The organism is Clostridium taeniosporum, from assembly GCF_001735765.2.
Taxonomy (GTDB): domain Bacteria; phylum Bacillota; class Clostridia; order Clostridiales; family Clostridiaceae; genus Clostridium; species Clostridium taeniosporum.
On record NZ_CP017253.2, the window covers coordinates 648873 to 706543 of the forward strand.

At 27.2% G+C, this 57671-nt stretch carries 56 protein-coding genes, 1 other RNA gene, 2 pseudogenes, 1 riboswitch and 1 other annotated feature (1 of these 61 only partly in view); of the genes and pseudogenes, 48 read left to right on the plus strand and 11 right to left on the minus strand.

The window, feature by feature from the left end; genetic code table 11:
- From yedF to BGI42_RS03245, 20 genes are all read left to right on the plus strand, one after another.
- On the plus strand, positions 1-167 hold the 3' portion of the coding sequence (gene yedF, locus BGI42_RS03150; protein WP_069678927.1) for a sulfurtransferase-like selenium metabolism protein YedF. It extends 454 nt beyond the left edge of the window; the window shows 167 of its 621 coding nt (coding positions 455-621); the start codon falls outside the window, past its left edge; the stop codon is at positions 165-167.
- 201 nt (positions 168-368) lie between these two features.
- Positions 369-1406, plus strand: a complete 1038-nt coding sequence (selD, locus tag BGI42_RS03155; protein WP_069678928.1) for a selenide, water dikinase SelD — start codon at positions 369-371, stop codon at positions 1404-1406.
- A 105-nt stretch (positions 1407-1511) separates the two neighbouring features.
- Entirely contained in the window at positions 1512-2111 is a 600-nt protein-coding gene (locus BGI42_RS03160) for a nucleotidyltransferase family protein (RefSeq protein WP_069681016.1), read from the plus strand.
- Complete coding sequence (locus tag BGI42_RS03165; protein ID WP_069678929.1) at positions 2108-3163, plus strand: XdhC family protein; 1056 nt, start codon at positions 2108-2110, stop codon at positions 3161-3163. Before BGI42_RS03160 ends, BGI42_RS03165 begins: the two co-directional genes overlap by 4 nt.
- 405 nt (positions 3164-3568) lie before the next feature.
- Positions 3569-4381, plus strand: a complete 813-nt coding sequence (gene cbiQ / locus BGI42_RS03170) for a cobalt ECF transporter T component CbiQ (RefSeq protein ID WP_069678930.1) — start codon at positions 3569-3571, stop codon at positions 4379-4381.
- Positions 4382-4391: 10 nt separating this feature from the next.
- A complete protein-coding gene (locus BGI42_RS03175; RefSeq protein WP_069678931.1) occupies positions 4392-5228 on the plus strand; it encodes an energy-coupling factor ABC transporter ATP-binding protein in 837 nt (278 codons plus the stop codon).
- 107 nt (positions 5229-5335) lie between these two features.
- A riboswitch (cobalamin riboswitch) is annotated at positions 5336-5521 on the plus strand.
- Between the two features lie 131 nt (positions 5522-5652).
- Positions 5653-6399: an energy-coupling factor ABC transporter permease gene (locus BGI42_RS03180; protein ID WP_069678932.1), complete on the plus strand. Its 747-nt coding sequence runs from the start codon at positions 5653-5655 to the stop codon at positions 6397-6399.
- 2 nt (positions 6400-6401) lie between these two features.
- Positions 6402-6716 carry an energy-coupling factor ABC transporter substrate-binding protein gene (locus tag BGI42_RS03185; RefSeq protein ID WP_069678933.1) on the plus strand — a complete coding sequence of 105 codons (315 nt, stop codon included), beginning with the start codon at positions 6402-6404 and terminating at the stop codon, positions 6714-6716.
- A gap of 307 nt (positions 6717-7023) precedes the next feature.
- Positions 7024-8970, plus strand: coding sequence for a sigma-54-dependent Fis family transcriptional regulator (locus BGI42_RS03190; protein WP_069678934.1), 1947 nt, complete (start codon positions 7024-7026; stop codon positions 8968-8970).
- 253 nt (positions 8971-9223) lie between these two features.
- Positions 9224-10297, plus strand: a complete 1074-nt coding sequence (locus BGI42_RS03195; RefSeq protein ID WP_069678935.1) for a 2,3-butanediol dehydrogenase — start codon at positions 9224-9226, stop codon at positions 10295-10297.
- A gap of 20 nt (positions 10298-10317) precedes the next feature.
- Positions 10318-11205, plus strand: a complete 888-nt coding sequence (locus tag BGI42_RS03200; RefSeq protein ID WP_069678936.1) for a sulfide/dihydroorotate dehydrogenase-like FAD/NAD-binding protein — start codon at positions 10318-10320, stop codon at positions 11203-11205.
- A gap of 2 nt (positions 11206-11207) precedes the next feature.
- Positions 11208-12599 carry an NADPH-dependent glutamate synthase gene (gene gltA, locus BGI42_RS03205; protein ID WP_069678937.1) on the plus strand — a complete coding sequence of 464 codons (1392 nt, stop codon included), beginning with the start codon at positions 11208-11210 and terminating at the stop codon, positions 12597-12599.
- Between the two features lie 394 nt (positions 12600-12993).
- Positions 12994-14703, plus strand: a complete 1710-nt coding sequence (locus BGI42_RS03210; protein WP_069678938.1) for a methyl-accepting chemotaxis protein — start codon at positions 12994-12996, stop codon at positions 14701-14703.
- Positions 14704-14769: 66 nt separating this feature from the next.
- Positions 14770-15198 carry a GGDEF domain-containing protein gene (locus BGI42_RS03215; RefSeq protein ID WP_069678939.1) on the plus strand — a complete coding sequence of 143 codons (429 nt, stop codon included), beginning with the start codon at positions 14770-14772 and terminating at the stop codon, positions 15196-15198.
- A 166-nt stretch (positions 15199-15364) separates the two neighbouring features.
- Positions 15365-16090: a YoaK family protein gene (locus BGI42_RS03220; RefSeq protein ID WP_069678940.1), complete on the plus strand. Its 726-nt coding sequence runs from the start codon at positions 15365-15367 to the stop codon at positions 16088-16090.
- Positions 16091-16453: 363 nt separating this feature from the next.
- A complete protein-coding gene (locus BGI42_RS03225; RefSeq protein ID WP_069678941.1) occupies positions 16454-16969 on the plus strand; it encodes a GNAT family N-acetyltransferase in 516 nt (171 codons plus the stop codon).
- 72 nt (positions 16970-17041) lie between these two features.
- The gene (locus tag BGI42_RS03230; RefSeq protein ID WP_069678942.1) at positions 17042-17908 is read left to right on the plus strand and encodes an SDR family oxidoreductase; all 867 of its coding nucleotides are present in this window, start codon (positions 17042-17044) and stop codon (positions 17906-17908) included.
- A 174-nt stretch (positions 17909-18082) separates the two neighbouring features.
- Complete coding sequence (locus tag BGI42_RS03235) at positions 18083-18820, plus strand: alpha/beta fold hydrolase (protein WP_069678943.1); 738 nt, start codon at positions 18083-18085, stop codon at positions 18818-18820.
- Between the two features lie 467 nt (positions 18821-19287).
- The gene (locus BGI42_RS03240; RefSeq protein WP_069678944.1) at positions 19288-20274 is read left to right on the plus strand and encodes a ketoacyl-ACP synthase III; all 987 of its coding nucleotides are present in this window, start codon (positions 19288-19290) and stop codon (positions 20272-20274) included.
- A gap of 89 nt (positions 20275-20363) precedes the next feature.
- Positions 20364-21152 (plus strand): nucleotidyltransferase domain-containing protein, encoded by a 789-nt coding sequence (locus BGI42_RS03245; RefSeq protein ID WP_084023834.1) that lies wholly within the window; start codon positions 20364-20366, stop codon positions 21150-21152.
- A 130-nt stretch (positions 21153-21282) separates the two neighbouring features.
- Here BGI42_RS03245 and BGI42_RS03250 read toward each other — a convergent pair whose 3' ends face one another.
- Positions 21283-21828, minus strand: coding sequence for a DUF6512 family protein (locus tag BGI42_RS03250; RefSeq protein WP_069678946.1), 546 nt, complete (start codon positions 21826-21828; stop codon positions 21283-21285).
- 328 nt (positions 21829-22156) lie between these two features.
- Positions 22157-22621 (minus strand): hypothetical protein, encoded by a 465-nt coding sequence (locus BGI42_RS03255; protein ID WP_069678947.1) that lies wholly within the window; start codon positions 22619-22621, stop codon positions 22157-22159.
- Between the two features lie 144 nt (positions 22622-22765).
- Between BGI42_RS03255 and BGI42_RS03260 the strand changes: the two genes are divergently transcribed.
- Positions 22766-23035 (plus strand): DUF3892 domain-containing protein, encoded by a 270-nt coding sequence (locus BGI42_RS03260; protein WP_069678948.1) that lies wholly within the window; start codon positions 22766-22768, stop codon positions 23033-23035.
- Positions 23036-23186: 151 nt separating this feature from the next.
- On the opposite strand, the gene BGI42_RS03265 is transcribed toward BGI42_RS03260, so the two are convergent.
- From BGI42_RS03265 to BGI42_RS03275, 3 genes are read right to left on the minus strand one after another with little or no spacing between them, the layout of a single operon-like run.
- Positions 23187-23999, minus strand: a complete 813-nt coding sequence (locus BGI42_RS03265) for an ABC transporter permease (protein WP_069678949.1) — start codon at positions 23997-23999, stop codon at positions 23187-23189.
- Positions 23993-24697, minus strand: coding sequence for an ABC transporter ATP-binding protein (locus BGI42_RS03270; RefSeq protein ID WP_069678950.1), 705 nt, complete (start codon positions 24695-24697; stop codon positions 23993-23995). Before BGI42_RS03270 ends, BGI42_RS03265 begins: the two co-directional genes overlap by 7 nt.
- Positions 24697-25065 carry a GntR family transcriptional regulator gene (locus tag BGI42_RS03275; RefSeq protein WP_069678951.1) on the minus strand — a complete coding sequence of 123 codons (369 nt, stop codon included), beginning with the start codon at positions 25063-25065 and terminating at the stop codon, positions 24697-24699. The genes BGI42_RS03270 and BGI42_RS03275 overlap by 1 nt, the downstream gene beginning before the upstream one ends.
- A gap of 258 nt (positions 25066-25323) precedes the next feature.
- Between BGI42_RS03275 and BGI42_RS03280 the strand changes: the two genes are divergently transcribed.
- Positions 25324-26778 carry a methyl-accepting chemotaxis protein gene (locus BGI42_RS03280; protein ID WP_069678952.1) on the plus strand — a complete coding sequence of 485 codons (1455 nt, stop codon included), beginning with the start codon at positions 25324-25326 and terminating at the stop codon, positions 26776-26778.
- Between the two features lie 62 nt (positions 26779-26840).
- Here BGI42_RS03280 and BGI42_RS03285 read toward each other — a convergent pair whose 3' ends face one another.
- On the minus strand, positions 26841-27569 hold the full coding sequence (locus tag BGI42_RS03285; protein ID WP_069678953.1) for an ATP-binding protein: 729 nt from the start codon (positions 27567-27569) through the stop codon (positions 26841-26843).
- A 420-nt stretch (positions 27570-27989) separates the two neighbouring features.
- Here BGI42_RS03285 and ssrA point away from each other — a divergent pair.
- Positions 27990-28321, plus strand: a transfer-messenger RNA (tmRNA) gene (gene ssrA, locus BGI42_RS03290).
- 324 nt (positions 28322-28645) lie between these two features.
- Here the strand turns inward: ssrA and BGI42_RS03295 are convergent.
- A pseudogene (locus tag BGI42_RS03295) lies at positions 28646-29055 on the minus strand (LAGLIDADG family homing endonuclease).
- A gap of 533 nt (positions 29056-29588) precedes the next feature.
- Between BGI42_RS03295 and BGI42_RS03300 the strand changes: the two are divergent.
- The 4 genes from BGI42_RS03300 (at position 29589) to BGI42_RS03315 (ending at position 32908) form a co-directional block, all read left to right on the plus strand.
- On the plus strand, positions 29589-30566 hold the full coding sequence (locus tag BGI42_RS03300) for a mannose/fructose/sorbose PTS transporter subunit IIA (RefSeq protein ID WP_069678954.1): 978 nt from the start codon (positions 29589-29591) through the stop codon (positions 30564-30566).
- Positions 30567-30601: 35 nt separating this feature from the next.
- Positions 30602-31408, plus strand: coding sequence for a PTS mannose/fructose/sorbose transporter subunit IIC (locus tag BGI42_RS03305; protein WP_069678955.1), 807 nt, complete (start codon positions 30602-30604; stop codon positions 31406-31408).
- Between the two features lie 19 nt (positions 31409-31427).
- Positions 31428-32339, plus strand: a complete 912-nt coding sequence (locus BGI42_RS03310; protein ID WP_069681017.1) for a PTS system mannose/fructose/sorbose family transporter subunit IID — start codon at positions 31428-31430, stop codon at positions 32337-32339.
- A gap of 194 nt (positions 32340-32533) precedes the next feature.
- Positions 32534-32908 (plus strand): DUF956 family protein, encoded by a 375-nt coding sequence (locus BGI42_RS03315; protein WP_069678956.1) that lies wholly within the window; start codon positions 32534-32536, stop codon positions 32906-32908.
- 261 nt (positions 32909-33169) lie between these two features.
- Here the strand turns inward: BGI42_RS03315 and BGI42_RS03320 are convergent, their stop codons facing one another.
- Positions 33170-34027, minus strand: coding sequence for an ABC transporter substrate-binding protein (locus BGI42_RS03320; RefSeq protein WP_069678957.1), 858 nt, complete (start codon positions 34025-34027; stop codon positions 33170-33172).
- A 434-nt stretch (positions 34028-34461) separates the two neighbouring features.
- Here BGI42_RS03320 and BGI42_RS03325 point away from each other — a divergent pair, with 434 nt between their 5' ends.
- The 8 genes and pseudogenes from BGI42_RS03325 to BGI42_RS03360 all read left to right on the plus strand — a co-directional run bounded on the left by BGI42_RS03325 (position 34462) and on the right by BGI42_RS03360 (position 39278).
- Positions 34462-35028 carry a DUF5317 family protein gene (locus BGI42_RS03325; protein WP_069678958.1) on the plus strand — a complete coding sequence of 189 codons (567 nt, stop codon included), beginning with the start codon at positions 34462-34464 and terminating at the stop codon, positions 35026-35028.
- On the plus strand, positions 35006-35455 hold the full coding sequence (locus BGI42_RS03330; RefSeq protein WP_069678959.1) for a hypothetical protein: 450 nt from the start codon (positions 35006-35008) through the stop codon (positions 35453-35455). Before BGI42_RS03325 ends, BGI42_RS03330 begins: the two co-directional genes overlap by 23 nt.
- Before the next feature lie 64 nt (positions 35456-35519).
- Entirely contained in the window at positions 35520-35969 is a 450-nt protein-coding gene (locus BGI42_RS03335; protein WP_069678960.1) for a hypothetical protein, read from the plus strand.
- 100 nt (positions 35970-36069) lie between these two features.
- Positions 36070-36294: pseudogene (locus tag BGI42_RS16360) on the plus strand (hypothetical protein); the annotation flags it as partial.
- Complete coding sequence (locus BGI42_RS03345) at positions 36272-36721, plus strand: hypothetical protein (RefSeq protein ID WP_069678961.1); 450 nt, start codon at positions 36272-36274, stop codon at positions 36719-36721. The pseudogene BGI42_RS16360 and the gene BGI42_RS03345, both read left to right, overlap by 23 nt.
- A 2-nt stretch (positions 36722-36723) precedes the next feature.
- The gene (locus tag BGI42_RS03350) at positions 36724-37344 is read left to right on the plus strand and encodes an accessory gene regulator ArgB-like protein (RefSeq protein ID WP_069678962.1); all 621 of its coding nucleotides are present in this window, start codon (positions 36724-36726) and stop codon (positions 37342-37344) included.
- 42 nt (positions 37345-37386) lie between these two features.
- On the plus strand, positions 37387-37512 hold the full coding sequence (locus BGI42_RS03355; protein WP_069678963.1) for a cyclic lactone autoinducer peptide: 126 nt from the start codon (positions 37387-37389) through the stop codon (positions 37510-37512).
- Positions 37513-37568: 56 nt separating this feature from the next.
- Positions 37569-39278, plus strand: coding sequence for a bifunctional diguanylate cyclase/phosphohydrolase (locus BGI42_RS03360; protein ID WP_069678964.1), 1710 nt, complete (start codon positions 37569-37571; stop codon positions 39276-39278).
- 179 nt (positions 39279-39457) lie between these two features.
- Here the strand turns inward: BGI42_RS03360 and asnB are convergent, their stop codons facing one another.
- Both asnB and BGI42_RS03370 read right to left on the minus strand, forming a co-directional pair.
- Positions 39458-41047: an asparagine synthase B gene (asnB, locus tag BGI42_RS03365; protein WP_069678965.1), complete on the minus strand. Its 1590-nt coding sequence runs from the start codon at positions 41045-41047 to the stop codon at positions 39458-39460.
- A gap of 48 nt (positions 41048-41095) precedes the next feature.
- Positions 41096-41368 (minus strand) — a binding site (T-box leader).
- Between the two features lie 356 nt (positions 41369-41724).
- The gene (locus BGI42_RS03370) at positions 41725-42594 is read right to left on the minus strand and encodes an ABC transporter substrate-binding protein (RefSeq protein WP_069678966.1); all 870 of its coding nucleotides are present in this window, start codon (positions 42592-42594) and stop codon (positions 41725-41727) included.
- 356 nt (positions 42595-42950) lie between these two features.
- Between BGI42_RS03370 and BGI42_RS03375 the strand changes: the two genes are divergently transcribed.
- The 6 genes from BGI42_RS03375 to yjeM all read left to right on the plus strand — a co-directional run bounded on the left by BGI42_RS03375 (position 42951) and on the right by yjeM (position 49757).
- A complete protein-coding gene (locus tag BGI42_RS03375; RefSeq protein ID WP_069678967.1) occupies positions 42951-43880 on the plus strand; it encodes an NTP transferase domain-containing protein in 930 nt (309 codons plus the stop codon).
- 116 nt (positions 43881-43996) lie between these two features.
- On the plus strand, positions 43997-46564 hold the full coding sequence (gene xdh / locus BGI42_RS03380) for a selenium-dependent xanthine dehydrogenase (RefSeq protein WP_069678968.1): 2568 nt from the start codon (positions 43997-43999) through the stop codon (positions 46562-46564).
- A 49-nt stretch (positions 46565-46613) separates the two neighbouring features.
- On the plus strand, positions 46614-47219 hold the full coding sequence (locus BGI42_RS03385; protein ID WP_069678969.1) for a nucleotidyltransferase family protein: 606 nt from the start codon (positions 46614-46616) through the stop codon (positions 47217-47219).
- A gap of 104 nt (positions 47220-47323) precedes the next feature.
- The gene (locus tag BGI42_RS16000; protein WP_158523390.1) at positions 47324-47479 is read left to right on the plus strand and encodes a hypothetical protein; all 156 of its coding nucleotides are present in this window, start codon (positions 47324-47326) and stop codon (positions 47477-47479) included.
- On the plus strand, positions 47472-47777 hold the full coding sequence (locus BGI42_RS03395; RefSeq protein WP_069678971.1) for a LiaF transmembrane domain-containing protein: 306 nt from the start codon (positions 47472-47474) through the stop codon (positions 47775-47777). The genes BGI42_RS16000 and BGI42_RS03395 overlap by 8 nt, the downstream gene beginning before the upstream one ends.
- 465 nt (positions 47778-48242) lie before the next feature.
- Positions 48243-49757, plus strand: a complete 1515-nt coding sequence (gene yjeM / locus BGI42_RS03400; protein ID WP_069681018.1) for a glutamate/gamma-aminobutyrate family transporter YjeM — start codon at positions 48243-48245, stop codon at positions 49755-49757.
- A gap of 122 nt (positions 49758-49879) precedes the next feature.
- On the opposite strand, the gene BGI42_RS03405 is transcribed toward yjeM, so the two are convergent.
- A complete protein-coding gene (locus tag BGI42_RS03405) occupies positions 49880-50557 on the minus strand; it encodes a Crp/Fnr family transcriptional regulator (RefSeq protein WP_069678972.1) in 678 nt (225 codons plus the stop codon).
- A 116-nt stretch (positions 50558-50673) separates the two neighbouring features.
- On the opposite strand from BGI42_RS03405, the gene BGI42_RS03410 reads away from it, so the two are divergent.
- From BGI42_RS03410 to BGI42_RS03440, 7 genes are all read left to right on the plus strand, one after another.
- Positions 50674-51873, plus strand: coding sequence for an MFS transporter (locus BGI42_RS03410; RefSeq protein ID WP_069678973.1), 1200 nt, complete (start codon positions 50674-50676; stop codon positions 51871-51873).
- A 354-nt stretch (positions 51874-52227) separates the two neighbouring features.
- Positions 52228-52653 carry a flavodoxin gene (locus tag BGI42_RS03415; protein WP_069678974.1) on the plus strand — a complete coding sequence of 142 codons (426 nt, stop codon included), beginning with the start codon at positions 52228-52230 and terminating at the stop codon, positions 52651-52653.
- 17 nt (positions 52654-52670) lie between these two features.
- Positions 52671-53321, plus strand: a complete 651-nt coding sequence (locus tag BGI42_RS03420) for a DUF3793 family protein (protein WP_242984743.1) — start codon at positions 52671-52673, stop codon at positions 53319-53321.
- Between the two features lie 255 nt (positions 53322-53576).
- Positions 53577-54479, plus strand: a complete 903-nt coding sequence (locus BGI42_RS03425; protein ID WP_069678976.1) for a 3'-5' exoribonuclease YhaM family protein — start codon at positions 53577-53579, stop codon at positions 54477-54479.
- Between the two features lie 17 nt (positions 54480-54496).
- Positions 54497-55093, plus strand: a complete 597-nt coding sequence (locus tag BGI42_RS03430) for a DUF523 domain-containing protein (protein ID WP_069678977.1) — start codon at positions 54497-54499, stop codon at positions 55091-55093.
- 215 nt (positions 55094-55308) lie between these two features.
- Complete coding sequence (locus tag BGI42_RS03435; protein WP_069678978.1) at positions 55309-56142, plus strand: deoxyribonuclease IV; 834 nt, start codon at positions 55309-55311, stop codon at positions 56140-56142.
- A gap of 271 nt (positions 56143-56413) precedes the next feature.
- On the plus strand, positions 56414-57631 hold the full coding sequence (locus BGI42_RS03440; protein WP_069678979.1) for an NAD(P)/FAD-dependent oxidoreductase: 1218 nt from the start codon (positions 56414-56416) through the stop codon (positions 57629-57631).
- Positions 57632-57671: the final 40 nt, after the last annotated feature.

The window sequence follows — 57671 nt, forward strand, 5'->3', positions numbered from 1 at the left end:
TTGTAGAACATTTAAAAGAATTAGAAGATAAGGGAGTTGAAATTTTGGTTTGTGGTACATGCCTTAACTTTTATGGCTTAGAAGAAGAATTGAAAGTTGGAAGAGTGAGTAATATGTATGAAATATCAAATTATATGAAAGAAGCATCAAAAGTTATTACTATATAGAATTAGGATATGTTTTAGAAGTGTGTTGATATATGCATAAGTAAAGTGGACTGAGTAAGTTTGAAAGGCTAAATATAAAGTTTAGGTTTTAATCTAAGAGTTGTCAAAGTCAAAGTACAATGCCATTACAGTTATTAAATATATTAGAACATAGTCTAAATAAAAATATATTTTGAAGTAATAAGTTAGGAGGAAATGTATATGTCAAAGGATATAAAACTTACGAGTTTAACTAAAAATTCTGGTTGTGCAGCTAAGATAGGACCAGGAATTCTTCATAATGTATTAAGTAGTTTACCTAAATTTGAAGATAATAATTTAATTGTTGGGTTTGATACAAGTGATGATGCGTGTGTATATAAAATTAATGATGATACTGTAGTAATCAAGACAGTAGACTTTTTTCCACCAATGGTAGATGATCCATATATTTTTGGTCAAGTTGCAGCAGCTAATGCATTAAGTGATATTTATGCTATGGGAGGAAATCCTTCAATAGCTATGAATTTAATTTGTTTTCCCTCTTGCATAGATATATCAATTATGCGTGAAATACTTGCAGGAGGATATGATAAAGTAAAGGAAGCTGGAGCAGTAATTGCAGGTGGACATACAATAGCTGATCCTACACCTAAATATGGACTTTGTGTAAGTGGATTTGCACATCCAAAAGATATACTTTCAAATAGTAATGCTAAAACTGGAGATGTAATAGTACTTACAAAGCCATTAGGAATAGGAATTATGAATACTGCTGCTAAAGCAGAGTTGATAGGTGAAAATAAGGTTAGAGAAGTTACTTCAATAATGTCTACATTAAATAAATATGCTAAAGAATGTACTTCAGGATTAGAAATTCATTCATGTACTGATGTAACTGGATTTGGACTTGTTGGTCATAGCTATGAAATGGCTAGTGGTAGTGAAAAAACCATAGAAATTTTTAGCGAATCTGTACCAATTATCGATGAGACATTAGATTTTGCTAGGATGGGAATTATACCTGAAGGTATGTATAATAACCTTGATTATTTGAAGGATAAGTTTAAAGTAGAATCTGATATATCACAAGAATTACAAGATGTATTAATAGATCCACAAACATCAGGTGGGCTTCTACTTTCACTTCCGGAAAGACATGCAAAAGAATTTTTATCAAGAATGGAAAATTTCACTCCATATGCTAGAATCATAGGTCAAGTTATTGATAAGGGTGATAAGCCTATAGTTATTAAATGATTTGATTATATTTAGTAATATATACGTAATTAAATTGGATTTGGAATGTATATTAAAAATAATAAGGGGAATTTACACAAAATATTAGTGTGTATATTTAAAAATATGAAGAAAATAAATTTAATATTGTTGGCATCAGGAGATAGTACTAGATTTAATGGTAATAAATTATTAACAATAGTTGATAAAAAACCTATGTTTATGAATGTAGTAGATGAAGTTTTAAAAGTAAATTTTAATAAAATAGTTTTAGTTACTCAATATGAGGAAATTAAATCAGCTTTGTTAAAACAGCCTATTGAAGTTGTAATGAATAAAAATAGTGAGCTTGGAATATCTTATTCCATTGAACTTGGAATTAAGAAAGATATTGAAGCAGATGCATATATGTTTATGGTTTGTGATCAACCTTTTATAACATCACAGACTATAGAAAATTTAATATTTAGATTTATAAAAAGTAAAAAGGGAATGGCATGTGTTGAATTCAATGGACACCTAGGTAATCCAACTATATTTTTAAAGAAATATATTGATGAGTTAGTAAATTTAAAAGGAGATGTTGGAGGAAAGGCTGTTATGAAAAAACATCTTGATGATTTAGAGAAAGTTCCCATTGTAAATGAAATAGAAGTTAAAGATATAGATACTAGAGAAGAATTAGTTAATATATCTTACAATAATATATATGAGGTAAAAGAGTGATGAAGAAAAAATTTTATGAGAGTCTTTTTAAAAAATTAAAATTAAATAAAGAAGTATTTATAGTCACTGTTATAGAAGGAGAATATGAAGGTAAAAATATAGCAGGACAGAAACTATTTAAGAGTAAAGGATTTATGTCTATAGAAGATGATAATATTAAAAACTTTTGGAATGAAATTTTTAATAAAATAGATTTTAATAAAGGCACATATGTTTTAGAATTAGATAATAGCATAAAATTATTTATAGAATATATTATAGGACAGCCTAATTTAATTGTTTGTGGTGGTGGACATGTGGCTTTACCTTTATGCCAAATGGCTGATTTACTAGAGTTTGATATTACTGTAATAGATAATAGAGAAGAATTTGCAAGCAAAGAAAGATTTCCTATGGCAAGTAATATAATATGTAAGGATTTTAAAGAAGCACTTAATGAAGTTGAATTTAATAAAAATAGTTATTTTGTTATAGTTACACGAGGTCATAAATATGATCAGCAATGTTTAGAAATAATATTAGAAAATGATTTTTATTATGTTGGAATGATTGGAAGTAAGGGTAAAGTAAAATTTGTAATAAATAGTTTGTTAGAAAATGGATATCCAAAAGAAGATATTGATAAAGTCCATACTCCAATAGGTCTTAGTATAGGAGCTAAAACACCAGCAGAAGTAGCAGTAAGCATTTTATCAGAGATAATACAAACAAAAAATGAAAAAATAATAAGCACCATACCAGATAATATTTCTGACTCTATATTAAATACAAGTGAGCCAATGGTTTTAGCTACAATAATTGAAAAGCATGGATCAGGTCCTAGAGATCCTGGTACAAAAATGCTTATAAATAAAAATGGTGAATTTATAGGTACTGTTGGCGGGGGAAGTGTTGAATATTCAGTTTATAAAAGAGCATTAAAGTTATTTGATGAAAAAAAATCTATTTTGGAAGAATACAATTTATCAAATTCTGATTCTGCAAAGCTTGGAATGGTTTGCGGAGGACACATAAAAGTATTTTTTGAATTTATAGATTATGATGATAATTAATATTTAGGTACATGAAATAAAATAACAAGTCTAAAACTGCCATGAATATTTTTTATAAGACAAGGAGACAAAGTGTTATAATAGTGTAAATATTATGGTATTTTGTTCAGGCAGGATCAGGGAAAATATACTGGCAGATGGACTTAGATTATGCCTTAATAAATCAAAATAAAAACTCTAACTAAGAATTGAAATCGTTCTAAGTTAGAGTTTTATTATAGCAAAAAATAAAATGTTACTTAATAATTTATATAATAATAATGATAATTAAATAGCTTAGAAAAATACTATGTCACTGCTTGACATGATATTACTAAAAAACTATACTTTTCATATCCATTATGGTAAATATAAAAAGGGGGATTTCTTAATGGAACAAATAAATTTAAGAAGTAGGGATGAAAAATGAAATTTAAACTAAAAAGAAAGTCTAATAATCATTCTGAAGGGATATATTCAATTGATTTTTATGCTTATAAATCTAAAATAAATCATTGGAATCCTATGTTTAAGGTTGTATTTGCATTTATTACATTATTAATTTGTATTATAGCAAATAATTTCTATGTATCTTTAATTATTTCATTTACCATGGCATTTATTACTGTCTGTAAAGGAAAAATTCATTTTCAAGAATATTTAAGCCTTCTCACTATACCAATTACTTTTATGATTTTAGGGAGCATTGCAATTGCCATAGGTATATCAACACGACCAATAGGAGAATATAATTTAAATTTTCATTTGTTCTATTTATACTCATCAAATGAAAGTATACTAAAAACATTAAAAATTATGATGAAAGCATTTGGAGCAATAAGTGCTATGTATATGATGACTTTATCTACATCTGCTAGTGAAATAATTTCTGTTTTGCGTAAGATTCATGTTCCTAAAATTATTATTGAATTAATGAATATGATATATAGATTTATATTTATTTTATTAGATGTACAATGTAAAATGAAAAATTCAGCACAATCTAGGTTAGGTTATGTTGATTTTAAAACATCTTGTTATTCTTTTGGAAGTACTTCAGGAAATCTTTTGATTGTTTCCTTAAAAAAGGCAAATGCTTATTATGATTCTATGGAATCTAGATGTTATGATGGTGAAATGATATTTTTAGAAGAAGATAAGAAGATAGAAACAAAGCAAATTGTAGCATCAGTAATTTATTTAATAAGTTTAATAATATTATGGTTAATAACCAGATAGGAGTGATATTATGAATGAAACTTCCAAAGAAATAATTTTGCAAGTGAGAAATTTAGATTATACATATAGTAATGAAAAAGATGTATTATCAAATATAAATATTGATATTTATGCTGGTGAGAAAGTAGCTATTCTTGGTTCAAATGGAGCAGGTAAATCTACGTTTTTTTTAAATATTAATGGAGTTTTAACACCAAAAAGTGGTGATATTTTTTATAAAGGTAAAAAAATATCGAAGAAAGAACTTAATGAATTGAGAAAAAATGTAGGTATTGTGTTTCAAGATGCAGATAATCAGATAATTGCTTCAACTGTTTTAGCAGAAGTATCTTTTGGGCCCATGAATTTAAAATTATCTAAAGAAGAAGTTAAAAAAAGAGTTGAAGAAGCACTATTATATATGAATTTAACAGATTTTAAAAATCGTCCTCCACATTACTTAAGTGGTGGTGAGAAAAAGAGAGTTAGTATTGCAGATATTATCGCAATGAAATCAGAAATTATAATATTTGATGAACCTACAGCCGCTTTAGATCCTTTAAATGCAATTATGCTTGAAGAAGTTTTAGAAAAATTATCTAAAGAGAAAAAAACACTTTTAATATCTACCCATGATGTAGATTTTGCTTATCGTTGGGCAGAACGTATTGTTGTTTTTTGTAATGGAAAAATTATAGCTGACGGAACACCATTACAAATATTTAAAGATGATAAAGTTATAAATAGTGCAAATCTAAAGCGTCCTACTATGTTGGATGTATATGAAATTTTAGTAGATAAAGGATTAATTGAAAATAATAGAATTTATCCTAAAGATATAGTTGAATTTACTGAGATGTTATATTAATTTAATGAAGATAATGGTATATTTAACTAATTTAAGTTGACAATATAAATACTTTTACTATAAAATTAAAGTTGCTTATATTAAAGTAAGATAAAAATAGATATCTTACCACATAATTACAAATAGGTGCCTGTGATTTTCTCCGCAGGATAATAGGGAAAAGAGTGAAATTCTCTTACGGTCCCGCCGCTGTGTTGGAAAAGTTATATTTTATTATGTCACTGGGAAACTGGGAAGACAAAATATAGCCATAATTCCTTAGTCAGAAGACCTGCCTTTTGTATCGAATGCATAGAGTTACGAGCGATGACTTTATGGGGACAAGTTTCTCTTTATTTTATATAAAGGGATTATTTATGATGCTAGTCTGATGAGTGGGAATCATTAGATATGGTATCTTTTTTTATTTGAAAGGAGAATTAAAATGAAAGAACAAAAAACAATTAAGAAAATCGCTATTATATTTGCGTTACTTTTTGGAATAACTCCAGTAGCGAATGCAATGCACATTATGGAAGGATATTTGCCAGTTAAGTACTGTGTATCATGGGGAATTATAAGTTTACCATTTTTAATAGCTGGACTTTTTTCCATTAAGAAAACTTTAAATGAGGATAGAAAATCAGTAACAATTTTAGCTATGGCAGGTGCATTTATATTTGTAATATCATCTTTAAAGATTCCATCAGTTACAGGAAGTTGTTCTCACATGACAGGAACAGGTCTTGGTGCTATTTTATTTGGACCAACTGCAGTTGGTATTTTAGGAATTATAGTATTAATATTTCAAGCAATTTTATTAGCACATGGTGGACTTACTACATTAGGGGCAAATACTTTTTCTATGGCAATTGCAGGACCAATATTATCTTATTTGATATATATACTATGCAAAAAGCTAAAAGTTAATAAAAAAGTAGGCATTTTTTTAGCTGCTTCTTTAGGAGATTTATTTACTTATTGTATTACTAGTTTACAACTTGCTATTGCTTATCCATCACCAGAAGGTGGAATAGGGGCTTCAGCAATAAAATTTTTAGGAGTTTTTGCACCTACTCAAGTACCACTTGCAATTGTCGAGGGAATATTAACTGTTATTGTTATTATTGGATTAGAAACATATGCAAAATCTGAATTAACATCAATTGGATTTATGAAGGAGAGCAGATAGATATGAGTAAAAATAAAAAAACAGTAATAATATTATTAATTATTGCCTTAATAATTACTATAGTTCCGCTTTTTGCATTAAAAGGTGCTGAATTTGGAGGATCTGATGATGCTGGAAGTGAAATGATAGAAGAAATACATGGAGAATATGAACCGTGGTTTACACCAGTTATGGAAACATGGATTGATGGAGAATTACCAGGTGAAGTAGAAAGCCTTCTTTTCTGTGTTCAAACAGGAATAGGTGTTGGGATTTTTGCGTTTTTTATGGGCAGATTTGTAGAGAGAAAAAAATGGGAAACAAATAATAATAAGTAATATTAATATATAATTAGATTGCAATAAAAATAGTTGTTTAAATAATTTAATAAAGCATAAGAGTTTAACATAAAGAATTTATTATAAAGTAGTAGCTGATTTTTTACTAAAATTATCTGCTACTTTTTTTATTTAAAGAAAATGGATGATGTTTTATAGTTAGATTTTTTGTAATTTTATAAATTTATTGTATAGAGGTGAGTAAAGTATACTTGCCTTTTTAATTTATATTATTTTTTAATAAAATTAAGTATAATGATAATAAGTAATATTATTTTTTTATAATTATAAGTATTGGAGAATAGATATGGAAAACTACATGAATTTTATTGAGAAGGCGTGGAGAAAATTTATTATAACTGGAGAAGTAGATGCTAATGTAAGAAGTGAAATAGCAGAATCGTGGGTAAGGTGCAAGAAATGTAATGTTGATCCTTACAATGGCAAAGGAAATGTTAAACATTCAGATATAGATAAATTAATAAAAAATAATATTGAACTTATATCAGTAGCTAGACCTATTATGGAAAGTATTTATAGTAGGGTTTCAGGATCTGGTTTTGCTTTATTTTTATCAGATAAAGATGGTTATTTATTAGAAATAATAGGTGATAAAGATATAATGGAGAGAGTTAATGAATTAAATTTTCTAAAAGGAGAGCTTTGGACTGAGAATATAGTTGGAACTAATGCTATAGGAACTGCATTATATCTTAATAAGCCAGTTCAAACAATAGGTGCAGAACATTATGGCATAAATCAACATACATGGACTTGCTCAGCTTCACCTATACATGATGAAGATGGAAATTTGATTGGTTGTATAAATATGTCTGGAAATTATTATAATGCTCATTCTCATACAATGGGAATAGTAACAGCAGCAGCACAATCAATTCAAAAGCAAATGGCTTTAACAATTTCATATAAATTATTAAATGTAACATTTGATTCAATTTCTGATGGAATGATAGTGTTTAATGAAAACATGAAAGTAAAAAGGGTAAATGGAAGAGCATTAGATATTTTAAACATATCATTAGAAGAAGCTATGGAAATGGATGTTGATAAATTTTTAAATGGAATTCATTTTCATAAGTTATTTAAAGAACAAAATAAGTCATTAAATAATATAGAGTGGGATTTTTGTATAAAAAATAGATTGGTTAAATGTGTTATAAATGTAGTACCTTTAAATGTGAATGGAAAAAATAATGGGGCAGTAATTACTTTTGCTGAAGTTAGAAGAGTACATAAATTAGTAAATAAATTTGCAGGTTATAAAGCACAATATAAATTTGATGATATTATGACTAGTAATAAAGAGATGAAGAAGATGATTACTTTTGCTAAAAAAGCTGCTATAAGTGATTGTAATATATTAATTCAAGGAGAAAGTGGAACTGGTAAAGAATTAATATCTCAATCTATACATAATTATAGTGGACGTTTTAAAGGTCCTTTTGTTGCAGTAAATTGTGCATCAATTCCAAGAGAATTAGTTGAAAGTGAGTTGTTTGGATATGAAAAAGGTGCTTTTACAGGAGCTTCAAAAGAAGGTCATCCAGGAAAATTTGAATTAGCAGATGGTGGTACAATATTTTTAGATGAAATAGGTGAATTACCGCTAGATATTCAAAGTAAACTTCTTAGGGTTTTAGATAATGGGAAGATTACAAGAGTTGGAGGAACTACGGAAAAACAATTAAATGTTAGAGTTATCGGCGCAACAAATAGAATTTTAAAAAATGAAATAAGTAAACAAAATTTTAGAGAAGATTTATATTATAGATTAAGTGTTATGGAAATAAAAACTATACCATTAAGAAAAAGAATAGATGATATAGATATATTAATAAAACATTTTATAAAAGAGTTGAATTTAAAAAATAAAGAAAAATTTATAAGAATAAATAATTTTTATATAAGTGATTTAAAAAAATATAATTGGCCAGGAAATATAAGAGAGTTAAGAAATGTAGTTGAAAGAGACTATTATTTAAGTGATGATGAAATTACAAGCGTAAATAACATTGATTATATTCAAGAAAATATTGAGAGTGTTGAAAAAGAACTTGATTTATCTGAAAGAAAATTAAATATAGTCCCCCTTGAGGAATTAGAAAAGAAAGCTATAAGTGATGCCATAAAAAAATGTAATGGAAATATTCAAATGACATCAAAGTTATTACAAATAGGAAGGGCTACATTATATAGAAAGATTAAAAAATATCAAATAAATGTATCAAAATGAGAATATAAATAATAAATGTATCAAAATGAGAAGAACAAGTGTATTATTTTGATACATTTATTTTTGTTTAAAAACATAAATAAAATGGATTTTAAATTTTATAATAATAATGAAAGTAAGTAAATATAACATATTAACGTATAAAAATTTATATTTTTAAAATTTTATTTTTATTTTGGCACGAATATTGCTATATAAATATATATGTTAATTAATTAACAATATATTGAAACATTTAGGGAGGGATTTTAACATGAAAGCAGCTTTATGGTACGCTAAAAAAGATGTTAGAGTAGAAGAAATTGAAGAACCAAAAATTACAAGCAATGGAGTAAAAATAAAAGTAAAATGGTGCGGAATATGTGGATCAGATTTACATGAATATTTAGGTGGTCCTATATTTATTCCAGTAGGTCAACCCCATGCGTTAAGTGGGACAACAGCTCCAGTAGTTTTAGGTCACGAATTTTCAGGTGATGTTGTTGAAGTTGGTGAAAATGTAACAAAATTTAAAGTAGGGGATAGAGTAATAGTTGAACCTATAGTTGCATGTGGAAAATGTCCAGCATGTTTAGAAGGAAAATATAATTTATGTTCATCTTTAGGATTCCATGGACTTTGTGGAAGTGGTGGAGGACTTGCTGAATATACAGTTTTCCCAGAAGAATTTATACATAAAATACCAGATGAAATGTCTTATGAACAAGCAGCTTTAGTTGAACCAATGGCAGTAGCTTTACATTCAATTAGAATAGGAAATTTTAAAATTGGAGATACTGCATTAGTATTAGGTTCTGGTCCAATAGGATTAGCAACTATAGAATGTTTAAAGGCAGCAGGAGCAAAATTAGTAGTAGTATTACAAAGAAAATCTATAAGACAAGAGTATGCAAAAAGAGCAGGTGCAGATGTCGTATTAGATCCAAATGAAGTTGATATAGCAGAAGAAGTTAAGAAGCTTACTAATGGACTAGGTGTAGATGTAGCATTTGAAACAACAGGAGCTCAAATTGGTTTTGATACAGGTATAAATAGTTTAAAATTTGAAGGAACTATGGTTATAACAAGTATATGGGAAAATGGAGTAACATTTAATCCTAATGCTTTAGTATTTACTGAAAAGAAAATTGTTGGAACATTAGCATATAGACATGAATTTCCAGCAACTATGGCTCAAATGAATGATGGAAGAATAAAAGCAGAAGGATATATAACAAAGAGAATACATTTAGATAATATAGTTGAAGAAGGATTTGGAGCATTAACAGGTCCAGAAAAGAAGAAACACGTTAAGATATTAGTAACACCAGATAAAGATCTTTTATAAAAGAATTGGGAGGAACATAAATGTACAAAATAGTCAGCAAAAGAGAGCTTACAAATAATATCTTTTTAATGGATATAGAAGCTCCAAGAGTAGCAAAATCAGCAAAACCAGGTCAATTTATAATAATAAAAAACGATGAAAAAGGTGAAAGAGTTCCTTTAACTATAGCAGATTATAATAAAGAAAAAGGAACAGTAGCTATTGTGTTCCAAACAGTTGGAAAAAGTACACAAGAATTAGCACAGTACAAAGTAGGCGATTATGTAGCAGACTTTGTAGGACCATTAGGTCAACCAAGTGAATTTATACATGAAAATATAGAAGATTTAAAGAAGAAGAAGATAATTTTTATTGCAGGAGGTGTTGGTGCTGCACCAGTTTACCCTCAAGTTAAATGGATGCATGAAAATGGAATAGATGTTGATGTTATAGTTGGAGCTAGAACAAAAGATTTATTAATTTTAGAAGAAGAAATGAAAGCTGCATCTGGAACTCTCTATGTAGCTACAGATGACGGAAGTTATGGATTTAATGGTAGAGTTACAGATTGTTTACAAGGATTAGTTGATGAAGGAAATAAATATGATCATGCAGTAGTTATTGGACCTATGATAATGATGAAGTTTATGGCTCAGTTAACTAAGAAATTAGAAATTCCTACTACAGTAAGCTTAAATCCTATAATGGTAGATGGTACAGGTATGTGTGGGGCTTGCAGAGTTACTGTTGGTGGAGAAGTTAAATTTGCTTGTGTTGATGGACCAGAATTTGATGGACATTTAATAGATTATGATGAATCTATGAGAAGACAAGCTATGTATAAAACAGAAGAAGGAAAAGTAAAATTAGCATTAGAAGAAGGTAATACTCATAGTCATGGTGGCTGTGGTTGCAGAGGTGATAAGTAGTAATGGATATGAAAGAGAGAATGGTAAAAGTACCTGTAAGAGAACAAAATCCAAAGGTTAGGGCAACAAACTTTGAAGAAGTTTGTTTAGGATATAATGAAGAGGAAGCTAAAAAAGAAGCTTCAAGATGTTTAAATTGTAAAAATCCTAAATGTATTGAAGGATGTCCAGTGTCTATAAATATTCCAGGATTTATTTCACAGGTTAAAGATGGAAATTTTGAGGAGGCTGCAAAAGAGATTTCTAAGTATAGTGCACTTCCAGCAGTATGTGGTAGAGTATGTCCACAAGAAAAACAATGTGAAGGAAAATGCGTACTTGGAATAAAGGGAGATTCAGTATCAATAGGTAAGCTTGAAAGATTTACAGCTGATTGGGCAAGAGATAACAAAGTTGATTTAAGTGAAACAGCACAAAAAAACGGAATAAAGGTAGCTGTTATAGGAAGTGGTCCTTCAGGATTAACTTGTGCAGGAGATTTAGCTAAAAAAGGATATGATGTTACTATATTTGAAGCACTTCATAAAGCTGGTGGTGTTTTAGAATATGGTATACCTGAATTTAGATTACCAAAAGAAAAAGTAGTTAAAAATGAAGTTGAAAACATAAAGAAACTTGGTGTTAAGATTGAAACTAATGTTATTGTAGGAAGAACAATAACAATTGATGAATTGTTTGAAGAAGAAGGATTTAAAGCAGTATTTATAGGGTCAGGAGCAGGTCTTCCTAAATTCATGGGGATACCAGGAGAAAATGCTAATGGAGTATGCTCAGCAAATGAAGTTTTAACAAGAGTAAATTTAATGAAAGCAGCTGTTGAAGGATATGATACTCCAGTTAGAGCTGGTAAAAAAGTTGCTATAGTTGGAGGTGGAAATGTTGCTATGGATGCAGCTAGAACTGCATTAAGACTTGGAGCAGAAAGTCACATAGTATATAGAAGAGGTGAATCAGAACTTCCAGCAAGAGTTGAAGAAGTACATCATGCTAAAGAAGAAGGTGTAATCTTTGATGTGTTAACTAATCCAAAAGAAATATTAGTTGATGAAAATGGATGGGTTAAAGGGATGAAATGCATCAAGATGGAACTTGGTCAGCCTGATGAATCAGGAAGAAGAAGACCAGTTGAAGTTGAAGGATCAGAATTTGTTATGGATGTTGATACTGTAATAATGTCACTTGGAACATCGCCAAATCCATTAATATCATCAACAACTAAAGGATTAGAAATAAATAAAAGAAGATGTATAATAGCAGAAGAAGAAACTGGATTAACATCTAAAGAAGGTGTTTATGCAGGAGGAGATGCTGTTACAGGAGCTGCAACAGTAATACTTGCTATGGGTGCTGGTAAAAAAGCTGCTCAGGCAATTCATGAATACCTAACTAAATAATTAATTATATTAAATAAAACGCACACACTTATAAAAATTCCTTACTAAAATTTATTAGTAAGGAATTTTTTATTTTAAAGAAAATAATGAAGTTTTAAAATTTATAATATTAGAAAGTTTCTAATATTTTAAACTAAATCTATTAAGTTTTAATAAAAAAATGTCGTTTAGACACTTTTGAGTTTTGAGAATTAATAGATAAAAAGAGAAAAAACTACAAAAAATGATTAACTAATTAAAGCTTGTTTTTAAAATACTATAAAATATATAATGTAATTAAAGTATAAATATTAAATATTGATTTAATAAAGGTTTATTAAGCTAAAGTTAATAAACTCATAAACGAATGAATAATTATAGGATAAAATTTTATATTTAGGTAAGGAGATGAAATATGTTAAAAACAATAAAGAATAAATTGATTTTTATAGTAACTATTTTTGTAATTACAATTATATTTATGGGAATTTATTCTACAATAACTTTAGAGGCTATAAATAAGCAGTCAACAGAAATAACTACAGAGGCTATTCCAGGAATTATATATTCAGAAGAAATTAATGTTATGAAATCAAAGTTTAGATTGCTTGAATATAATCATATTATTGAAAATAACCCAGAAGTTATGGCGGAAAAAGAAAAAGCAATGGAAGAAAAAAATGAGGAAATACAAAAGAATTTAGAAAATTATCATACTACCATAACAACTGAAGAAGACAAAAAAATGTTTAACATGGTAAAAGAAGAATGGAATAAATATTTAGAACTACATAATCAAATTATTGCATTAAGTAGAGATATTAAGAATGAAGAAGCTATGAAAATAATGATGGGAGAAGCAAAAGAATCATTTGATAAAATTTCTTTATATCTAGCAAAGCTAGTAGATATCAATAAAAAAGGAACAGAAGATGCTAGCATTGATAGAAATATGAAATTACAAACTTCTATAAAAGTAAATGTATTTATAATACTAGTCTTGGGGTCATTGAGTATAGTTTTTGGAATAATGATAATAAATTCTATTACAAAACCACTAAATGTTTTAAAGAGAGAATTGGATTCTTTAGCAGAAAGAGGTGGAGATTTAACTCAAGAAATACAAATAAATTCAGAAGATGAAATAAAAGATCTTTCAGTAAGTTTAAATAAATTTATACAAAATTTAAGACAGATTATTAAAACTGTTAGTGCAAGTTCTGATAGCATAGAAGATGTTGTAGAAATTATAAAAGATAATGTTACAAATCTAAACTCTGAGATAGAAGAGGTATCAGCAACTACAGAAGAGTTAGCTGCTAATATGGAAGAAACAGCAGCTTCAGCAGAAGAAATGTTAGCAACATCACAAGAAATTGAAGAAGTAGTTAAGGATATTTCACAAAAATCTCAAGATGGAGCTATTAAAGCAGGAGAAATAAATAAAAGAGCAGATGATACTAAAATTAATGTACAAGCTTCTGAGAAGAAATCAAATGAATTATTTAATCGAACTAAAGAAGAATTAGAGAAAGCAATTAAGGAATCAAAAGTTGTTGAAGAAATAAATTTACTTTCAGAATCAATAATGGAAATAACATCACAAACAAATTTACTTGCCTTAAATGCAGCTATTGAGGCAGCAAGAGCAGGAGAAGCAGGTAAAGGATTTTCAGTAGTTGCTGAAGAAATAAGAAAACTTGCAGAACAATCAAAAGATGCAGTAATAAAAATTCAAAAAATGACAGGAAAAGTGACAAATGCAGTAGGAAATCTTTCAGATAGTTCAAATAAATTATTAGAATTTATGTCTATAGAAGTAATGAATGATTATAGTAGAATGTTAGACGTAGCTGATAAATATAGTAAAGATGCTGAATTTATAGAGAATCTTGTAACTAATTTTAGTTCAAATTCAGAAGAACTTTTAGCTTCTTTACAAGAAGTACTAAAAACTATAGATGGAGTTTCACAAGCTGCTAATGAAGGAGCAAGTGGAACTACAGATATTGCAACTAATATACTACAAGTTAATGATCAATCTAATTATGTTTTAGAAAATGCATTAAAATCACAAGAAGATGCTAGAATATTAAAAGAAGAAATTTCTAAATTTAAGATTTAATATTAAATCTATTTTAAAATAAAATGCAATATTAATTATAAAGATAGATATTATGTATTTAAGATAATGTCTATCTTTATTTTTATACGAGTAAATTATTATAATTTTAAATCCATAAATGATTATTTAGGTCATATAAGAGGGGATGAGGTTTTAAAAGAGGTAGCTAAAAAAATCAATAGTATTTTTTATAGAGAATTTAATATTAATGCTAGATTTGGAGGAGATGAATTTTGTATATTTGAAGAAAATTCATCTGTTTTAATAATAAAGGAAAAAATAAAAAGGTTATCTAAAATATTAGAAAAAACTTATATAGGAAAAAATAATGAAAGAATTAGTATTTCAGCAAGTATAGGAATTGTATCTTATCCTTATGATGGAACAAACTTAAAAGAGTTAATTGAAAAAGCTGATAGGGCATTGTATAAATCTAAAGAAAATGGAAAAAATCAAGTTACAATTTATAAGGATAATTTTAGTATAAGTATATAAAAATGGATAAAACATGTTATACTTATATTATTGAATTTTAATTGTAGAGTGCAGAAAAATAGATGAGTATAAAAAGTACAAATAAATATGTAAAAATAATATATCATCACTGCTTTTTAGCTTTGATGGTATATTTTTTTGCGTTATATAAAGGGGGAATTTAAAATTGTTTACTAAAGATATAAATATTAATATTTGTAAGAATAAAAACATAAATACTTGTGAATCTGTACACCTAGGGATACTTTTAGCCATTGTTGGTGGATTTCTTGATGCTTATACATTTGTATGTAGAGGGGGAGTTTTTGCTAATGCTGAAACAGGTAATATTGTTTTAGTAGGAGTGGAATTAACTAAAGGAAATATTGCAGGAGCAATAATGGCATTTTTACCTATTTTAGCATTTATAATAGGTGTTATTGTTGCAGAAAGGATAAAAGAATTTGATTCATGCATTATAGTTGTAGATAATAATAGAGCTATTTTAATAATAGAAATGTTAGTACTTTTTATTATAGGATTTGTACCAAATACAATTCCAAATATATTTGTAACAACAACTATATCCTTTGTTTCATCTGTTCAGATATCTTCATTCAGAAAATTGGTTGATTCTCCATATAGCACAACAATGTGCACTGGAAATTTAAGAAGTGCTTCACAAGCTGCATATATAGCTTTTAGAAAAAGAGATAAAACTTTTGCTATAAAATCCATGCGTTATTGTATAATTATATTTTCATTTTTAATTGGTGCATGTTTAGGTGGAGTATCAACTTTAAAAATTGGGGTTAAATCAGTTTGGATTCCTGTATTAATATTAATTTTTGCTATAATGTTGTTTAGTATAGATGAAAAAAGGTATAAATATGAACTTAATAAGGCACATTGAAATAAATAGAATAAAGAATAGTTTATTCAAAATTGAATTTAAATGAGTGTAATTAATATGTAAGTTCCAATAATTAATATTTATAGTATTAAGAACACATTGAAGTTTCTTTATTGATTAATCATTGAGAGTCGAACATTGTTAATTTTAACATATATAAATTATTATCTAACAAGAAAAAATTGTAATTAAATTCAATTTAATTACATCTACCAATAAATTGGAAAAAAATATACGTAAATTGAGAAAAAATAAATTATTTAAATACAATAGCACATAAAAAAAATCATATAATTTTACTATTTGGTTGCATAATTGATACAATCGATTAAGATTATTAAATTTATGTGGAGGTATAGTATAATGTTATATTCAGATATAAATCTTCAACAAGAGGTTTATAAGGACGATGTTTTTAATATTACAAAATGGCTGAAAGATGAGGATGTATCTAGATTTTTAAATGAAAAAGAAGGAATTATAAATATTTTAAATAACTTAGTACAAAAGTCAACATTGCCTATTATGACTCAGTATTTTAATAATAAGGGGCCATTTTATATGATAGAATATAATAATAAATCTATTGGATACTTAAAGATAGTTAGTAAAGGAAAGAATAATGGTGCAGAAATAGTAGTTGCTATTGGTGATAAAAAGAAATGGGGCAAAGGAATAGGTACAATAGCAGTAAAAAAAGCTTTAAGTGAAGCATTTTTAAAATATAGATTTAATAAGGTAGTAGCTAAAATTCATAAAGAAAATTATAGATCAAGTAAAGTATTTAAAAAAGTTGGATTTATTGAAAATGAATTACTAGAAAAGGAAACAAAGTATTGCTTAACTTTTAATAATTATATTAGTCAATTTAGTAGTTAAATTAAAATAAATAATTTTTTAGTGCTAGGAAATAATAATTAGTATTAAATATATAAATAAGGAGGAATCAAAATGAATTTTCCTAATTCATTTCCAGCACAACATCAAAATCAACATCCGGGATTTGAATATGAAATGAATCCAATTCCCGTTTATGATAATCCTAATTATAATCAAAATGGGAATTTATTAAATAATAAAGTTGCACTAATTACTGGGGGAGATAGTGGAATAGGGAGAGCTGTATCAATAGCTTATGCTAAACAAGGTGCTGATATAGTGATTGTTTATTATAATGAAAATAGAGACGCCGAAGAAACCAAAAACATTATAGATAATATAGGTAAAAAATGTACTATTATAAATGGGGATATTGGAAATTCTCAATTCTGTAATGATGTAATTGAAAGAACCATAAATGAGTATGGAAAATTAGATATATTAGTAAATAATGCAGCAGTTCAATATGAGTGTAAAGATATGAAAAAATTATCTGATGAACAATTTGATAGAACTTTCAAAGTTAATGCATATGGTACATTTTATATGACAAGAGCAGCATTAAAATATTTAAAAAGAGGTGCATGTATAATAAATACTGCTTCTGTTGTGGCATTTAAAGGAAATGAAACTTTAATAGATTATTCTATGACCAAAGGTGCTGTTACAACATTTACTAGATCATTAGCACTTTCCCTTGCAAAAAATAAGACTGGAATAAGAGTAAATGCAGTTGCACCAGGACCTATTTGGACGCCACTTATACCATCTAGTTTTGATGCAACTAAAGTAATAACTTTTGGAGCCAACACTCCTATGGGAAGGGCAGGGCAACCAGTTGAATGTGCAGGTGCATATGTATTTTTGGCATCTGAAGCAGCTTCATATATTACAGGCCAAACAATACATATTAATGGTGGAGAAATAATTAATTCTTAACAGATTTAATAAATATTTTTTATTTTGTAATTTTAAATAGAGGATTGGACTATATAATAAATAAGTTCAATCCTCTATTTATTATATTAAATCAGTATAACAATTAAAGTTATATTATCTAGATAATGTGATAAAATGTGTAATATAATTATTTAAAATAAGGAGAATATAATAGTGAACAAATCATTTTCTAATGTTATTAATAATAAAACAGCCAGTATATATTATGAAGTGTATGGTGAAGGAGATGCATTGGTACTTTTACATGGAAATGGTGAGAACTTAGAATATTTTAAACATCAAATAGAGTATTTTTCTAAGAAATTTAAGGTTATTGCCATAGATACCCGTGGTCATGGAAAATCAAGTAAAGGAAGTATTCCATTTGATTTTTGGATATTTGCAGATGATGTAATTTCAGTTTTAGATAATCTCAATGTTGAAAAGACACATATTTTAGGATTTAGCGATGGAGGAAATACAGCTTTACATTTAGCTTTAAAATACTCTGATAGAATAAGATCACTTATTTTAAATGGTGCAAATTTTAAAGTTAGTGGAGTGAAATTTTTAGTTCAATTTCCAGTTATATTAGGTTATTATTTATCATCATTTTTTTCAATATTTTATGAAAAAGCAAAAATAAATAGAGATATTTTAAGTTTAATGGTGAATAACCCTAAATTAACTGAAGAAGATTTAAGGAAGATAAAAATACCTACATTGGTGGTTGCTGGAGACAAAGATATGATTAAAAGTAGTCATACAAAGTTAATTTCTAATCTTATTAAAGATGCAGAATTAAATATTATTCCAAATTCAACTCATTTTGTTGCATTAGAAAATTCAAGAGAATTTAATTATGTTATAGAAGAATTTTTAAGTAAACATAAAATAAAAAGTAATTTATAAAATAAACAAAAATGATTTCTAGGGTATATAGAAATCATTTTTTCTATTCTTTAGAAAATTATATTGTTGGAATATTTGTAGATAATTTTAAAAATATTATGAGTATCCCTAAAGAATAAAAATAATCATATCATTATTTTAAATATCAGTTAAGAGTGTAGAGGTTTAGTGAGAAATTTACAAGAAGATAAAGAAAAATATAGAATAATATTCAAAAAATAGTATAATTTAAATAAATGTGGGTTGACATAAGATGAAATGTGGATTAACATATATATTGGTAATATTTTACATAGAGTATTCTGAATTAAGAAATGTATATATATTTTGATAAAGTTTTTACATATGTATTAGTATGGTGACAGTTATGGATTAGACTTTGTTGAAATTTATATACATAATTTTTGATAATTATAATTAAAAAAATAATAAAAAGTTTTATGAAATACTATGGGGAGAAATAAAAAATGAATGTAAAGATAAAAGTTATAGAAACAGAATATCCAGATAATATTGTAAAAAATGAATTTTACATAAACCATTTTAAAGAGCAAGGAAAAGATATAAATAGGTTATTAGAAGCCTTTGGTAGAAATGAAAGAAGAATAGTAAACAATAATAATGATACAACTCTTAGTATGGGGATTAAAGCTTCATTAAAAGCTCTAGAAAGTGCAAATCTTACAGGAGATGATATAGATTTAATTATATTTTCAAGTCAGTTTCCTGAGTATATGTGTCCAACTCAAGCATTAATAGTACATAATGCTATAAAGGGAAAAAGTGATGCTATAGTAATGGACTTAAATGTGAATTGTCTTGGAATGCTAGTTACACTTGATACAGCAGCGAGACAATTACTACAAAATCATAAATTAAAAAGAGCATTAATAATAGGTGCTGATTATGCTTCAATTCATATGAAAAGAAGTGATGAGTTTACCTATCCAATGTTTGGTGATGCAGGATGTGCTATGATTTTAGAAAAGACTGATGAGGAGTGTGGATTTATTGATTCAGATTATTTTACTGATAGTGAAAAATGCAGTGCAGTAATGTATCCAGCATGTGGATCGTCTTCATATTATAAGGATACTACATCTTATGATGATATGAAATTTGGATGGTCAGAATGTAATGATGATGTAATTCATATAGCAGTTAATTCTATAAAAAAATTACTAAAAGATAATAATTTAAAGGTATCAGATGTTAGTGCTTTTTGTCTTTCTCAGTTTGCATTACCATTAGCAAATGGGTGTATTGATAGATTAAGATTAGATTCAGAAAAAGTTATATTTATAGGGGACAAGTTTGGATATACGGGAACAAGTTCTCCATTTATGGCTTTTAACGAAGGAGTAAAAAGTGGAAAAATAAAAAGAGGTGACTATGTAGTATTCTGGTCTATTGCAGCTACTAAAACAGCTTGTTCTGTTTTATTTAAATATTAATTAAGCTTTTTAATATCGAATAAATGAGGTTTTAAAGGGATTGTATTAATAATATATTATAATTATATGAGTATATGGGGGAGAGTATTGTGGATAAAATTAAAAATTTAATTGAAGATTTTAGTAAAAGACCTGAAGTAGAAAGTATTGCACTTGGTGGCTCAAGAGCAACTAAATTAAATGATAGTAATTCAGATTATGATGTATATGTTTATTTAAATTCTAACTTATCTAAAGAAGTAAGGAAAAATATTTTAGATAAATATTGTAATTACATAGAATTAAATAATACTTACTGGGAACCAGAAGATGATTGTCATTTAAATGATGGAACTGTAATTGAAATTATTTATCGTAGTATAGAAGATTTTGATAATGAATTAAAATCAGTAGTTTTAGATGGAAATGCATATAACGGTTATACAACTTGTATGTGGTTTAATATTAAGCAATGCGTTATTTTGTATGATAGGAATAATAATTTTAAAAAGTTAAAAGATAAATATAATATTAAGTATCCTGAAGAGTTAAGAAAAAATATTATAGAAAATAATTTGAAGTTATTAGATGGATATATTCCTTCATTCTCTTCGCAGCTAGAAAAGGCATTACTTAGAAAAGATATCTTTAGTGTTAATCATAGAATTACGGAATTTTTAGCAAGTTATTTTGATATAATTTTTGCAATTAATAGGTTACCTCATCCAGGGGAAAAAAGATTGATTTCAATATGTACAAATTCCTGTGATTATTTACCTAAAAATTTTGAGGAAAATCTAGATAAGCTTCTTTCAGGAAACAGAAATAAAGAAGAGGTTATGAATGTGGTTAGAAGTATTGTAGACAATATAAAAGAACTAATTTTAAATACTAAATAACACAATTTAATTAAACATACATTGTTAATTAAATAAAAATATTATATTTTCTAATATCATTTAAATCAGAAATTAAAATAAAAGCTATATTATTAAGAATGTAACTCTTAATGATATAGCTTTAAAAAATCTAATTATTAATTCCATATTTTCCAGTTGTAGAATCAATAAATAGAGGTATTTTTGGTGGGATAAATGTAAAAAGAGTAAATAAGAATACAGTTAGAATAAATAGACTAAAATATAAAAGTGTATTGCTTAAATCATAATTAGCATAAGCTTTAAATGCAATATATTGCCCTATAATTACTCCTAAAATTAGGGAAAATATATCTAAAATTAAAGAATGAATACCTAAGGCTCCTGTATAAGTATAGTAAAAAATAACTATAATAAATGAAGATATAATCATGGAAATTGTACATGCTGAAAACCATTTTTTCCAATCTAATATTATGTTATTAAAAATAATATAGGATATTATATACCAAATTATTGTTGGATATACTGCAAGTTTTAAATGTTCCCAAATACTTTCATTAACAGGAGTAAATATACCAACTAATAACGAATTATTACTTAGTTTATATGTGTAATGAAAGAAGGTTGCAAGCAAAACTATAAATGGAATGGATAATAAAAAATATAATTTATAATAAAAATACATATCAAACATTATACTAAACCTCCTAATTGTAAATATAATGGAATAAAATTATTTTTACTGCTACTATATATATAATAGAAATTTATTTATTATGAACTATATTAAAAGTTTCTTTAAAATAAAGTAGTATAAAGATAATTTTATAATTAATAGTATAATATTCATAGGTCTATAAAAGTCTTAGGGGATTTTATATAACGTATATATTAAAATATTTATTAATGAAAGGACATTTTAAAATAGGAAGTAAGATTTATATAATTAGTTTTTTAATATAGTAATAAAATTAAAAAAATCAAAATGAGCCTTAAATATTAAGGCTCATTTTGGTGTTCCATTATTTTCTATGATTGGAATTACTCATATTTCTATTTGTATTATTCATTCTGTTTTTGTTCATATTATTCATGTTATTCATGTTATTCATTCCGTTAAATGGATTGCCACCAATATTTTGATTTCCCATAAACATATTCATAAGAGGATTATTCATCATAGGATTACCGTTCATCATATTAGGATTCATTCCTCCCATAAGCATGTTTAAAAGTGGATTACCACCCATTCCTTGTTGACCTTGATTATTGTTTCCACCACCAAACATATTCATCATAGGATTACCATTCATCATAGGATTGCCACCCATAGGATTGCCACCCATAGGATTGTTTCCCATCATAGGGTTACCAGATCCCATTGGATTATTTCCCATCATAGGATTACCATTCATAGCATTCATGATACCTGCTAGTGGGCTATTAGGAAATAATGCACTAAATATCATACCTAATAGTGGATTCATACTATATTCACCTCAAAATATTTATTGCTGTTACTGTATAGTATTATTATTAAAGCCAAAACGTACTAAATTTATATATTATAATTATAATAAAATTAAAATTATAAAATTTTATGATGAATTAAAAGATAATATTAGGACAAAATAATAGTACTATGTTATAGGAGGTGTTCTTATATGAACAATAATTTAGAATCAATAACAGCTGTAGTAAAAAAATCAGGCGAAATAACAGGATATGAACTTTCAAATGGTCAAAGGATTTCAAAAGAAGAAGGAGTAAATATGGCTAAAAATGGAGGTATATCAGGAGTATCAGTTAGTGTTTCTAAAAAGGGAGAAGAGTACCTTCGAAGTTTACCAGATGAAGAGGAATCAAATAATTTAAGCTCATTGCCGACGATTAATGAGTAAAATATAAATTTTAAATCATAAGTAAAGTTTAAAATAGTAATTTATAAATATTAATAAATAAAAACCATGTATTAATAAAGAATTATATCAATCTTTGTTAATGCATGGTTTTATATTTATATTAAGCATTTATGATTTATGCAATTTATAATTACTCTAAATTTAGTTTATTTTTAATAATATAATTAGTTATTAAGAAGTAACATATAAAGAATAATACATTAATTATAATAGCTCCAATAAAGATTACATGAGCTTGATTTATTGAAGATATATTCCATGAAATCATAGAACTAGAATATTTATCTGAAAAAACAATTGCTATAGTAGAAGTAATAGCATTCATTATAATATTTAAAACTATAAATGCTCCAAATGAAGAAAGTATTCTTCTTTTGTTAAATAAATGACCTATTGAAATAGAAGCATATATCATAATAATTCCTACAGCAATTTGTAAAAGTGCTGCTATTATAAATTCTAATCCGATCATATATCCACTAACTCCATATTGAGCATAAAAATAAGAAAAACCTTCAGATATATCTCTAAATAAATTTGGATTAAGAGCATTAGAGTTAAATGCTAGAATTAATACTGAAAGTATAGCAACGATACCACTTACTATAATCCATATAATACCAACTAAAAGTTTGCTAGTTATATTTTGCCAAGGATGTACTGGTAAAGTGTGCATTAGATATCCTTCATCACCAAGAATGTTTTTATAAAATCTTTGTATTATAACAAAGAATGTTACTACAAATATAGCTACCATAGTTGCGATGTAAGCGAAAATACTAAGCATAGCGGGAACCCCACCTAAAGTATTTCTATCAATAATAGAGAAATCATTGTTCATAAAAATTTTATTAATTAGTGCAAATATTAAAAGTGCAGCGTAAAGAGGAAGCAAAGTTCTTCCAGTTGCTTTTGTTTCATATTTAATTAATTTTCCTAACATTTAAATACCTCCCTAAATAAAGCGTCAACACTCTTACCATGTTCTTCTCTAATTTCATCAACACTTTTTGTTAAGTAAATTTCTCCATAAGATATGAATACAACATCATCTAATACTTTTTCAATATCAGATATTAAGTGAGTAGAAATAATTACAGTTGCATTTTCATTATAGTTATTAATAATAGTATTTAATATATAATCTCTAGCAGCTGGATCGACACCAGCTATTGGTTCATCTAAGAAGTAAAGTTCAGCTTCTCTACTCATTACTAAAATAAGTTGAACTTTCTCTTTTGTACCTTTAGACATAGTTTTTAATTTATCATTAGGATTTATATTTAAATTTTTTAACATATCATAAGCTTTATCAGCATTAAAATCTTCATAGAAATCTTTAAATAAATTTATAATATCAGAAACTTTCATCCAATCATTTAAATAAGTTCTTTCAGGTAAGTAAGAAACTATTTTTTTTGTTTCAACACCTGGCTTATTACCGTTAATTAATATATCACCACTTGTAGGGGTTAATAGAGAATTAGCAAGTTTTATTAATGTACTTTTACCACTACCATTTGGCCCTAAAAGACCAACAATTCTACCACGATTAATTTTTAGATCAATTCCTTTTAATGCTTGTTTTCCACCATAATTTTTAACTAGATTTGTACATTCTAATATAGGTGTATTATTCATTATTTCATCTCCCTCACAAATTTCTCCATAATATTTAGTATTTCATCTTTTGTGTATCCTATATTTTTCATATTGTTAATAAAACTTTCAATTTGTTTTTTTGCTAAATCATCTCTAATTTTATTAATCAATTCTATATCCTCCGTAATAAATCTACCACTGGTTCTTTGGGTAAATACTAAATTTTTTCTTTCTAATTCCATAAGAGCTTTTTGCATCGTGTTAGGGTTAACAGAAGCTTCACTAGCAAGTTCTCTTACTGAGGGTAATTTATCACCAGTTTTATATATTCCAGAAATAATTCTTAGTTGTAGCGTATCTATTAACTGTAAATAGAGAGGTTTATCATCTTTAAATTCCCAGCCCATATTTTCAACTCCTTGTATTATTGTATTAATGACGTAATACAATAATACAACTACATGAATATTTTGTCAATACTAAAATTGTAAGATTTAAAATAAAGCTTCCAGATGATTTCTTCATAAAATTAATATTTTGTTAAATTATATATTGAAAAATTAAAATGTTTACAAATAAAATCAAGAAAGGTATATTTCCATAGAAAAAATATATACAAACATGTTATTATCATTGTATAAAGTGGGTTATATGGAGGACTAATTATGAAAGTAAATACATTAGAAAGAGCTAATTTATTAAATATTAAATTGTTAATATTTTTATGCATTACATTAACATTACAATCTTATATTTTGCATGGTGCTGCTAGGGGAACAAAGGCATTAGTATTTTGTGTAGTTGTAATTATAACTAATATATGTATAAAAAAGTTTGTAAGGAATTTATTAATCTGTGGAATAGGAATTCCTCTTGTTGTAATGATAGCTGAATTATTATTTGTAATTTTAGCAGGGGGAACAGGATATTCAATAATATTATTTTTATCAACTTTAATAATGAGTTCATTATATTTTGATCAGAAAATAATATTTAGATATTCACTAATGTTAGATTTAATTATATTGTTTATTCAATTTATTATAGGATTTAATTTATTAGGAGAAGGTCAAGATATCACTATTTTTGTAACACAATTTACAGCAGTAATAATATCAGAAGTAACATTATATTTTATGGTTAAATGGTCTAATGAAGCATTAGAAGACTCTATTAATTCACAAAATAAAATAAAATCTGCTATCTTAGATATTGGTGAGACTAATAATAATATAGTTAATCAAATAGAGAATTTAAATGAAAGCACTAAAAATACAAGAGATCAATCACAAAGTATAACAATAGCTATGGAAGAAATAGTTCAAGGGATAGATGTACAAGTAAATAGTATGTCTGGCATTACGAATTCAGTTAGTTACATAAGAGAAGAAATAAACTCAACATTAAAATTATCCAATGAAATTGAAGAAAATTCAAAAAAACTTAGCTTAAAAACAGATGAGAATTTTTCAAGCATTAATATAGTAAGTGATAATATTAATAGCATAAAAACAATAATGCTTGAGGCAAACTCAACAGTAATTGAATTTAGTGAAAATATGAAAGATGTTATAGGAATACTTAAAGGAATAAAAGAGATTTCTGAGCAAACAAATCTTTTAGCACTTAATGCATCAATTGAAGCAGCAAGAGCTGGTGAAGCAGGAAAAGGCTTTGCAGTAGTTGCAGAAGAAGTTAGAAGTTTATCTGAAAAAACTAAAGAAACAACAGATGAGATAGAACAATCTATTTTAGGAATTCAAAATAAAATACAAAGAGTGGTGGATTCAGTAAAAAGAAGTGATGAAGAAGCTGAAAAAGGAAAAGAAATTATAGAATCCACTTTAATTAGTTTCAAAGATATGAAAGAAATGTTTGAAAATATAAAACAAGATATATATGTAGAGTATGAATTGGTAGAAAAAATAAGTTCATTAGTTGATAACGTACAATCAAATGTTGAAAGTACAACAGCTATAACAGAAGAATATGTTGCAAATACAGAGGAAGTTACAACATTACAAGAAGAGCAAGAACAACAAATTAATGTTATACAAGAGAGTGTTGAGAATATACACAATGAAGCAAAAGAACTAACAAATTTATTTATAAATAATTAAATAATAAAAATAAGGAGTAATTAATATTTTATTAATTACTCCTTAAATATTTTTAATATGAATTATTCTAAAATTTCTCCAGAAGTAGAAATAGTTATGATTTGTAAAGGAATAGTTTTACCACTTTCTACAAGTGCTTTTTTTATATAATTAACTATTCCTAAGCAACAAGGGACCTCCATACGGACAACAGTGATACTATTTATTTGATTATAGTTTAATATTTCTGCTAATTTTTCAGAATAGTCAATGTTGTCAAGTTTTGGACAACCTATTAATGTTATTTTATTTTTCATAAATTTGTTATGAAAATTTCCATATGCATAAGCACTACAATCTGCTGCTATTAAAAGATCAGAGTTGTTTAAATATTCTGCTTTACTTGGAACAAGCTTTATTTGAATAGGCCATTGATTTAATTGTGAAAATGAGATATCTATATTTTCATTAGATTCATTATTATGTTTTATAACTTTAGCATTAGAGCCAGGACAACCTTTAGTTAAATTTACATTTGTTTCTAAAGTTAGGTTTTTAGAAATAAGTGCTTTTTTATTTTCCATATTTAATTTAACTGCTTCTTCATCATAATCTAGTGCCTCTCTTTCTTCAAAAGAAATAGCAGCAGTAGGACAAGATGGTAAACAATCACCTAATCCATCACAATAATCATCACGTAATAATTTAGCTTTACCATTAATTAATCCAATTGCACCTTCATGACAAGCATCAACACAAAGTCCACATCCATTACATTTTTTATCATCAATTTTAATAATCTTTCTTATCATAAAAATAATCCCCCAATAATAATCAATATTTATTCGCATTTTATATATTAATTATATTGAATATATAAAATAAAATCTGTTTCAAATGTAACTGATTTAAGGAAATTACTTTAGGAAAATTAAAAAGTTTTTTTATAGAAATTTATTTACCTAGATAGTTTAGTAATTATATTTTTTAGATTTATTTTTAATTTAATGATGAGGAAAATCTCTGAAAATAGATTTTATATTAAAATTTTTAAAATAATTCATTACGAATAATTAAAAAATTTAAATAATGTATATTTTAAAATAACAACTATTTTTTGTAATAATTGTAGTAATATGATATTTGACATTGCTTTTTTTATAATATATAATTTAGTCACAGACAAAAATTGAATATAGAAATTTCAAACTGCGTTACTAACATGGGGGCGTTTTGGCTTCGACGGGGGTAAGAGGAGTTTGATAAGCGAGTCGAGGCAGCATGTCACCTCGTTAATCAAGTATGCAAAAAGATAAACGCAGAAGACAATTTTGCATTAGCAGCCTAATTTAGCGCTGCTCATCAGCCCGGGGTGCCCACGCTTCGGATCACTGGTGTCATTAAAGTGGGAAACGAAGTTTAGCAAAGCTTTGAGCTAAAGGGGTATTTATGAAGCTAGTGATTAGGTTGCCTGTCTATAGGCGTTCCTATGAGCGAATTTTAATATATAGACTACACTCGTAGAAAGTCAGATGCATCTACTTTCGGACAGGGGTTCGATTTGTAACAAAGTCGCATTAAGGAGTGATCCTTAAATGAAAACTTGGCTTTATCGGTGAAACCGTAGCAAGTAATGTTGCCGGCAATACCGAGAGGTATGTAAGGAAACTTAACAGCCTCGTATCGACTTATAGGTTCCTAAAGCTTAAGCAATGGAATACTAGGATAGAAGTTTTCAAACTATATTATGACTTCTATAATACGCCAAGATGCTATAAATATTTTTGAGTTTATAGTATAAGATATAGTCAGGTCTATCAGAAATGATGGGTGCCACTGACCCCTCGCCTCCACCATAGAAAAAACTGTACATTATTTGTACAGTTTTTTATTTTATAGAAATAAATTCATTATAGAATTCTTCTTTAAGTTTTAATAATTCATTAGAATATATACCATTTCTTGGCGTGAGAGCTTTATATTTATCTAAAATTAATTTAGCTCTTTTTTTTTTGAATTAATAATTAAATAAGGATATATATCAGATAAAAAATTAAGCGCATCATTTCTTCTAAGAATAAAGCTATAGCAATCTTTGTGTTTATTAATATCATAATTTTTTTTCTTTTTAATAGTTCCTTTACCAACAGTATTTTTTATCCAATCCAATAATTCTAATGTTGTTGATGCTATTGATATACAAGGAGCAGGATATTCGTTTGAATGTATTTTCTGAAGCATTATACTACCTTCTCCATCTATTATTCCAGCAATGTATGCTTTTTCTGTTTCAGTCATAAATTTTACCTCAAAGTTATTTTTTTAGTATCTGCAATTTTAAAAAAATAATGCAAAAACATAATTTTTATATGATTAATTGGTCAGTCAAACTTAAATTCTAATAGAGATAGGAATAATGAAAAGATTATATTTATTACTTTTTATTGAAAAAAAGGATTAATTTTAATATAAAAGATATTTTTAAAAATAAATATAAAAAATGTTAAAAATATGTTGCGTACTGGAAAATAGAGTGCTATAATGAAAACGTAATCAGGAAAGGGATAGCTAGTAAGCATTCCTAAGTGAATTATAATAATATCTAGCGTGTTACTGATTAGATCAGGCATAAGCATAGGTAAATAAAGTAATTTAATATTTGTTTGTTATATCGCATGTTTTGTACAGCCTTACAAGGTATTATTATGTTTTTTATTATTAAATTTAGTGTACAAGTAGTGTGACGAAATCTGAACATATATTGTTTTGTTTTATTTTCGAATGCTTATGCCTGTTGTTTTTGTAACAAATAAAAAATAGGAGGTATAAAAATGGTAGGAATTATTCTTGCTAGTCACGGAGAATTTGCTAAAGGCATCTTGCAATCTGGTATGATGATTTTTGGAGAACAAGAAAATGTACAAGCTGTTACGTTGATGCCTAGTGAAGGACCTGATGATTTTAAAGCAAAAATAAAAGATGCAATTTCATCCTTTGACAACCAAGATGAAATCTTATTCTTAGTTGATCTTTGGGGTGGTACACCATTCAATCAAGCAAATTTTCTATTTGAAGAGCACAAAGATAAATGGGCAATTGTAGCTGGTATGAATCTACCAATGCTGATTGAAGCTTATGGTGCACGTCTTTCTATGGAATCTGCACAGGAAATTGCATCTTATATCTTAAAATCAGCTAAAGAAGGAGTTAAAGTTAAGCCAGAGGAATTGGAAACTGCAGATACTGGTAAAACTTGTGAATTTTCAACTCAACAATCTAATACAGGTGTACCTGGATCATTTGAATATGTTTTAGCTCGTATTGATTCTCGTTTACTTCATGGGCAAGTAGCAACTACTTGGACAAAAACGACGAATCCTACACGAATTATTGTGGTTTCAGATGCAGTAGCTAAAGATGAGCTTCGTAAGAATTTGCTCAAACAGTCTGCACCACCTGGAGTTAAAGTACATGTTGTTCCAGTTAATCATATGATTAAACTTGCAAAAGATGATCAACATTTTGGTGGACAACGTGCAATGCTACTTTTTGAAAATCCAGAAGATGTACTTAGAGCGGTAGAAGGTGGAGTACCTTTGAACACAATCAATATTGGTTCTATGGCTCACTCTACAGGTAAAGTTCAACCAAATAAAGTACTTGCTTTCAATCAAGAAGATATTGATACATTTAATAAGCTAAAACAAGCTGGACTTAATTTTGATGTTCGTAAAGTACCAAGTGATTCAAAAGGAAATATGGACAAAATACTTAAAAAAGCACAAGAGGAATTAAATAAACTAAAATAATCTAATTATTTAGATAAAAAGGAGGATTAATAATTATGACTTTAAATGTATTTCAAATTATATTAGTCATTATTATAGCATTTCTAGCTGGTATGGAAGGTATCTTGGATGAATTCCAATTCCATCAACCAATAGTTGCTTGTACGTTAATCGGATTAGTTACAGGTAATTTAGTACCATGCCTAATTCTAGGTGGTACTCTTCAATTTATGGCATTAGGTTGGGCAAATATCGGTGCTGCCGTAGCACCTGATGCAGCGTTAGCGTCTATTGCATCTGCAATGATTCTAGTTCTTGGAGGACAAGGTAAAGCCGGTGTTTCTTCAGCTATTGCTATTGCTGTTCCTCTAGCGGTTGCAGGGTTATTGTTAACAATAATTTGTCGTACAATTGCTACAGCGTTTGTACATTTTATGGATGCTGCTGCCAAAGAAGGAAATATAAGAAAAGTTGAAATGTGGCATATAGCTGGTATTTGTTTGCAAGGTGTACGTATTGCAATTCCAGCAGCCTTGATTTTAGCAATTGGTGCTGGCCCAATTGGTTCATTACTTGCTTCTATGCCTATTTGGTTAACAGATGGTTTAGCAATAGGTGGTGGAATGGTTGTAGCTGTTGGTTATGCAATGGTAATTAACATGATGGCTACAAAAGAAGTATGGCCATTCTTTGCAATTGGTTTTGTATTAGCAACTGTTTCACAAATTACACTTATTGGACTTGGTGCAATAGGAGTAGCTTTAGCTCTTCTTTATTTAGCACTTAGTAAACAAGGTGGCTCAGGTAATGGTGGTAGTTCAAATACTGGTGATCCATTAGGTGATATTATTGATAGATACTAAGAAGGGAGAGAAGACGAAAATGTCAAAAGAATTAAAATTAACAAAAAAAGATCGTATTTCTGTTTGGTTGCGTTCATTTTTCCTTCAAGGTTCTTGGAACTATGAAAGAATGCAAAATGGTGGTTGGGCGTTCGCAATGATTCCCGCAATCAAAAAATTATACAAGACTAAGGAAGATAGAGCTGCTGCATTGGAACGTCACTTGGAGTTCTTTAACACTCACCCATATGTAGCTTCGCCAGTTATTGGTGTAACATTAGCTTTAGAGGAAGAACGTGCAAATGGTGTACCAATAGATGACGTAACTATTCAAGGTGTTAAAGTAGGTATGATGGGACCTTTAGCTGGTGTTGGAGATCCAGTTTTCTGGTTTACTGTTAGACCGATTTTAGGAGCATTAGCTGCTTCTCTTGCTATGACTGGTAACATACTTGGACCAATTATCTTTTTCTTAGCTTGGAATATCATTCGTATGGGATTTATGTGGTATACACAAGAGTTTGGTTTTAAAACAGGAAGCCGTATTACTGATGATTTATCGGGTGGTTTACTACAAGATATTACAAAAGGAGCATCCATTCTTGGTATGTTCATTTTAGGATCATTAGTTAATAGGTGGGTATCCGTTAAATTTGCACCAGTAGTATCATCCGTTAAGTTAGGTGATGGTGCATACATTGATTGGAGCAAACTTCCTGATGGAATAAAAGGTGTTAAAGAAGCTCTGTTGCAACAAGCATCTGGAATGTCATTAACTGATCATAAGATTACAACATTGCAAAGTAACTTGGATTCATTGATTCCTGGACTTGCAGGATTATTAATAACACTTATTTGTATGTGGTTGCTTAAGAAGAAAGTATCTCCAATTATCATTATTCTTGGGTTGTTTGCAATCGGTATTATTTTCCACTTAATTGGTTTAATGTAATATTTTTTACTTAGCCTAGGTTTTTTAGCCTGGGCTTTTGCTATCATATAAAGCAGTTAAAGTGAGAAAAATTAATGAAATAAGTTTTTGAAATATGTGTTATTGTTAATTAACTTTTAAACACTTGATAGAAATATTTAAGAAAATATATAATTGAAATAAATGTATGTATAAGTAGAAAAGAGGTAGATCAGATGATTCAATCACTTAATACAAAGGTGGATCTAGTAATGGATGCAACAGCTTTTACTGGCTTTGCAAATTATGGTGAAATAATGATTGGCGACAAAGGTTTTGAGTTCTATAATTCTCGTGATTATCGCAAATATATTCAAATTCCTTGGGAAGAGGTTGAGTATGTCATTGCATCCGTATTGTTTAAAGGAAAGTGGATTCCACGCTATGCCATCAGAACAAAGAAAAATGGTACATATACTTTTTCTTCTAAAGAAACAAAAAAAGTACTTCGTGCTGTTCGAAATTATGTTGATCCAGACCATATGGTTTGTTCGTTAAGTTTTTTTGATGTGCTGAAACGAGCGGTGAAGTCTATATTTAAGAAGAGCTGATCAACTAAAGAAATTATTATATTAGTTAATTCTACTCAATATATTGGTATAAAAGAAGGGGTTATATTCTCTGGTGTTTTTTAAAAATTTTGTAGTAATATATTTTTGATCGTTGATTATAGAAATCACCTTTCAGTAAAAATTGTGTTGTTGCAAATCAATGTTTACTAAAAGGTGATTTTTTCTTATTTTCAGATTAATTTTTTTCAAAATTCATTTTGGAAATTATTTAGATATTAACTGTCCATAGGTCAGATATTATTAGCTAGATTTTGTAATATTATTAACCCAATATTCATCACCTAATCCATATTTTTTAAGAATTTTCTTGATAGTTTTATCTTCTTTCATTTCCTTAATTTTTTTATTCATTGCATTTAATAAAGTAATATCACTTTTTCTAACTGCTACCCCTATGATTTCAGGTGCTTGTGGAGTATATGGTTCTAATTTTTTTAAATAAAGATTGTCTTTGAATATTAGATATTGTCCAATAATGGAGTCCATTAAGCCAGCATCTACTTGTTTATTCATTATTGCTGAAAATATTTCAGGTATACTTTTAAAAAATACCATATCTTTTATCGTACCTTCTTTTTTCCACTTTTCTGCTAAATCAGCATACACTGTTCCAATTTTTACACCAATAACCGAATTTTTTAAATCTTCTTTAAAATTAATTAGTGAAACTTTTGGCACAATAAGGGCTTCTGATTCTCTATATAACGGATTTGTAAAATTTACTATTTTTTTACGTTCTTCTGTAATAGCAATTCCATTGACTGCTACATCTATGCTGTCATCAGTAGTTAATTTATCGAATATATCTACAAATGGAACTACTTTCATTTCAATATTATTAACACCTAATTCTTTTGCAATTTCACGCATGATATCGATATCTATCCCGGTTGGTTCATTTGTTCTTGCATCTATAAAAGCAAATGGAGGATCATTAGATGATATAACTGTCAGTACTCCTTTTTCTTTGATATGTTTTAGTCTATCATTGTTTATTGTTAAATTATTTGTAATCCTTGCATTACATATTTGGGAGAAACCAATACAATTTATAAGTAGGAGAACTAAAATTATTATTTTTTTATAATTTTTTTTCATAAATAATATCCCTCATCTTAGTTATTGTAAAATTAATCAACTAAAAATTAATTTATAGTATGATAATAAATACTGTATATTTTTTATTATTCCCAATAAAAGTAGAAGTATTAAAATTAAATAATTAAGATAGGTTTTATTAGAAAATAATAATTAAAAGAAATTAGATATTCCAAGGATATTTTATAGTTTAGCATTTATAAGATGGGGTATTAGAGTTATTTTTTGTTTAAAAGAGAGCAATGTGGGATATAAGTTAAAATAGTAAAAAAGGATTTGTTTATTATAAGTCTATTAACTAATAGAAAATATTAAATGGATAAATAAGTAAAAAGTATTTTACTGTATTTAATTGTATTTATTTCGTTATTGTAGTAAAATATTTATGGAAAATGTTAGAATTATAATTTTGGATTTATATTAAGGGAGGAATAATGGTAGAAACAATATTGCTCGCATTTTTATTTGCAAAAATAAAAGAATATAAAATAAAACCGTTGTTTAAGTCATGGACTATTTATCCTTTGGCTATATTTGAAATAATTACTTTAATTGGACAAGTTAGTAGTTTTTTTGGTAATTATGAATTTATCAAAATTGCAGGAAAGTTAACTAATATCTATTTAATTACTTACTTATTAATAGTATTAAAATATGAACTTTATATAAGTTCAATAATAGGTTCGTTTTTCTTAATATTAGGAGGAGTATTAAATGATATTGCAATAAAAGTTAATGGAGGATTTATGCCAGTATATCAATCCCTATCTTATTTAACAGGACGAACATTGGAGAACGTTCATATTCTAAATGATATTCATATATTAGGAAATTCACAAACTAAGTTGAAAATTTTAACTGACTTTATAGATTTAGGATATACTATTCTTAGTATAGGAGATATTTTTATAAGAGGATTTGTATTTATAATATTATACAATGCCATAAAGAAAATTAATAACCAAAGGAGAACAGAAAGTGTTAAGATTAACAACATTTGAATTTATATTTAGATTAATTCCAGAATCATTTATATTAATATTGGGAATTATTGCATTATCTAATACAAAGCTTAATTTAAAAAGATACACAATTTCTAGCTGTTTATTTGCTTTATGTGGATATGGTATAAGAATGCTACCAATAAATTATGGAGTAAATACTATACTTGGTGTTTTTGTTATGGTTATTATTATGTGTAGTATAAATAAATCAGATATTATTTTATCAATAAAATCTTCATTGATAATAACTATAGTTTTATTTATTTGTGAAGCATTAAATATATTATTATTAAATATTATTTTTGATGATAGGTTAGAGATGATAATGTCAAATTCAATATTGAAAACAATATGTGGATTACCATCATTGATACTTTTTTCTATTATTACTATAATTTATTATTTTAAGAAAAGGAATATTTAAATATATATGTGAAGAAATTTCTAATTATATAACTAAAGAGTTAAAAACCAAAGGAGAATAGAAAGTGTTAAGATTAACAGCATTTGAAGTTATAGTTAGAGGAATTCCAGAAGCATTTGTATTAATATTAGGAATGCTTGTATTATCTAATACAAAGCTTAATTTAAAAAGATACATAATTTCCAGTTTGATATTTGCTGTATGTGAATATGGTATAAGAATGTTACCAATAAATTATGGAGTAAATACTATAATTGATATTTTTGTAATGGTTATTATCATGTGTAGTATAAATAAATCAGATATTATTTTATCAATAAAATCTTCATTGATAATAACTATAGTTTTATTTATTTGTGAAGCATTAAATATATTATTATTAAATATTATTTTTGATGATAGGTTAGAGATGATAATGTCAAATTCAATATTGAAAACAATATGTGGATTACCATCATTGATACTTTTTTCTATTATTACTATAATTTATTATTTTAAGAAAAGGAATATTTAAATATATATGTGAAGAAATTTCTGATTATATAACTAAAGACAAACCAGTATATAAATCGTTATTTTATTTAGCATTATGAAGGTTAGAGAACTCTCAAGTTCTAAATGATATTAATATATTAGGAAATTAACAAACTAAATTAAAGATTTTAACTGACTTTATAGATTTAGGATATACCATTCTTAGTATACAAGATATTTTTATAAGAGTATGTGTAGTTATTATATTATATAATGCCATAAAGAAGATTAATAATCAGAAGATTAATAATCAAAAGATTAATAATCAAAGGAGAAAAGAAAGTGTTAAAAGTAACAGTATTTGAATTTATAGTTAGAGGAATTCCAGAAGCATTTGTATTAATATTAGGAATGTTTACATTATCTAATACAAAGCTTAATTTTAAAAAATACATAATTTCCAGCTTTTTATTGGCTTTATGTGAATATGGTATAAGAATGTTACCAATAAATTATGGAGTGCATACGATACTTACTGTTTTTGTAATGGTTATTATTATGTGTAGTATAAATAAAGTAGATATTATTTTATCAATAAAATCTTCATTGATGACAATTATAGGTTTATTTATTTGTGAAGCATTAAATATGTTATTATTAAGTATTATTTTTAATGATAGGTTGGAGATAATAATATCAAATTCAATATTGAAAGCGATAAGTGGCTTGCCATCGTTGGTGCTTTATTCAATTATTATTATAATTTATTATTTAAAGAAAAGGAATATTTAAATATGTTTAAAATTGAATATATATGTGAAAAAGTTTCTAATTATATAGCCAAAGAGTTAAATTTTAATAATGATAAAAAGTCTGTAATAAATTATGGGATATTTGCTTTTATTCAAATGGGAATTTGTATAGCATTAGTTATAATCTTTGGATTTATTTTTAATGTAATAATTGAATCTATTATAATATCATTTACTGTAAGTATATTAAGGAAAAGCTCAGGGGGAGTTCATGCAAAATCTCCTGAACAGTGTGCAGTTATAGGGACTATTTCTAGTGTTGGTATGGCATTAATATCAAAGCATATAAATATTAATCTTATTTTTATTTTATTACTAGGAATTATTGTATTTATGTGGTCCTATTACATTGTATATAAGTTGGCACCTGTAGATAGTATAACTAAGCCTATTAAAAGTATTGAAAAAAGAAAAAGATTAAAAAAAATTTCTATTAAGACATTAAGTATATATCTAGTTATTATATTAATTAATGTTCTGTGTTATATATATTCTAAAAGCTTAAATTTATTGACTTATTCACTATGTATTTACATGGGATTATTATGGCAGATTTTTTCTCTAACTAAAACTGGACATTTGATGTTGGAAAAGTTAGGGTAATTTTTAAATTTTTATTTCGTTGATTTAAAGGAGGTGAAATAAATGAAAAATAAAATTTTAATGAGCGTAGCAACTATAGCAACTATTATTGCTTCTGTAATGGCAACTTCGGCATGCTATTGGATGGCTTATCAACCAGAAGAACCAAAGTGTCTAAGAGAAGAATGATTTGAATAATGAGACTAGTATATTAGTCTCATTAAAATTATTATGAGGGATAGTATATGAAAATTGTAGGGAATGATAAACAAAAACAAATAAATGATATAATATCTGTAGTAAAATTATCTATACTTTTGCTTATTGGGATAATTTTATGTGAAAGATTTATTAAAAATAATAAGCCAGTAATATGGGCACCTGAGACATATTATACAGTTATATGTTTACTGATACCATTAATGGTATCGATTCTAATTTATTTAATATGGTTTTTTTCTACTGAAAATAAGATTAAAGGCAAGTATGGAGAAATTATAAGCAAAATTGAAATAGCAGTATTTATACTAGTATTTTCCATAATTATATTTATATGTGGAGTAAATGAAAGTCAATATAAATTTTTGTATCTATTTATAATAATTATAACAACCATTCAGTTTGGAATGAAACAAGGGTTAATAGTTTCATGTATTTCATCTTTTATTATTTTAGCTCTTGATATTATTATGTTACCAGATTTAGATGTGAATATTTATTTTCAAGACGATTTAATTTTAGCAGGAATATTTATTTTAACAGCATGGCCTTTGGGGTTTTATGTAAAGATAGAAGGGGAGCATATTAAGAAGTTAGAGGATATGATAAATATTGATGGTCTTACTGAATTGTATAATCACAGATACTTTTGTGATTCATTAGCAGAGAAAATTAAGAGTGGAAAAAGGGATAATAAACCAGTATCCATGATTTTCATAGATATAGATTATTTTAAACATTATAATGATACCCATGGGCATCTAAAAGGGGATTATGTTCTAAGAAAAATAGGTGAAATAATTAAGGATAATACCAGAAAAGAAGATGTTCCAGCAAGGTATGGAGGGGAAGAATTTGCAATAATATTGCCTAATACTGATGAAGAACAAGCTTTAAATATTGCAGAGGAATTAAGAAAAAAAATAGAATATATATATTTTGAAGGTGAAGAAAATCAGCCTAATGGAAAAGTTACTGCATCAATGGGAGTATCTGTTTACCCATACAAAGCAAAAGATGATTTAGAGTTAATAAAAAGTGCTGATGATGCGTTATATAAAGCAAAGTTTTTTAATAAGAATAGAGTGGAAGCATATACATCTATTTTAGATGATATTAAGAACAATACAGATGAAAAAGATGTTGAACTTGTTACTTCTATAAAAACTTTAATTAGTATTATAAATGCTAAAGATAGGTATACCTATGGGCATGTGGAAAGAGTTGTGTTTTATAGCAAACTTTTAGCAGATAAGCTTAATTTAAGTAAAAGAAATAAACAAATTTTAATATATGGTGCTTATATGCATGATATAGGAAAGATTGATATTAATAAAGAAATATTGCTAAAAAAGACTAAGCTTACTGATGAAGAATTAGATATACTTAAACAGCATCCAGTTAATGGCATGGAGATAATAAAGTCAGTTAATTCTTTAAAAGATGTAATTCCATTAATTATAAGTCATCATGAGAGATATGATGGAATGGGATATCCTAATAAGTTAAAAGGTGAGGAAATTCCTTACTTAGCAAGAATTCTTACAGTAGTAGATAGTTTTGATGCAATTACATCAAATAGACCATATAAAACTAGAAAGACTTATGAAGAGGGAATTCATGAACTTGAAAGGTGTAGTGGAACACAATTTGATCCTGACATTGTAAGGGATTTTATTGAAGTTATTAGAAATAATATAGAACTATCTATTTTAGATAAATATGAATATCGATAATTCAATATATATAAGTGATTGGTTTAAAATGTTATACAAATAAGGTATAAAAATAAAAGTCACCTTAGAAATATACGTTTATGTATGTTTCTAAGATGACTTTTATTTTATATAATAATAGCATTGATTATATATTTTGCTAACGATTTTTGAAAGTAAATCAAATTAAATTTTCTTAATTATTTACCACTGTTACCGTAATTTGATAATACTCTAGCACTAGGATCATCCACGTTACAGCCTTCCCACTCTTTGTTTGGCATCCAATAATCTACTATCATTTCTGCTTGCCCTGGATAGTGTTTTTCAAAAATTTCTCTATATAATAATGATTCTTTTGTGAATGGTTTAGCATGATATTCATACTTTTCACATAGTTTTTCGAATTCTTCACCAGAATAGCATTTTTCTGCATATTCTTTTAAGTAGTCTACCATAGAATGACCTACAGCATCACTAAATGCAGCTTTATCACGATATAAAATACTATTTGGTAGATAATCTCCTTCAAACGCATGTCTTAAAAGGTATTTACCCATGTTATATTTATTTAATTTCTTTTCAGGATCTATTGCCATAACATATTTTACAAAATCTAAATCTCCAAATGGTACTCTTGCTTCTAAAGAATTTGAGCTTATGCAACGGTCTGCACGAAGTACATCATACATATAAAGCTCTCTTACTCTCTTTTGTGATTCTTTTTGGAATTCCTCTGCATTTGGAGCAAAATCAGTATATTTATAGCCGAATAATTCATCAGAAATTTCACCTGTTAGAAGAACTTTTACATCAGAAATCTCATGTATTTTTTTGCAAAGTAAGTACATTCCCATACTTGCTCTTATTGTTGTAATGTCGTAAGTTCCAAGAAGTTTAATAACTTCATCAAGTGATTCAATAACTTCTTCTTTTGTCATATAAACAGCAGTATGATCACTACCTATGTAATCTGCAACTTCTTTTGCATATTTTAAATCAATTGCATCTTCAGTCATACCTATACAGAATGTTTTAATCTTCTTCCCAGGATGTAATTTTTGAGCAACTGAACATACTAATGAACTATCTAATCCACCACTTAATAAGAAACCTACAGGAGCATCAGCATCCATACGTTTTTCTATAGCAGCTACTAATTTAGCATGAATATTTTTACAAATAACTTCTAAATCATCTTTGCAATATTCACCTTCTGTTGCTGCTATATCGCAATAGCATGTAAATTTACCATCAGCATAATAGTGTCCTGGTGGAAATGCCATTATCTTATCTGTAAGTCCAACTAAATTTTTTGCTTCACTTGCAAACATGATTTTACCTGATTCAGAATAGCCGTAGAATAGAGGACGAATTCCAAATGGATCTCTCGCTGCAATGAAACTATCTTTTTCTCCATCATAGATAACAGTTGCAAACTCTGCATCTAATTTTGCAAACATATCTACTCCATATTCATAATACATAGGAATTAATACTTCACAATCACTATCAGAAATAAAGTTATGTCCTTTTTCTATTAGTTCCTTTTTTAGTTCACGGAATTTATAAATTTCACCGTTACAGATAGATGCATCCATTTTTCTTGTGAATGGTTGCATTCCACTATAACTCAAATCCATAATAGCAAGTCTTTGGAATCCTAAAATACCAGATGGTAAAGTTAGGATTTCTGTCATATCTGGTCCTCTTGATTCAGTTCTTTGTAATGCTTCTGCAAATTTTTCATGTTTCATGTCCGTTCCTGTATAACACATAATTGTACACATATTAATAATAACCCCCTTGGATATAAAAATAACGTCAATTTGTCTTAATAATAGGACGAATTGACGTTTACCCGCGGTGCCACCTAATTTACCATATGGTCTCTCTTTCCAGCTATTACTGGTATCCAAATAACGTATGGAATACGGCGCACCTACTTTATTTAAATCTGAATCAAACATAATAGTTTAAATTACAATCTAAAAATATTTCAGTTTACAACTCCGGAGTGTTATTCAAAAAAACTCTGCCACTGGGTTTACACTATCTCCAGCTCACTATTGGTGATTATTTTTTTTACTTGTCTCCATCATAGCTTTTTTCTTTTTTGATGAGTTTAATTTTAAACTGTGCATATCGCTTTGTCAATACTTTTTTAGTTTAAAATATGAGGGAATATAGGTTATAAAGTCGTATTATGTATAATTATAACAATATTTAAAAATGATAGTTTTAAAGGTGACGCTTTAATTCTATAATAAAATCTATAAAAATCTAGATTATAATTTTTAATAGATTATTTTAGTTTGTAGATATTTATAGTAAATATAAAAAATCAAAGCCATTAATATATTTATAAAAAACAATTTTTTTAAATATAATCTTTATATCTATCTATTAATTTATATTTAAATATTTATATTTCAACTTAAAAGTATTATTAATTAATAGTTTTAAATTAGCTGAGTTTCGTAATATTATCAGCCAAATAATCATCACTTAATCCATATTTTCTAAGGATTTTAATGATAGTCTTGTCTTTTTTCATATCATCAATTTTTTTATTTATTTCATTTAATAAATTAACATCACTTTTCCTTACTGCTATTCCTATCTTTCCAGGAAGTTGTGGTTTATATGGTTCTAGTATTTTTAAATAAAGATTTTCTTTAAACAATAGATATTCTCCAATAATAGAGTCCATTATACCAGCGTCTATTTTTTTTTCACTTATTGCTGATAATATTTCAGGTACACTTTCAAAAATAATTACATCTTTGACTTTACCTTCTTTTTTCCACTTTTCAGCTAAATCCATATATATTGATCCATTTTGTGCTCCAACAACTGCATCTTTCAAATCTTCTTCAAAATTGATTAGTGAAACTTTTGGCACAATAATAGCTTCTGACTCTTTATATAATGGGTCAGTAAAATCTACTAATTCTTTACGTTTTTCTGTAATAATAATTCCACTAGCTGCTACATCTATGCTATCATCAATATTTAGTTGTTCAAGTAAATCTACAAAGGGGACTACTTTCATTTCTATTTCGTCTACACCTAGTTCTTTTGCAATTTCTTTTAAAATATCTATATCTATTCCAGTTGGTTCATTCGTTTTAGGATCTATAAAAGCAAATGGAGCAAGATCGGATGTTAAAATAGTCAATACACCTTTTTCTTTAATTTTTTCTATTCTATCCTTATTTTCTATATTGCTTGAAGTTAAATTATTAGTTATTTCTGCGTTACAGACTTTAGAACATCCAATACAATTTACAAATAGAAGAACTAAAATTAATATTTTTTTAAAATTTATTCTCATAAATAATATCCTCCTTAAAAAATTATTACTTTACTAAAAAGTATTATAAAATTGCTCAACTAAAAATTGTTTTACAACATTATTTTAATAAGATTTTTAATAAAAATACTTATATTATATATTTGAGCATTTTTAATATTTATAGAATTACTAATTTACTAGTTTTAAATTTATTATAGTTATATTTAGTTGTTTAGTTAAAATATTGTTGAAAAATATTGGAATAATATATAAAATTAGGGTGAGATAAAAGTGATGTTATTTAGTACAATAAATTAAATTTTTAATAAGGTAAGTAGGCAGTAATATTATCAAAGAAGATAATACTACTTAGATAGAACAAGAGGTATATATATATGAAAAAAAAGTATAATAAAACAACAGGTGGAATAATTGTTGCTGCGGGAAAACCATCAGAAAGAATTAGTTCTGATCCATTATTGAAAATTGGTTCTATTACAATAATAAAAAGAATTGTTTTAACTTTTCAGAGAGCTTCTATTTCACCAATTGTAATAGTTACAGGACATAAATCCGAAGAAATTGAACATAATTTAGCTAATTATGGAGTTATATTTTTAAAAAATAATAAGTATGAAAATTCACGAAAATTTGATTCTGCTAAGATAGGATTAGAGTTTTTACAGAATAAATGTGATCAGATAATATTTACTCCTGTGAGTATTCCAATGTTTACAGCAGAGACCCTTCAAACTATGATGAAATGTGGCAAAAAATTATTGTCACCATCATATCATGGAAAATCTGGACATCCACTTTTGATATCTTCTGAATTAATTCCTAAAATTCTAAAGTATGATGGAAATTTGGGAATGAGAGGAGCTATTAGAAATATTGGAGTTGCAAGAGAATGGATTGATGTAGAAGACAGAGGTATTCTTTATGACACAGATTATATTGACCAATTAGATCAACTTTTAATAAAGCATAATAAACATATACTACATCCTTTTGTTAAAATCAGTATAGAAAAAGAATCTTCATTTTTTGATTCAAGAACAAAATTATTATTAATTTTGATTAATGAAATTAATTCTGTAAGAGGTGCATGTAGACATATGGCATTATCTTATAGTAAGGCATGGAATATGTTAAATAAATTGGAAAAGGAGCTAGGGTATGCAGTAGTTGAGAGAAAACATGGTGGCAATAAGGGTGGAAAAACTTATTTAACAAAAGAAGGTATCAAATTTTTAAAAAAATATCAACAATTTGAAGAGAATATAAGTGAATATGTAAGAGATGAATTTGAAAGAGTATTTTAAAAATTTATAATTTTGTATAAGCGAGTTATTTTCATAAAGAATTTGATGGAAAGTATTCTCCATTTTATAATAATTATAAGATTAATTGTAAAATTATTCTAAATGGGAGGACGCTTATGTTTAAATTAAATATTAATGGTAAAGATGTGATTTCTAAGATAGATAAGTCATTATTATCTTTTTTAAGAGATGATTTAAGAATTACTTCTGTAAAAGATGGTTGTAGTGAAGGGGCGTGTGGGACATGCACTGTTTTAGTTGATGGAAAAAAAGTAAAAGCTTGTATACAAAAAGTATCTAAATTTGTAGGAAAAAAGATTTTAACTGTAGAAGGATTAAGTTGTAGAGAAAAAGAAGTTTATGAGCATTGTTTTGCAGAAGCTGGTGCAGTTCAGTGTGGTTTTTGTATTCCAGGAATGGTAATTTGCGCAAAAGCTTTATTAGATGTTAATCTTAATCCAACTAGACTAGATGTAAAGAAGGCGATAAATGGGAATATTTGTCGCTGTACAGGGTATAAGAAAATTGAAGAAGCTATTTTAATGGCGGCAGAATATTTTAGAAATAATATTAAAATTATACCTAATTCAACTGAATTAAAGATGGCTCAGAGATTTAAACGTGTTGATGCAGCTGAAAAAGTAAATGGAACAGGCATTTTTGTAGATGATATTGAATTACAAGGAATGATTTATGCAAAAGCAGTTCATTCAAAATACCCAAGAGCTATTATAAATAAAATTGATATAAGTAAAGCAGAAGCACATCCAGATTGTGTGAAGATTTTATTGGCTAAAGATGTGCCAAACAATATTATTGGACATATAAAGCAAGATTGGGATGTACTTATTGCTGAAGGGCAGACTACTAGGTATATAGGAGATGCATTAGCATTAGTAGCAACTTATCATAAAGATAAACTTGATGAAGTATGTGGATTAGTTGAAGTTGATTATACTGAATTAGAACCAGTTACATCTCCAACAGATGCTTTAAGATCAGATGCACCTTTAATTCATGTTGATGGAAATATTATGAGTCGTTCTATGCTTCAACGTGGTAATGCAACTGAGGCAATAAAAAACTCTAAATATGTGGTAACAAGGAAGTATCAAACACCTTATCAGGAACATGGATTTATGGAACCAGAGTGTGCAATTGCTATGCCAGAAGGAGAAGATGGAATTTTGCTATATACTAGTTCACAGTCTGTATATGATGAACAACGTGAAATTTCTAATATGCTAAAAATTCCAATAGAAAAAGTACACTCCCATTCTCAACTTGTTGGTGGAGGTTTTGGTGGTAAAGAAGATATGAGTGTTCAACATCATGCAGCGTTAATGGCATGGTATACTAAAAAACCAGTTAAAGTAAAATTTTCAAGGCAAGAAAGTTTAAATTATCATACTAAACGTCATCCTATGGGAATTGAAATGACAACTGCTTGTGATGAAAACGGTTATCTCACTGCTATGAAAGCTGTTATTATTGCTGATACAGGTGCATATGCATCTCTTGGTGGACCAGTATTAGAAAGAGCATGCACACATGCAGGTGGACCGTATAATTATCAAAATATGGATATACTAGGCATGTCTGTTTATACTAATAATGTTGTTAGTGGAGCTTTTAGAGGATTTGGAGCAGCACAAAGTTGTTTTGCTACTGAAAGTAATATTAATTTGTTAGCAGAAATGGTAGGTATTTCACCATGGGAAATTCGTTATCGTAATGCTATTCGTCCAGGTCAGGTGTTGCCAAATGGACAGATAGCAGATGAAAGTGTTGCTATTGCAGAGTGTTTAGAAGCTGTTAAGGATGTGTATGAATCAAATTCATATGCAGGCATTGCTATAGGATGGAAGAACAGTGGAACTGGTGTAGGGCATAAGGACATTGGTCGCTGTATTTTATCAATTGAACATGGAAAAGTTCATATTAGAACTTCGGCAGCTTGTATGGGACAAGGAATTGCACAAATGTGTACTACTGTATTATGCGAAACAACAGGTTTAGATCCTGCCCTTATTATACATGAAAGACCAGATACTGTTCGTACACCTAATTCAGGAACTAGTACTGCTTCAAGGCAAACTGTAGTAACTGGCGAAGCTGTAAGAAGAGTATCTGAAAAATTAAAAGTAGAATTAGATAAAGGATTAAAATTAGATGATTTAGAAGGTAGAGAATTTTATGGAGAATATTCTGCAAAGACAGATCCAATGGGAGCTATAAAGGATAATCCAATCAGTCATGTAAGTTATAGTTATGGAGCACAGGTTATAGTACTTAATGAAGAAGGAAAAGTTGTAAAGGCAGTTGCAGGATTTGATGTTGGAACACCAGTTAATATTCAATCTGTTGAAGGGCAAATTGAAGGTGGTATGATTATGGGATTAGGTTATGCTTTGACAGAAGAGTTTAAAGTTGAAAGAGGTTATCCTAAAATAAAACTAGGTACATTAGGACTTATTAGAGCAAAGGATGCACCAGAACTTGAAGTTATTCTTGTACAAGGTAAAGGAAAAATTCCTCAAACTTATGGAGCAAAAGGTTGTGGAGAATTATGTTTAATTCCAACCGCTCCTGCGTGTGCACATGCTTATTACAGATTAGATGGCAAATTCCGAAATCAGTTACCGTTAAGAGATACGTTTTATAAAAGATCAAAAAACAAATAGTATATGAAGTTATTGAAGTTTCATTTGATTAAGGAAGTGAGATATTTAAATGAATTTAAATGGAGTGATATTAGCTGCTGGTTTGTCTAGTCGCATGAAAGCGTTTAAACCGCTTTTGAAATTGAAAGGAAAAACAATTATTGAAAATAGTATCGATAGTATGTTTAATGCTGGTGTGAATAAAATAGTTGTGGTATTAGGCTACAGAGCTAAAGAAGTAGAATCTATACTTCAAACTAAATATGATCCTTCACGATTATTATTTATATATAATCATAAATATGCAGAAACTGATATGTTAACATCTATTAAAATTGGTATATCAGCATTGAATAATTGTGATGCTTTTTATCTTCTTCCAGGGGATATGCCAGCTGTAAGTATTCAAACTTTTCTTGCAGTTAAAGAAATTATGTACAGAACCAATGCCATGGTTTCATTTCCTACTATTGATGGATATCGAAAGCATCCACCATTAATTTCATGTAAATGTATAGATTATATCCTTAAGTCTGATTCAAAAGGTGGGCTTCGTGAAATATGGAAACAATTTGAAGATCAGATAGAAACAGTTCCTGTTAATGATGTTGGATGCATATTAGATGCAGATACAAAGGAGGATTATAATAGGCTAGTGAAATATATGGAGGGATAGGTTAAAAAGAAATATTCAGGAATAAAAAAACTTTATAAAAACGTAGACTTGTTGCAGGGATAGTATTATTGTTTCTAGGTCTTTATTTAGTAACAGATAATATAATGAGAGTTTTACAAGAATATATTCCAAGTACACTTTATTATATTATTCATGATTTTATGAGACATACTCCGCAAGTAATTATAGGGGTGGCAATAGTTGTCCTTGGTATAAAACTTGTTATGGGTAAGAAAAGGGAGCGTGAGGTAGATGCTTAAGGGACGTAGAGTAGGAACATTAACAGCAGGAATTGTTTTAGTTATGTTTGGTGTGATGTTTTTACTTAGATTGGTTACACCAAATATTAATGTTTTTATAATAGTATCACTTTGGCCTCTTATTTTAGTACTTTTAGGATTGGAAATTATTTTATCATATATAATAAATAAAGAAGAAAAAATGAGGTATGATTTTAGTGCAATAATATTAGCTATTATTTTAGTGTTCTTTGCTATAGGAATGGGAGGAGCAGAATTTGTAATTACTCATTTATCACAATTTAAAGAAATAATTTAGCTTTTATTTGATGATACTTTTTATAGGGAAGTATTTAAAGATAGGATTAATAAATAAAAATATTTAATTTAGGCACATTCAAATAAATAACTAGTTAATATGTTAGTTTATTTTGTGAACTATTTCTTTCTTAGAACCTGCTAATAGCAAAACTATTAGCAGGTTCTAATTTATTGTATTTTACAAAATATCAGTGGCATTTTTGACTTGATATTTATTTTCATATGCCTTAAAACATCGTATTGTTCAGTTTAGAATTATACGGTGTTTTTTATGTTTAAAGATATTTAGTTAAATAAAATTTATAATTACTTTTTATTTATAGATATGATTTTTATGCAATATAGCCTTTAGAGTTGATACATAAAAATAATGCCATATGGAAAAAGTATTGTTGTGATTAAAACAAATAATAGTATAGAAATGTATATGGAGGGATTTAAATTTAAAATTAAGGAGGAAAAAATGAAGTCAAGCACAAGTTTAACAAAAAAATTAACATTGATACCTTTGTCATTAATGATTTTCACAACTGTTTATGGATTTAATAACATTCCAAGATCGTTCTATAAGATGGGTTATGCTGCTATTCCTTGGTACATTTTTTCAGGAATAACTTTTTTTATCCCTTTTGCATTAATGGTATCTGAATTTGGTTCTGCTTTTAAAAAAGAAAAGGGTGGAATATATTCATGGATGGAAAAATCTATTGGACCCAAATTTGCATTTGTTGGAACGTTTATGTGGTATTTTTCTTATATAACTTGGATGGTTAATGTTGCATCTGGTATGTGGGTTCCAGTATCAAATGCTATATTCGGTAAAGATACAACACAAAACTGGGCATTTTTTGGACTTAAAGGACCACAAGTTTTGGGTGTTTTGGCAATCATATGGATATTGGTAGTAACTTATACATCTACAAAAGGACTTGATAAGATAAAGAAAGTAACTTCACTAGGTGGAACTTCAGTTTTATTATTGAACGTATTTCTCTGGATTGGTGCTGTAGCAGTATTTTGGGGGAATCATGGAAATTTAAAACAACCAATTATGGGATTGAATTCATTTATTCAAACACCAAATCCTAAATATACTGGAGATATAATTGCTTCTTTAGCATTTGTAGTCTATGCTTTATTTGCTTATGGAGGTATAGAAGCTATAGGAGGATTAGCTGATGAGACTGAAAGCCCAGAAAAAACTTTTCCTAAAGGAATTTTATTTTCAGCTATTATAATTTCAGTAGGGTATTCAATAGGAATACTACTTATTGGTATATTTACTAACTGGGAAACTGTAATGGGAATAAAGGAGGTTAACTTAGGAAATGCTAGTTACATAGTTATGTCTAATTTAGGATATTCAATTGGAACGGCCTTTGGAGCAAGTGAAAATATAGCTATGTCTTTAGGACGTGGTGTTGCAAGGTACGTTGGACTTTCAATGTTTTTAGCATTATCAGGTGCATTTTTTACACTTATGTATTCACCATTAAAGCAGATAATTGAAGGTACACCAAGTAAATTGTGGCCAGGAAAAATTGGAGAAACTAAAAATGGTTTACCTATAAATGCTATGTGGATTCAAGCTACTATAGTTTGTATAATAATAGGACTAGTAGCTTTTGGAGGAAGTTCAATGGCAACATTTTTTAATATACTTGTTTCAATGACCAATGTAGCTATGACATTACCATATGTATTTATAACTCTTGCATTTCCATATTTTAAGAAGAAAAAAGAAATAACAAAACCATTTATAATATTTAAAACTCAAGGAAGTGCAAATTTTTGGACCTGTATAGTTGTGTTAACAATAGGACTAGCTAATTTATTTTGTATAATACAACCAGCTATAGAAGGTGATATTCAAACAACAATTTGGAGTATAATTGGACCGATAATATTTTCATTAGTTGCATGGCTTATGTATAAGAGTTATGAAAAGAAAAACAAAAGTAATGTTTTTAAAAATTAAGAGAGTTAGTAAAAATCTAGAATTAGAAATATTATTAAATTGACAATGAACAAAGAATAGTATGTTTTTATAGATTTGAATTAGATTTATAAAATAATTGTTCATTGTCAATTATTCATGTTTTAAGAAAAAGCAAATTCTTTTAATCCCTGTTCATTTATAATTTCAACTTTTTTGTATCCTAAAGATATTAATCCGTCTTTTTGAAATTTATTCAATATTTTAGTCACAGTAACTCTACAACAACCAATTAATTGAGCTATTTCTTCATGTGAATAATCAATTATATAGGATTTATCATTTCTATTTTTTTTAAAACATACACCTAGACGTACTAATAATTCCGCAGTTTTTTTATCAGATTCTAAGAAAGCCATACTATTAACTTGAATTGATAAATTTTGAATTGATAATGACATAAGATGAAACATTTGAATCATTAATTCAGGGTATTTTGTTAAATATGGATAAAGTTTATTCAAGCATACAGCTATTAATTCAACATCAGTAGCAGCACTACCAGAAGTTAATCTAGAACCATAGGCAAAATAAGATGATTCACCAAAAAGATTACCTTTTCTTAAAATTTCAATTGTAAGTTCTGTACCTTTTGGAGATATTAAAAAAACTCTGACTCTCCCTGATTTTATTAAATAAAAATTTTCAGCGATATCATCTTGGAAATAAATAATTTCATCTTTTCTATATTTTTTTAGTGTACCAGCTTCTTCAAACACTTTGTAAAATTTGGACGTTATATTTATAGTTGAGCTAGGTAAAAGTTTAAAGTTATTATGCATATAATCACCCTATATATAAAATTTATTAAATAAATTGTAGTACAGACTACAATCTATTTTCAAGTATGTAGTTAAAATATTGTAAGGAAAAATGAATATAGGATGGAGATAACGTAATGGACAAAAAAGAGAAACTGTGGACAAGGCATTTTATATTTGCATTATTAATTACAATAGGAGTAAATTTAGCTTGTAATTTATTATTATCAACAATAGCAATTTATACAAAACAAATTACTCAAGTTGATAGTTATGCAGGAATAATGACAGGTGCTTTTACATTAGCTGCATTGTTTATTAGATTAATAGCAGGAAAACTTTTAGATGATGTGGGAAGAAGAAAAATTCTGATATTAGGTTTAGTTATAACTGCCTTATCAACAATAGCGTATTTAATTACAGACAATATATATATAATTATACTATTAAGAATATTACAGGGGTTTGGATTTGGAATATCATCTACTGCTGTAGCAACAATTGTTACAGATGTTACACCAAAGTCAAGAATGCTTGAGGGAATAGGATATTCTGGAGTAGGAATAACAATAACTACAGCAATAGGACCATCAATAGCATTAGCATTGGTAGGAAAAAATTATGAAAATTTTAAATTATTATTTATTACAACAACCATTGTAGCAATTATAACTATTTTGATATCTTTAAGGTTATCATATAATGAAAATGTAACTAAAAATAAATTAGAACAAGATAATAATAAAGTAAACATGAGTATTAAAGAAAATAATGATATGAAAAATGTATTTGCACCAGGAATAATATTATTTTTAGCAGCAGTTGCAGAAAGTACTATATTAGCATTTACAGCTTTATATGGAATAGAATTGGGTTTTAATAATATAGGTTTATTTTTTACAATAAATGCACTAGGCATATTAGCATCAAGATTATTTATAAATCAAATAGTAAATAAATTTGAGATAAATACTGTATTATCATATGGATTAATAATATTTGGAGCATCTATATTTGGTATATCAACAGTTAGGTCAATGTCACAATTAATAATATTTGGTTTTTTATGTGGTGTTATGATGGGATCATTATTACCAATAATTAATCTTATGATATTAGATTCAGTAAGTGTGAACAAAAAAGGAATGGCTAATGCTATTTATTACGCCTTAATAGATGGTGGATATGGAGTTGGATCAATAATTTGGGGAAAGGTAGTTATTGGACAAGGCTATAGAAGTATTTATGAATATGCCGGATTTACTTTAATAGTAGCATTTATAATATTTTTATTTCATTTAATGAAAAGCAAAAAATTAGTATTAAATAAAATTTAAAAAGAGAATAAATTTATAATATGGAAACTTTAGTAATTTTTTAATAAATTGCTAAAGTTTTTTATTATTTAGTAATTTATATTTTTTAAAATCTGTGAATAACTTAGATTATATTTTCGCTTAAAGATTAAGAAATAGAACCTAAAGAATAAAAAATAATCGTATGCCGTACCATTATTCCTGCACTACGTTTGGAAAGGGTGTATGGCTAAAAAAATCGACGCTCCACAGTCGCTTAGCGATTTTTTTGATTTTGTAAAAAACCTATTGACAACATTATTTAAGTGGAATATTATATTAATATAATGAAATTGATAATTGTTCTCAATAAAAAGAGAGCGAAAAGGAGGATTTATGAAAATAATTTATTGGAGTGGTACAGGTAATACAGAATCTATGGCAAATTTAATAGCAAAAGGAATTGAGGAATCAGGAGCTAAAACTGAACTGATAAATATTTCTAGTGCTAATGTAGATAGTTTAAAAGATGAAAACATAGTAGTATTAGGATGTCCATCTATGGGGGATGAAGAACTTGAAGGTGGAGAATTCTTACCGTTTATAGAAAGTGTACAAGAAGATTTAAAGAATAAAAAGGTTGCTTTATTTGGATCTTATGGATGGGGCGACGGACAATGGATGAGAAGTTGGGAAGAAGAAATGACATCTTCAGGAATTAATGTGGCTTTAGAACCACTAACTGTAAATTATGCACCTGAAGGTGAAGCAGAAGAACAATGCATTCAATACGGAAGAGAAATAGCTAAATTAAGTAAGTAATTAATGGAGGCGTAATGATGGGAGAAAAGATTAGTACTTTTTATAACTTGTTAAATGGTATGGAGGGAAAAGAATATATTGAAACTTTTATATCTTATAATGTAGCTTTAATAAGTGCTAGATTAAAACCATCTATTACACTGAATTTAAGCAAATATGACAATAAAAATATATTTAATTTATGGAATATATATGGGAAAAAGTATTTAAAAAAATTAAATTTAGGCTATATTTCCTTAAGAGATAGTGAAAAATCTTTAATAGTATTAATATATGATGAGAAACTACTAGAAAAATATATTAATAGGGAAGATAATTTGAAATTTCTTAATCGTGTTGGATATGAAAAAGAGCTATCAGTAGAAAATGCATTAAATACATTAAAATATAGATATAAATTATATAAATGTCCACATGAACTAGGAATATTTCTAGGATATCCTTTAGAAGATGTTAAAGACTTTATGGAATGCTCAAATAAAAAATGTTTAACTTGTGGTTATTGGAAAGTATATAATAGTGAAAATAAAGCTAAAACGATTTTTATGTTGTTTGATAGAGTAAAAGATTTTACAGTAACCAATATAATAGAAGGAAAAAGAGCTGATAATTTATCACTTACATTAAAATATAATTTTGAAAAAAATCATAAAATTATATTTGAATAAAAAATTTAACAAAATGCTTATAAAAGACCTTATGATAAGTATATTATTATAAGGTCTTTTATAATTGTATGAGATATTTAATTTAAATGCTAGTTTTAATTAAATATCAAAAAATTATGGGTATATAGACTAACTATAAATATTTAATCTAAGTATGATACAATATATTAATTGTTCAATATAAATTAAATAATTAATATATTGTATATTTTTACGCATAATATTTTTATGAGAAAAAATGAATTGGAGGATTTTATGAGTGATAAAAATAAGTTTTTAATTGACTTAAAAGGTGAAGAGAATATAGAAATAAATTTAATGGTTATGAAAATAATTTTTAAAGATGCTAATAAGACTGTGTGTATATTAGCAGATAAAACTGGAGAAATAAAAACTAATATACCTAGTAAAAATGATGAAATTAAGACGGGAATGGTATTAAGAGTTAGTGGAATAAAAGGAGTAAATTTAGATATTAAAAAATATGAATTTATTTCAGAATATAGTTTAGAAGATTATTTGCCAACAGTAAAAAAACCAATTGAAGACATAATGAATGAAATTGAGGAGTACACAAATAAATACATAATATCTAGAGAAGGTAAGGCATTAAACGATTATTTTTTTAATGATGAAAATTTTTTAAATAAGTTTAAGCGTGGTATTGGTGGAGTTTCTATGCATCATAATTATATAGGTGGACTTGCAGAACACACATTAAACGTTATGTATTTAACTGCAATACTTTGTGAAAGATATGATTGTAGAAGAACTGAAATAGCCATGCTTTCTGCAAAACTCCATGATATTGGTAAAATATATGAGCTTTATTATGATGGACCTTTTAAGTATACACTTAGAGGAGAGATGGAAGGTCATATTGTAATAGGAGTTCAAATGATAAATGAGGCTATTAGAGAAAATCAATCTTTATATAGTGATGATTTTATAAATAGAATAAAGGGCTGTGTTACTCAACATCATGGAAAACTTGAGTATGGTTCTCCTAGGGATATGAAGATGGAGGAAACTTTTATAGTAAATTATGCTGATTCTATAGATGCTACAATGAATAAAATTGGCAGAATAAAGGAAAAAACTCAAAGTGGTGAATGGTCAGAATATGATAGGAGAATAGAAACAAAGCTTTATTTATAGAGAGGAGAATTCTGATTATGTCTAAAAAACCAAGATATTTCATAATAATTTCTCATTGTTTATTAAATCCATCAACTAGAGTACATGTTTTAGGAAAGAGATACGAAATAGCTAAAATAGTTTGTGATTATTTTTTAGAAAAAAAGGTAAGTATAATACAATTACCATGTCCAGAATTTACAGCAATGGGATACTTAAGAAATCCTCAAGGAAGACAACAATACGATAATACTTTTTTTAGAAATCATTGTAAAGAAGAATTACAAAGATATGTAGATATGATTTGTGAGTTAAAGAAAAATAATAATACACCTCTTTGTTATATTGGAATACAAGGAAGTCCTACATGTAGTATTAATTGGGGAGAACACAAGATAAATAAATATAAAACGGAGTCTATCATGGAAGTGAATGACGGTGATAATAGTATTAAAAATGGAGTTTATGGAGTTATGACAGAAGTGTTAGATGAAATGTTAAAAGAACAAGGAATAGTTATACCATATATAGAGGCTCCTGTTAAAGAAGACATAAAATCAGAAAAGGCAAAAGAATTTTTTGATTCACTTTATGATTTATTTAATGTTCCTGATGAATATAGAGATTTGTATTGATATATAATATTTTCTAGGTACTATATATTAATAATAATTATTATATAGTAATATAAATTAATTAGATGTATAATAATATATGACCTTTCAAATATATTGATATATGACACAAGGAATAATTAAGTGATTTAAGCTTTAATTAGTTTTCAAAAAAATATATATTTGTATAAAAAATACATAAATAAATTAATATTAAGTACGGAGGAAATCTAAATATGTTAAATATAGGATGCCATTTATCTTCATCAAAGGGGTTTAAAAATATGGGTGAAAATGCTTTGAAAATTGGAGCAAATACTTTTCAATTTTTTACCCGTAATCCAAGAGGAAGTAAAGCAAAAGATATAGATGAGAATGATGTTAAAGAATTTTTAGAATTAGCAAAAGAAAATAATTTTGGTAAAATCTTAGCTCATGCACCATACACATTAAATGCATGTTCAGCTGATGAAAAGAATAGACAATTTGCTATAGAGATAATGAAGGATGACTTAAATAGAATGGAATATATACCAAATAATCTATATAATTTTCATCCAGGGAGTCATGTTAAACAAGGTTCAGAAGTAGGAATAAAATATATAGCTGATGCTTTGAATTCTATTTTAAAAAAAGATCAAACAACAAAGGTTTTATTAGAAACTATGTCGGGAAAAGGAACTGAAGTAGGAAGAAATTTTGAAGAAATAGCTGAAATCATAAAACGTGTTGATTTAAAAAATCATCTAGGAGTATGTTTAGATACATGTCATATTCATGATGCAGGATATGATATAGTAAATGAATTAGATAAAGTTTTAGAAGCGTTTGATAGAATAATAGGTTTAGATAGATTATATGCTATTCATTTAAATGATAGTAAGAATCCATTTGAAAGTCATAAAGACAGACATGAAACTATAGGTAATGGTTATATAGGATTAGAGGCTATATCTAATATAATTAATCATCCAAAGTTACGTCATTTACCATTTTTCCTTGAAACACCTAATGAATTAGATGGATATAAGAAAGAAATAGAGTTACTTAAAAGTTTATATAAAGAATAATAGAAAGAGAAAAATGTAACCTATAGAGTAGATATGAAAAAAAGTCTATTCTATAGGTTTTTTATAATTATAATAATTTGGAAATAAATTCTGTAATAGAAGTTAAAAACATATTTTTAAAAATTATGTGAATTTTTTAATTCTTATATTTACATATAAAAGTATACTATAGCATAAGTATACTAAAACTTTTCTAGGAAATAATAAAATTAAAATAATTTAAAAATAAGATTTTTATTTTATTTCATATGCCTAAAATGGAGGAATAAATATGAATTTACAATTTGTTAAGGGAAACTCTTTATTTGCTAAAACGAATAAAATAATTAAACAATATAATTATTTAACAGAGGATATAGATACTGATGTAATCATTATCGGGGGAGGTGTTACTGGAAGTATTTTAGGATATTATTTTAGTAAAAATAATATAGATTCAGTAATTTTAGAAAAGAATATAATAGGATATGGTAGTACTAGTATAACTACTGCTTTATTACAGTATGAACTTGATAGTACTGTTAGGGATTTAGAGCAATATACAACAAAAGAAAATATAATACAATCTTATAAATTAGGAATGAAAGCATTGGATGAAATTGAAGAATTTATAAGAACATACGATAATAAATGTAACTATAAAAAACGAGATACTTTACTTTATACAGCAAAGTCTAGTGATATAGGACAAATAAAAGAAGAATACAATATTAGAAAAGAAAATGGATTTGATGTTGAATTTATAGATGAAAAAAATAATCCTTTTTCATTTGATTTAAAAGCTGGTGTATATGCTAAAAATGCAGGAGCAGAGATAGATCCGTACAGGTATACGCATCAATTATTAGATATTGCAACTAAAAATGGATTAAAAGTATATGAAAATACAGAAGCAATAAAGGTACTTTATAATAATGATAGTGTAGAAGTAGTAACTAAATATGATTTCAAAGTAAAAGGAAAGATAATAATAGTTGCAACAGGTTATCATACAGAATTATTTTCAAATAGAAGTTTTGGAGTAACAACAACAGCTTTTAATGTAGCAACAAAGCCATTAAGTAGTTTTGATGGATATTATAATAAAGTTTTAATTAGAGATAATAAAGAACCTTATAATTATCTAAGAACAACAATGGATAATAGAATTATAATTGGTGGCGAGGATATAAACTTTATTCCTGATATTAACAATTACAATGAAGTTGATAAAAAATATTCTATACTAGAGCAGCGTTTAAAAACTATGTTTCCTAATATAAAAGATATTGAAATAGAATATAAATATTGTGGAGCGTTTACTTCAACGCAAGATAATCTTGGATTTATAGGAAAAGATCCTGCAAATGATAAACTTTGGTTTAATCTTGGATATGGAGCAAATGGGATACTTTTTGCAATACTTGGTGGTATAATGTTAAGTAAACTTTATCTAGGTGAATTTAATGATAATTTAAAACTTTTTAAAGTTGATAGGTTTGATAATTAACATAGTACGTATATAAGTTTTATAATAGGCTATATTTTGA

Bases quoted from the DNA above. Each gene is read 5' to 3' on its own strand.
- BGI42_RS03320 (WP_069678957.1), bottom strand. From the start codon at position 34,027: ATGAAAAAAAATTATAAAAAAATAATAATTTTAGTTCTCCTACTTATA.
- BGI42_RS03435 (WP_069678978.1), top strand. From the start codon at position 55,309: ATGTTAAATATAGGATGCCATTTATCTTCATCAAAGGGGTTTAAAAAT.
- BGI42_RS03300 (WP_069678954.1), top strand. From the start codon at position 29,589: ATGGTAGGAATTATTCTTGCTAGTCACGGAGAATTTGCTAAAGGCATC.
- BGI42_RS03265 (WP_069678949.1), bottom strand. From the start codon at position 23,999: ATGTTAGGAAAATTAATTAAATATGAAACAAAAGCAACTGGAAGAACT.
- BGI42_RS03405 (WP_069678972.1), bottom strand. From the start codon at position 50,557: ATGCATAATAACTTTAAACTTTTACCTAGCTCAACTATAAATATAACG.
- BGI42_RS03280 (WP_069678952.1), top strand. From the start codon at position 25,324: ATGAAAGTAAATACATTAGAAAGAGCTAATTTATTAAATATTAAATTG.
- BGI42_RS03375 (WP_069678967.1), top strand. From the start codon at position 42,951: ATGAAAAAAAAGTATAATAAAACAACAGGTGGAATAATTGTTGCTGCG.
- BGI42_RS03275 (WP_069678951.1), bottom strand. From the start codon at position 25,065: ATGGGCTGGGAATTTAAAGATGATAAACCTCTCTATTTACAGTTAATA.
- BGI42_RS03430 (WP_069678977.1), top strand. From the start codon at position 54,497: ATGTCTAAAAAACCAAGATATTTCATAATAATTTCTCATTGTTTATTA.
- BGI42_RS03210 (WP_069678938.1), top strand. From the start codon at position 12,994: ATGTTAAAAACAATAAAGAATAAATTGATTTTTATAGTAACTATTTTT.
- BGI42_RS03410 (WP_069678973.1), top strand. From the start codon at position 50,674: ATGGACAAAAAAGAGAAACTGTGGACAAGGCATTTTATATTTGCATTA.
- BGI42_RS16000 (WP_158523390.1), top strand. From the start codon at position 47,324: ATGAGAGTTTTACAAGAATATATTCCAAGTACACTTTATTATATTATT.
- BGI42_RS03285 (WP_069678953.1), bottom strand. From the start codon at position 27,569: ATGATAAGAAAGATTATTAAAATTGATGATAAAAAATGTAATGGATGT.
- BGI42_RS03350 (WP_069678962.1), top strand. From the start codon at position 36,724: ATGTTTAAAATTGAATATATATGTGAAAAAGTTTCTAATTATATAGCC.
- BGI42_RS03215 (WP_069678939.1), top strand. From the start codon at position 14,770: ATGTCTATCTTTATTTTTATACGAGTAAATTATTATAATTTTAAATCC.
- yjeM (WP_069681018.1), top strand. From the start codon at position 48,243: ATGAAGTCAAGCACAAGTTTAACAAAAAAATTAACATTGATACCTTTG.
- BGI42_RS03310 (WP_069681017.1), top strand. From the start codon at position 31,428: ATGTCAAAAGAATTAAAATTAACAAAAAAAGATCGTATTTCTGTTTGG.
- BGI42_RS03240 (WP_069678944.1), top strand. From the start codon at position 19,288: ATGAATGTAAAGATAAAAGTTATAGAAACAGAATATCCAGATAATATT.
- BGI42_RS03360 (WP_069678964.1), top strand. From the start codon at position 37,569: ATGAAAATTGTAGGGAATGATAAACAAAAACAAATAAATGATATAATA.
- BGI42_RS03395 (WP_069678971.1), top strand. From the start codon at position 47,472: ATGCTTAAGGGACGTAGAGTAGGAACATTAACAGCAGGAATTGTTTTA.
- BGI42_RS03325 (WP_069678958.1), top strand. From the start codon at position 34,462: ATGGTAGAAACAATATTGCTCGCATTTTTATTTGCAAAAATAAAAGAA.
- asnB (WP_069678965.1), bottom strand. From the start codon at position 41,047: ATGTGTACAATTATGTGTTATACAGGAACGGACATGAAACATGAAAAA.
- BGI42_RS03175 (WP_069678931.1), top strand. From the start codon at position 4,392: ATGAATGAAACTTCCAAAGAAATAATTTTGCAAGTGAGAAATTTAGAT.
- BGI42_RS03195 (WP_069678935.1), top strand. From the start codon at position 9,224: ATGAAAGCAGCTTTATGGTACGCTAAAAAAGATGTTAGAGTAGAAGAA.
- BGI42_RS03315 (WP_069678956.1), top strand. From the start codon at position 32,534: ATGATTCAATCACTTAATACAAAGGTGGATCTAGTAATGGATGCAACA.
- BGI42_RS03190 (WP_069678934.1), top strand. From the start codon at position 7,024: ATGGAAAACTACATGAATTTTATTGAGAAGGCGTGGAGAAAATTTATT.
- gltA (WP_069678937.1), top strand. From the start codon at position 11,208: ATGGATATGAAAGAGAGAATGGTAAAAGTACCTGTAAGAGAACAAAAT.
- BGI42_RS03385 (WP_069678969.1), top strand. From the start codon at position 46,614: ATGAATTTAAATGGAGTGATATTAGCTGCTGGTTTGTCTAGTCGCATG.
- BGI42_RS03250 (WP_069678946.1), bottom strand. From the start codon at position 21,828: ATGTTTGATATGTATTTTTATTATAAATTATATTTTTTATTATCCATT.
- BGI42_RS03270 (WP_069678950.1), bottom strand. From the start codon at position 24,697: ATGAATAATACACCTATATTAGAATGTACAAATCTAGTTAAAAATTAT.
- BGI42_RS03415 (WP_069678974.1), top strand. From the start codon at position 52,228: ATGAAAATAATTTATTGGAGTGGTACAGGTAATACAGAATCTATGGCA.
- BGI42_RS03230 (WP_069678942.1), top strand. From the start codon at position 17,042: ATGAATTTTCCTAATTCATTTCCAGCACAACATCAAAATCAACATCCG.
- BGI42_RS03180 (WP_069678932.1), top strand. From the start codon at position 5,653: ATGAAAGAACAAAAAACAATTAAGAAAATCGCTATTATATTTGCGTTA.
- BGI42_RS03440 (WP_069678979.1), top strand. From the start codon at position 56,414: ATGAATTTACAATTTGTTAAGGGAAACTCTTTATTTGCTAAAACGAAT.
- BGI42_RS03160 (WP_069681016.1), top strand. From the start codon at position 1,512: ATGAAGAAAATAAATTTAATATTGTTGGCATCAGGAGATAGTACTAGA.
- BGI42_RS03305 (WP_069678955.1), top strand. From the start codon at position 30,602: ATGACTTTAAATGTATTTCAAATTATATTAGTCATTATTATAGCATTT.
- xdh (WP_069678968.1), top strand. From the start codon at position 43,997: ATGTTTAAATTAAATATTAATGGTAAAGATGTGATTTCTAAGATAGAT.
- BGI42_RS03355 (WP_069678963.1), top strand. From the start codon at position 37,387: ATGAAAAATAAAATTTTAATGAGCGTAGCAACTATAGCAACTATTATT.
- BGI42_RS03425 (WP_069678976.1), top strand. From the start codon at position 53,577: ATGAGTGATAAAAATAAGTTTTTAATTGACTTAAAAGGTGAAGAGAAT.
- BGI42_RS03255 (WP_069678947.1), bottom strand. From the start codon at position 22,621: ATGAATCCACTATTAGGTATGATATTTAGTGCATTATTTCCTAATAGC.
- BGI42_RS03225 (WP_069678941.1), top strand. From the start codon at position 16,454: ATGTTATATTCAGATATAAATCTTCAACAAGAGGTTTATAAGGACGAT.
- cbiQ (WP_069678930.1), top strand. From the start codon at position 3,569: ATGAAATTTAAACTAAAAAGAAAGTCTAATAATCATTCTGAAGGGATA.
- BGI42_RS03185 (WP_069678933.1), top strand. From the start codon at position 6,402: ATGAGTAAAAATAAAAAAACAGTAATAATATTATTAATTATTGCCTTA.
- selD (WP_069678928.1), top strand. From the start codon at position 369: ATGTCAAAGGATATAAAACTTACGAGTTTAACTAAAAATTCTGGTTGT.
- BGI42_RS03200 (WP_069678936.1), top strand. From the start codon at position 10,318: ATGTACAAAATAGTCAGCAAAAGAGAGCTTACAAATAATATCTTTTTA.
- BGI42_RS03420 (WP_242984743.1), top strand. From the start codon at position 52,671: ATGGGAGAAAAGATTAGTACTTTTTATAACTTGTTAAATGGTATGGAG.
- BGI42_RS03370 (WP_069678966.1), bottom strand. From the start codon at position 42,594: ATGAGAATAAATTTTAAAAAAATATTAATTTTAGTTCTTCTATTTGTA.